The organism is Bacillus cereus group sp. BceL291 (assembly GCF_051776705.1).
Lineage (GTDB): Bacteria > Bacillota > Bacilli > Bacillales > Bacillaceae_G > Bacillus_A > Bacillus_A cereus.
The window spans coordinates 115,344-173,014 of sequence record NZ_JBPWAP010000003.1 but is presented as its reverse complement, the minus strand read 5'-3'; the positions used below and the strand labels follow the sequence as shown (position 1 = coordinate 173,014).

The following is a 57,671-nucleotide window of genomic DNA, read 5'->3' as shown; positions in this document are numbered from 1 at the left end:
CCACCTGGAGTTGTTTCTGGGTTTCCGAACATAACCCCAACTTTTTCACGAATTTGGTTAATAAAGATTGCAATTGTTTTTGATTTGTTGATTGCTCCTGAAAGCTTACGAAGTGCTTGTGACATTAAACGCGCTTGTAAACCTACGTGTGAGTCACCCATGTCGCCTTCAATCTCTGCTTTCGGTACAAGAGCTGCTACAGAGTCAATTACGATAATGTCAACCGCACCACTTCGTACAAGTGCTTCCGCGATTTCCAATCCTTGCTCCCCTGTATCAGGCTGTGATAATAGTAATTCATCTATGTTAACGCCTAATTTTTGTGCATATACAGGATCCATTGCGTGCTCCGCATCAATGAATGCCGCTTGTCCACCTTGACGTTGTACTTCTGCAATTGCATGTAATGAAACTGTCGTTTTACCTGAACTTTCAGGTCCGTAAATTTCGATAATACGGCCACGTGGATATCCGCCTACTCCTAGTGCCACATCAAGTGCTAAAGAACCACTAGAAACCGTAGAAACTCTACGCTCCGCTTGTTCTCCTAATTTCATAATTGAACCTTTACCGAATTGCTTCTCTATTTGTTTTAACGCCATATCTAACGCTGCTTGACGATCACTCATTCAAAATTCCTCCTTAACTGAATTGCTAATCTTATTATACCTATTTTCAATTCAATTTGCCAACAAAAATCGAACATTCATTCGATTTTTTTATTTTCTATCAAATAATATCTAAATTTAACCGTAAAAAAAACTAGAAGAAACTTATATCTCTTCTAGCTTTTTATATAAATGATAAAATCCATATTTTACTGTTCGTTCTCTAATTTGTTGACGACTTCCGCTTAAATTAAGAGGAAAGACTACAGTTGGCTCATCCTTAATCGAAAGCCCAACAAATACTGTTCCTGGTTCTTTCTGTTCTGAAGCATCTGGCCCTGCTACCCCAGTGAAACTAATTCCGATATCCGCTTTTAATACATCCTTAACATTTTCAGCAAGATAACGAGCACATTCTTTACTAACTGCACCATCAGTATGCAATACTTCTTCAGGCACACGTAAAACATGTTGCTTCACATCATTATGATAACAAATGACACCGCCTTTAAATACAGAAGAAACACCAGCGTTTTCAGTTACTTGATTTCCAAAAAGACCACCTGTTAAACTTTCTGCACACGCTAAAGTTAACCCTTTTCTCTTCAATAACTCGATTGCCTTATAATGCAAAAATTCTTGGTCATATCCGTAGAAAAATTCTCCTACTCTTTCTAAAATCAAATCTTCCACATGTTGAATTAATTTCTCCGCTTCGCTAACATTTTGATGCTTAGCGGTTAAACGTAATGTCACTTCTCCATCATTTGCTAACGGGGCGATTGTTGGGTTTGTTTGTCCATCAATTAAATCTTGCACTTTCACCTCTAATTGGGACTCCCCAATACCGAAGAAACGAAGCACACGAGAATAAATGTTTTCTCCTGTTGTAAAATTACGTAAAAAAGGCTCTACGTAACTTACATACATTGGTTTCATTTCTTTTGGCGGCCCTGGTAATAAAATATAAACTTTTCCGTTCTTATTTACCCCCATACCAGGCGCCATACCGTGGTCATTTGCAAATACTGTTGCTCCATTTAAAACGAGCGCTTGCTTTTTATTATTCTCCGTAAATTCACGGCCTGTACGCTTAAAGTAATTACTTATTAAGGCTAATGCCTTTTCATCATACACAAGCTCTTCATCTAAACTAGCAGCTATCGTTTCTTTCGTTAAATCATCTTTTGTTGGTCCTAATCCACCTGTAAAAATAAGTATATCAGCACGTTCTTCCGCAGCTTCAATCGCCTTTTGCAATCGCTTATTATTATCACCAACAACAGTATGATAGTACACGTTAATTCCGATTGAAGCTAACTTTTCAGATAAAAACTGGGCATTTGTATTTGCAATTTGTCCAAGTAATAATTCAGTTCCAACCGCAATAATCTCAGCATTCATCCCAATTCCCCCATAAACTTCTATTTTGAGTTTACAAAAGCAGCTCTATTTTTCCAGAAATAATCCCATCCTGAAATAACAGTAAAGATTAATGCAATCCATATGAAGATATCTGCAACTGGAATATGGATTAAATTTAAAGGTACATCGTGTAATAAATATGCTGCAATTGCAATAATTTGTGTCCACGTCTTAATTTTTCCTAGCTGGTTTGCTGCAACTACTTCCCCTGTTCCAGCAAGTACAAGACGTAAACCTGTTACCGCAAACTCACGACTGATAATTACAATAACAATCCAAGCCGGTACATATTGCATCTCTACCAATGTAATAAGTGCTGCCGAAACAAGCAATTTATCAGCTAACGGGTCAAGAAACTTCCCTAAATTCGTTACAAGATTATACTTTCTTGCGTAATGTCCATCAATCCAATCTGTAGCTGAAGCAATGATAAAGATAAGTGCCCCCACTAAATGTTGAATTGGCAAATCAACATCACCAATTTTGTATGAACCCCAATCAAAGGGTGCTAACATAATTACCATAAAAATTGGAATTAAGAAGATTCTAGATATTGTAATTTTATTTGGTAAATTCACAGCTATTCCTCCATCATATCAAAAACATTTGTTCATCGAAAAAAAGTCATCGAAGCGATGACTGTTATTGTGCTGGTTGCTCTATCCCTTGGTTTTTAATCACCAATCTTTGGTGATATTCTTTTTGTGGATCTAACGGGAAAGCAAGCACTTGGCCATTCAGTTTAATTTCAACATTCGGTGCACTTCCAATATTAAGTCGTACTTCTTTTAATGTTGATACATCGCGTTTCTCTGTTTGACCGCTTTGTACTGTAGTATTTAGAATTTCGTTACCCGCATCATCCTTAACATCTACATAACTTGTACCCTTAGCTGAAATTTCCAGTTCTAATGTTTTATTATTATGAATTTCCAAAGTAGATACCTTTCCAGTTGTTCCAACTACTTTCACTTCTTGCTGTCCAGTTGGTTGTGCTGGTTGCTCCTCTTTCTTTGGTTCTTCTTTCTTTGGTTCCTCTTTTTTTGGCTCTTCCGCTTTCACTTCATCTTTCTTCGTATCTAACGGAGAATCTTTCGCTTTTTGAACTTCAATTTTCTCACTTTGAGCGCTTGGAACTTTTTCATCATCTTTTCCAGTTAACGCTTGAAACACAAACCAGATTACCACTCCAACTGCGATGACTAACAGCGCAACTAAGATTTTCGGCATGTGATCTGCAATTGGCCATGATGAAGATTTTTGCATTGTTTCTTGTGTTTTTTGTCCCGTTGATACTTGTGGAACTTCACGCTTTTCAGATTGTGGTATCGTACTCTGATGTTCTACAAGCAGTTCCTCTCCATTTAATCCAACCGCATCTGCGTATTGTTTAATGAATGCACGCGCATAAAAAGCTCCTGGCAATACATCATAATTGCCTTCTTCAATTGCCACTAAATGGCGTTTTTGAATTTTTGTAATCTCATGCAGCTGATCAATAGACAAGCCTTTCGCTTCTCTTGTTTCTTTCAGCTTTTGTCCCAATTCCGTCACTACTAACACCTCAATATTTCTTTAAAAGTCAAACATAGAGAAATTATTTTGCGTACCTTGCTCAATTTCATCTACTAAATTATATTGTATTTCTTCATCATAATCGTTACGCAACTCGATAATATAATCAAAATCATCCAATGTGTATTCTGACTGACTCACAAATACATCAGGATGTTCCACAACTTTCGTTGCAGGCAATCTCATAATTTCACGAACGAGCTGCCAATGTCTTTCGTTAGCACGCTTCGTTGACACAATTCCATCTAGGATGAAAATATTGTCATCGCTATACTCATCTTCAATTAATTGACTGCGAACAGTTTGCTTAATAAGAGTAGATGATACAAATAACCACCTTTTATTTGCACAAACACTTGCAGCAACAATGGATTCTGTTTTTCCGACACGAGGCATTCCGCGTATCCCAATTAGTTTATGGCCTTCTTTTTTCATGATTTCTGCCATAAAGTCTACAAGTAAGCCTAATTCATCACGCACAAATCGAAATGTTTTCTTATCATCTGCATCTCGTTGTATGTACCTACCATGCCTAACCGCTAGCTTATCTCTTAGCTTGGGCGGACGATATTTCGTTACCGTTATGTTATCCATCGTATTTAAAATTGATTCAAGTCTAGAGATTTGCTCTTGATTATCACACATAAGAAGTAACCCACGTCGTGCATTATCTACACCATTAATTGTGACAATATTAATGCCGAGCATACCGATTAACGAAGAAACGTCACCAAGCAAGCCAGGTCGGTTTTTATGTATTTCATATTCAAAATACCATTCAATCATCCAAGATCACTCCCCTTGCTTACTTTACACCTACGTACTATATTATATGATTTCACCCTAATAGGGAAGCTAAATGTATAATCTATCCTGTGTAATTATTATACAAAAAAAGTAGAGAGGAGAATCTCCTCTCTACTTTTACTTATGTTGTACGAACTTAACCATTAAATTTGCAATTGTATGTTGCTCCTGTTCATCAGCAACTTTCCAAAGCTCAGCTAGTAATTTCTCTTGGTCATTGCGTCCTTCTACTTCATTAGCAAGATAGTCGCCAACACGAAATGCCATATCTGATACCGCACCGCCATCTAAACCTTTGTCTTGCGCTTGCTCTAAACGTTCTCCTAAAAAGCTCTTCCACTGATCAAAATTATCTAATACTGACATAATTAAGCACCTCACTATTGAGTAATAAAATCATCCTTAATTTGTGCAACTATTCATTTTTTATGTAAGAATTTTTTAGCAGTGCCAACCGCCATTCACTCCGATAATTTGTCCAGTTATGTAAGACGCTCCTGGTGATACGAGAAATGAAACTGTTTTCGCTACTTCTTCTGGTAATCCTATTCTACCTAATGGTATATCTTCAGCAATTCCCATTTTATCTTCTTCAGAAAAAACACTTAACATTTCCGTTTCAATTGCTCCTGGTGCTACTGCATTCACACGTAATCCACTTAAAGAAACTTCTTTCGCTAAAGCTTTCACATATGAATTTTGCGCCCCTTTTACCATTGAATAAAGTACTTCACAAGAAGCCCCTATTTGTCCCCATATAGATGAAACAATTACAATATTACCACTTCTTCTCCCGATCATAGGCGGAAGTGCCATAGAAAGTAATTTATATACGTTCTTCACTTGAAGTTCTACCATATAATCCAATTCATCGTTTGTTACATCTGTTACTAGTCCAAAAATACTCTTCCCAGCTGCGTATACAATAACATCAATAGGATGTTCAATTTGTCCCCACAATCGTTCTGCTCCATCACTAGAAGCTAAATTAGCTTGAACAGGGATAACTTCTCCCCATGCCTTCTGCAATTCCAATACCTTTTCTTCACTGTTATTGTAATGAACATAAACTGTATATCCATCTTGAATTAATTGTTTCGAAATAGCAGAGCCAATCCCTCCGCTCCCTCCAGTTACTAACGCATACTTTTTCATAAATTCCCTCTCTTATCTCTACAACTTCAATTTTCACACAACTAAATAATACCCTCATCTTACAATTTTTCAATGATAAGATGAGGGTATCTTTAAAATTTTATTTTTTCGGTAACACCTGACAAACACTCATTTTTTCTTCTGATAACAATAATCCCGCTACTTCTTGTAAGTCTTGAACGGTTAGTCCTTCTAATACAGTCAATGCATCAAATAGGCTAGATTCATTAAACGCGTATCGTGTAAATTGATTTGCAATATATTCTGGTGAATTTAACGAGCGTAAAAAACCACCAATTTTCTTTTTCTTCACTCGTTCTAATGCCGCCGCATCTAATTGATCATAATCTGTTTTTAATAAAATATCTTTTAAACGATCTGCCAATGCATCAGGTTGTTTCGTATCACCACCAACCATTGCAAAACCGAAGTTATTTTCTTCTGTATAGTCATACGAGAATGAATCATCAATAAGTCCTTCATTATATAAAGCTTCGTAATGAACAGAACTTTTTCCAAATAAATAATCTAAAAGTAACGTAAGCGCAATTTCTTGTTTTAAAAGCGCTTGCCCCTTTTCTTTTAAATTAGTCGCTTTAATACCAACTAAACATTTCGGTGTTTGCACAGGCATTGAAATAATTTTTTTCTTTTCATTTACCTCATTTGGTTCTTCTTCAAATGAACGCACAATTTCTGGCTGGTTTTTATAATCTTTTTTCGCTTGATTTTCACGTACTAAATCCATTGTTTTCTCTGGATCAATTGCACCCACAACAAATAATAACATATTGCTCGGATGATAAAATGTTTCATAACATTCATATAATAAATCTTTCGTAATTTTACTAATAGATTCGATTGTCCCCGCAATATCAATTTTAATTGGGTGTTTTACAAATAAGCTATCAATTAACCCAAAGTACAAACGCCAATCTGGGTTATCTTGATACATTTGAATTTCTTGCCCAATAATCCCCTTCTCTTTTTCAACCGTTTTTTCAGAGAAATAGGGCTCTTGTACGAAGTTTAGCAATGTATTTAAATTTTGTTCTACGTTTGAAGTACCTGAAAAAAGGTAAGCTGTTCGTGTGAAGGATGTAAAAGCATTTGCCGATGCTCCTTGTTTACTAAACAATTGGAAAGCATCATGATCTTCTTTTTCAAATAATTTATGCTCAAGAAAATGTGCAATCCCATCTGGCACACGAATCATTTCTTCTTTCCCTAATGGTACAAATGTATTATCTACAGAACCATATTTCGTCGTAAACGTTGCAAATGTTTTATTAAATCCTTGTTTCGGTAAAACATATACATCTAATCCATTAGGAAGTTTTTCATAATAGAGTGTTTCTTTTAATTGCTCATAAACAATTTTCTCCACTTACTCTCCCTCCGTTCCTTGTAAAAAGTAAATTGTATCTAGTTCAATATTTTTAGCAACTTTTACAATTTCTTCTTTTGTCACACTTTCTATACCTGTAAGCCATTCTTCAACTGGACGTGTACGATCTGAAATAATACCATGATATAGCATTTCTACAAAGCCACGTGGTGTATCAATTGCCTCTAATATTTGATTTTGGATGACACTTTTTGTTTGATGTATTTCTTCTTCAGAAAACTCTCCGTTTTGCATCGCAAGCATTTGTTCTTTAATAATCTCAACTGCTTTTTCATAATTTTTCGCTTCAATTCCTGACATAACAAATAATAAACCTTTATGACTTTCAAAGCGCGATGCTGCATAGTACGCTAAACTATTTTTTTCACGCACATTTACGAATAACTTCGAATGAGAAAAGCCACCAAACAATCCATTGAACAATTGCAATGCAAAATAATCTTCATCTTTATATGTGACAAATGTACGATAACCGATGTGTAATTTACTTTGTTTTAATTCTTGTTTTTCAACAACTTCTTTTTCTTCATTATTTCGTCTATGAAGGAGTACATTTCTTTCTCTCACTGGACGAGCTGAAATAGAAAAATACTTACTTACAAGATCAACGGCGTTTTCTGAAATATCACCAATAATATATAGATCCATTTCATCTTCCGCTAACACCTTTTGATAATATTGATACAGACTTTCATTTGTAATAGACATAACACTCTCTTTTTTTCCATTTGCACTTAAACGATACGGTTCTACTTTGCACATTTCTTCAATTAAACGCTCGTTTGCATAACGCATTTTATCGTCATAAGTAGCTTCAATTCTCTGTAACAGTGCTCTTTTTTCACTTTCTACGATAGAAGATAGGAAACCGTTGCCCTCCGTTGCTGGATGTAACACAATATCTGACAACATAGAAAGCGCTTTTTCAAATAACGGTGGTGCATCATGTAAGTAAACTTCATTTGCAATGTCTACATAAATGGAGATAATATGGTCTTCCCCTTTTTTACTTACATCTACCGCTAAAGAAGATCCGTATAATTCTTCTAAATATTGACGAAGACGAATTACAGAAGGTAATTTTTCTGTCGCACTTTGCAATACGTATGGCAATAAGGCACGCTCTGTCACCGTCTCCTCATTTAAAGGCGCTTTAAAACGAAATACAAAGGTATTCGTTTTATATTTATCAGTCGGAATAATATGTACGCGCAAACCATCTAACTCATGTAGTTGTTGTTCCATTAGTTTCATTTATAGCCCTCCTTTACGTATATAGGAATATTCCTCTTCAATATACAGTTTTTAGAAATAAAAAATCAACTTTTCTCCCTTATTATGCTTACATATGATTCTTTCTAAAAACTTTAATATGTAAGGAACATAGTAAAATTCCGTATTAAATATATTCTATGTAAAAAAGCCCACACTAATGTGCGAGCTTTTTTATACTTATAAAATACTTATCGTTTTCCTTTTTCATAAGGAGTTCCTAATGCTTTCGGAGCTTCAGAACGACCTACAAAACCAACAAGCGCTAATATTGTGAATACATATGGTAATATCGTTAATAAAACACTTGGAATTTGATCTAATACAGGAATTGTTCCGCCCGTTACACTTAGAGATTGCGCAAAACCAAAGAATAGAGCTGCACCTAATGCGCCTAGTGGATTCCACTTCCCAAAAATCATAGCAGCTAAAGCTAAGAAACCTTGTCCTGTAATAGTTGCCCCTGAGAAGTTATTAGAAATTGACATTGCAAAAATCGCTCCACCGATTCCAGCAAACACTCCTGAAATACAGACTCCAATATAACGCATTTTATATACATTAATCCCCATCGTATCCGCTGCCATTGGGTGTTCACCAACAGCACGTAGACGAAGACCGAACGGTGTTTTATAAATAACATACCAAACAACGAATGCTAAAATAATGGCAATATACGACGTTATTGGTACGTTCGAGAAAAATATTTTCCCTAAAACCGGAATATCCGAAAGGCCTGGAATATCAATCTTTTCAATACGATACTGAATAAAGTCAGTCTGCCCTTTATCAAAAATCTTCTTAATTGCAAATACTGTTAAACCAAGAGATAAGAAGTTAATGGCTACACCACTTACAACTTGATCTGCTCGGAATGTAATAGAAGCTACCGCATGAAGTAATGCAAATAATCCACTACCAATTGCCGCAAATAATAACGCAATCCATGGAGTCATCGTTCCCCAAGTATCACCCATTAATAAGTTTGTAACAACTCCAATAAATGCACCAAATAGCATTAGTCCTTCTAATCCGATATTTACAACACCTGATCGTTCACTAAATACACCACCTAGTGCTGTGAAAATGATAGGTGCCGATGTATATAACGTACCCGTCACAAGAATGGCTAATATATCTAAAAAGCTCATTTATTTCCCCTCCTTGCTCATGCGTGTAAGCGCCCATCTTAACACATAACTACATGCAACAAAGAAGATGATACATGCAATAATTACATTAATAAGCTCTGACGGTACATCTGCCTCAAAGTTCATTTGAGGGGAAGCACTTTTCAAACCACCAAATAATAAAGCTGAAAGGATTATACCAAACGGATTATTCCCTCCAAGTAATGCTACGGCAATCCCATCAAATCCTACTCCTGTAAACGAAGACATCGCTGTCATACTCTGAAATGTCCCTAATCCTTCCATCGCTCCACCAATCCCCGCAAATGCACCAGCAATTGTCATAGAGAATACTACATTACGAGAAACTTTCATACCTGCATATTGAGAAGCATGCTGATTAAATCCTACAGACTTTAATTCGTAACCTAAAGTTGTTCGATCTAATAAGAACCACATTAAAATAGCGATTAAAATTGCTACAATAATTCCCCAGTGTAGACGTGAACCGTCAGTAATAGAAGCAAGCCAGTCTGAAGATAGTGACGCACTCTCTTTAATATCATACGTTTTGTCATTACCCGCATGTAAGAAACGCTTAATGATGTCATACGTTACATACAACGCAATATAGTTCATCATAATAGTTACAATAACTTCATTCACTTGAAACTTCCCTTTTAAATATCCCGGAATGAAGCCCCAAATTCCGCCCACCAATGCGGCAAATAAAATCGATAATGGAATATGAAGGAACGCTGGTAGTGAGACTGCATAACCGAACCAAACCGCCGCAAGCCAACCAACTAACAATTGACCCTCTACCCCGATATTAAATAAACCTGTACGAAATGCAAACGCCACCGATAAGCCAGCAAGAATAAGCGGTATCATTGTACGGAGCGTTTCACCAATCGCACTTGCGCTGCCGAACATTCCTGTCCAAAGTGCACTATAACCAACAATTGGATCATAGCCACTAACTAGCATTACAATCGCTCCTACAAGTAAGCCGAAAATAACGGATAGTACTGGGACTAAAATATTTATCGTTCGTTCTGTTAAAAGTTTTTTAGCCATTTGTACCCACCTGCTCCTTCTTTGTTCCTCCAGCCATTAACAATCCAAGCTGTTGTTCATTCGTTTCTTTCGCATCAACTATTGCTACAATTTCCCCTTCATAAATAACAGCAATTCGATCGCTAACATTTAAGATTTCATCTAACTCTAATGATAAAAGTAATACACCTTTTCCTTTATCCCTTTGCTCTATTAATCTCTTATGAATAAATTCAATTGCTCCTACATCTAAACCACGTGTTGGCTGTGCCGCAATTAATAAATCTGGATTTCGGTCTACTTCACGTGCAATAATTGCTTTTTGTTGATTACCCCCAGATAGGGCGCGTGCTAACGTTTGCTCACTAGGTGTACGTACATCAAACTGTTCAATAAGAGACTTTGCTTTTTCTGTAATTTTGCTGAAATTTAAAATCCCTTTCTTTGAAAACGGATTTTTATAGTACGTTTGAAGAACTATATTATCTCTAACAGAAAAATCAAGAACGAGTCCGTGTTTATGACGATCTTCTGGAATATGACCAATTCCTTCTTCTGTTATTCTTCTAACAGGCCAATTTGTTATTTCTTTTCCTTTAATTGCAATAGAACCTGACTCAACTTTTCGTAAACCAGTAATCGCTTCTATTAATTCACTTTGTCCGTTTCCATCAATCCCTGCAATCCCAACAATTTCCCCCGCACGAACAGTTAAGTCAAGGCCTTTTACAGCAGGTAGTTGACGTGCATCGTGAACAACAAGGTTTTCAATTGAAAGTACCTCTTCTTTTGGCTTCGCGTCTATTTTTTCTGTTTTAAAATTCACTTGACGTCCGACCATTAATTCTGCAAGTTTATTTTCATCCGTATTTGCAACGTCAACCGTTCCAATCCCTTTTCCTTTACGAATAATCGTACAACGATCGCAAACTTCCATAATTTCTTTCAACTTATGTGTAATAAGAACAATAGATTTTCCTTCTTGTACAAGCTTTTTCATAATTTGAATTAGCTCATGAATTTCTTGTGGTGTTAACACAGCTGTCGGTTCATCAAATATTAAAATTTCTGCACCGCGGTAAAGAGTTTTCAAAATCTCAACACGCTGTTGCATACCCACTGAAATATCCTGTATTTTCGCATATGGATCTACAGCCAAACCGTATTGTTCAGACAGTTTTTGAATTTCTTTAGCAGCATCCTCAACAGCAATTTTCCCTTTTTTCTTCGGTTCATTTCCGAGAATAATATTCTCTGTAACTGTAAAATTATGAACAAGCATAAAGTGTTGATGGACCATTCCAATACCAAGGTCATTTGCTATATTCGGATTTGTAATTTTTACAGGTTTACCTTTAATTTTAATTTCACCCTGCTCTGGTTGGTACAAACCAAATAGTACATTCATCAATGTGGATTTCCCTGCACCATTTTCTCCAAGTAAAGCATGTATCTCACCCTGCTTTACTTGCAGCGTAATATCATCATTCGCTACAATGCCTGGGAATACTTTCGTAATGTTATTCATCTCAATTACGTATTCCATTGTGTTCCTCCTTTTAACAGGGAACATTCCCTATTACACTATTAACTTATTAAGCAATTCGGAAGTTTTATACATACAAAGGTTAGTTCTATGAACTAACCTTTGCTATTTCTCTATTTATTTTTTTAGAGAAGCTTCGTATTCTTTATACTCTTTATCTGTAGCTGGCACTTTAATTTCACCGGCTGTAATTTTCTTTTCAAGCTCTTCTACTTTTGTTAAAATTTCAGGGTTAACTTTTTTCACGTTATCAGTTGTTTTTGAAATACCAATACCGTCATCTTTTAAGCCAAACTCTTCAATTTTCCCACCTTTTAAATTCCCATCTTTTGCTTCTTTAGCTACTTTTTCTACTGCTACATCAACACGTTTAATCATTGAAGTTAATGTTACATTTTCAGGCATACCTTCTTGATGTTGGTCACGGTCAACACCGATTACCCAAACATTTTCACCTTTTTTCTTACGGTTTTTCGCTTCTGTGAACACACCGTTACCTGTACCACCAGCAGCATGATAAATTACGTCTACGCCTTGACCATACATTGCTGAAGCAAGAACTGTACCTTTTTCAGGCTTATCGAATGCTTCTGCATATTCAGATACGATTTCAATGTTTGGATTTACTGCCTTTGCACCAGCTTTAAATCCATTTTCAAATTTACTAATTAAATCACTTTTCATTCCACCAACAAATCCTACTTTATTCGATTTTGTTGACATAGCTGCTACCGCACCTACAAGGAATGATCCTTCATGATCTTTAAACGTAATGCTCGTTACGTTCGGTGCATCTACAACAGTATCTACGATTGCAAATTGTTGTTTTGAAGATTCTTTTGCTACTTCTTTAATTGCACCTTCTAATTTATAACCAATTCCGAATGTTAAATCATATTTATCTTTTGAGAATTTTTTTAAATTCGGAATATAATCAGCTTCTTTTTCAGACTGAAGGTAACGATAATTTGTCTTTTCTTTTAAACCATTATCTTTACCAAACTTTTGTAACCCTTCCCAAGAAGATTGGTTAAATGACTTATCATCAACGCCCCCAACATCCGTTACGAGACCAACCTTGAAATCTTTATTGTCTTTCGTGTCTTTCTTGTCACTGCTCGCCTTATCCGAGTTACCACATGCACCTAAAACTGTACTTGCTGCTAATGTTAATGATAATAAAAGGCCTGCTTTTTTCTTCATACTAGAAACCCCTCCAAAAATGATATATATTTATTTATTCTTACGCTGCTGTTCCTTACTTCTTGCTGTCACCTCCCTAAAAAGGAATTTACCTACATACGCTTTCTTAATACGTGGAAGCTAAATTTATCAGCTCTAAAGTAATTGATAGAATATAAGATTGGCTCATCATTTTGATCATAGTGCATTTGTTTTAATACAAGCAGTGCTGTTTCAGGCTCACATTCTAAAATCGGTGAGATTTTAGGGTGATAGCCAATTGGCTCAATGTGGGCAACCGCATATGTTATGCGCTTATGTGTGTTATTATGTATCACCGTTAATAATGATTCCTCATTGTAACCCGATAAATCTGGCAATATTTCTTTTGCAAGTTTATCGATACAATACACAACAGGTTCCCCATCTGCTGTACGCACGCGTTCAATCATCACTGCATTAAAACCATCTTCACTATTAAACTTCTCTTTTTCCTCTTCTGTTAAAGTTGTAGTAGATGATGATAAAAAGATTGTTCCTGGTGTTTTCCCCACACTAGAAATCATATCTGTAATACTAGAAAGTTGTTCTATTCCAGAAGAAAATAATGGCTTTGCATTTACAAATGTCCCTACACCATGTCTACGAATGACAACATTTTCTTCTTCTAAAATACGCAACGCTTCCCTTAAAGTCGCTCTACTTACGCCAAGTTCTTTCGCTAAATCAAACTCTGATGGTAACTTTTGTCGTTCTTTATAAGCCCCATCTTTAATTTTTTCTTTGATGTGATCAATCACCCGTAGATATAGGTGACGACTATCGGATTTTACTGACATAAGACTCCCCCGCATTTCAATTATTCGACCTCTGATGTAAGACTTCTTTTCTCTTTTTTCAACTTACAACATAGTACAAATGACTAAACACCAAAATAAGCGTAATTGTCGAATAAATAATAATAATTTTTTTTAATGAAATTTTCACTCTTTATTGCATAAAAAAAACTTTGCACCATAAACATTCCTCATTTCGAGAAAAAGTTCGGCACAAAGATCCTTTACATCCTTTGTTACACACTTTTCCCCTCATAGTCTAGCAATTCATGGTTGCCAGGTAGAAACTTATGGACCTTATCTCCAAGATTATATGAGGCAGTGATTCTTTTCGAAGTAATCTTACCACTTGCTCTCATACGTGTCAACAAAATCCAACATTTTTCTGCATTAAATATCGAACATTTACATAAAACATAATCAAAGTATTCGTATTCTAAAGAGCACCCCTAAATGTAAGCCCTTTCTTTATTGCTGAGTATAGTATATAACAAAAACACTATATAAAAAAGCCTAATTGTAAAAACAATTAGGCTTTTTTTAAGAACTTTTTTCTTGTACATCATTAATGAGCACTTCTCTCGGTTTACTACCTTCATACGGACCTACTACACCATTCATTTCCATTGCATCAATTAGGCGAGCAGCTCGCGTATAACCTACTCTAAACCTACGTTGTAACATAGAAACAGATGCTGTTTGCATTTCCACTACAAGTTGAACCGCTTCATCATATAATTCATCTTCTACGTCCTGCTTCGTATCAGGAACATCTTGCGGAATCATATCTTCTTGATATTGTGCTTTTTGCTGTCCAATAACATATTCTACAACTCTCTCAACTTCATCATCTGATAAAAATGCACCTTGTACACGTACAGGTTTCGATGCACCAATTGGTATAAACAGCATGTCTCCACGACCTAATAGCTTCTCTGCACCACCACCGTCAAGAATTGTACGAGAATCTGTTTGAGAAGATACAGCGAATGCAATACGTGATGGAATATTTGCTTTAATAACACCCGTAATAACATCAACTGACGGACGTTGCGTTGCAATAATTAAATGAATACCAGCAGCACGAGCCATTTGCGCTAGACGCATAATCGCATCCTCTACATCAGACGAAGCAACCATCATTAAATCTGCTAACTCGTCCACAATTACTACAATATAAGGTAATTCGGGTTGTTTCGCTTCTGATTGACTATTATGCTCTTTTATATAATCGTTGTATCCTTCAATGTTACGTGTACCACTATGAGCAAACAATTCATAACGACGTTCCATTTCACTCACAACTTTTTTCAATGCTTGCGATGCTTTTTTCGGATCAGTTACAACTGGCGTTAACAAATGAGGCACACCATTATATACATTTAACTCTACCATTTTCGGGTCAATCATCATTAATTTTACTTCATGTGGTTTTGCACGCATTAAAATACTAACAATAATACCGTTAATACATACACTTTTCCCGCTACCTGTCGCACCAGCTACGAGTAAATGGGGCATTTTATTTAAACGGGCTAGTACAGCTTCACCTGTAATATCTCGACCAAGACCAATTAACAACTTCTCTTCCGGATGATTATTAGCCTTAGAATCAAGAACTTCCCTCAGCGTTACCATCGAAACTTCTGAGTTCGGAACTTCGATCCCTACAGCTGATTTCCCGGGAATTGGCGCTTCAATACGAATGTCCTTGGCAGCTAAAGCAAGGGCTAAATCATCACTTAAACTGACAATTTTGCTTACCTTTACCCCCATATCAGGATACACTTCATATTTTGTAACTGCAGGACCTCTATGTACTTTTGTTACTTTCGCTTTCACTCCGAAACTTTGGAATGTACGTTCTAATTTACGAGCATTCTCATAAATTTCCGCATTTTCATTTGTAACTTGCTTATTCTTTGGAAATTTTAATATATCAAGTGAAGGAAGCTTGTAATCTTTATTTTCTACATTGGAAAATTGCATAGGAGGTGCTTGCGCTTCACTCTCTAACGATTCAACAATTTTTTCTCCACGCTTTTTCTTTGGCTCTTCAATTGGCGGAGTCTCTTCAATAAACGGTGAAGTAATCAAATCTTCTTGCTCTACTTCAATTCGTTTATCCTCTTCTTCATTTACAGGATAATTCTCAGTGAAATTCGAAATAATCGGAGGATCAATTGAGATTTCTTCCATCGGCTCAATAATTTCTTCTTGTTCTGCAGCACGTTTGCTTCTTGTGCTTCTTGTTGTTTTCTTCTTTTCTGTTTGTTCAGCCGTTCTTTTGGCTCTCCAATCTTTATAATCCCCTTGCATCACTTGAAATTGACTTCTAAGAATTCTACCAACTGGAGCTAACACTTCTCCAATATGCTTATTTGTTATACAAAGTATACCGAGAATAACTAGAATAATACCAATGATATAAGCTCCTACTTCGTCAAATAAGAAGTAACATGTTGCGAACATAAGCGCACCAAACATACCACCACCTAAATGAACGCTATCTGGCCCCTTTTTCATTTCAAGAAAGAAGTTATCTTTCGTACTCACAATAACAGAAGTATTTTGCACTGCTCCATCTTTTGTAAGAAGGTTAAATAATGTAATATGACTAAACATTAATATCGCCAATACAATTAAATAAAATCCAATTAATCGTTTATTTAAAAGGTTCGGCCATCCGCGTTTTATAACAAAGGAAACCGATAAAGCTATTACACCTAACACCCCAATTATGTACCACTCACCAAAGAAGAAGCGAAAAAATAACACAAACGATTTTCCTACAACGCCTAGCTGTAAAATCGTAATGATTGAAAGTGCAAAAAGAGTTAAACCGACGATTTCATAATACAAAGTTGGCTTTATCGTACGTCTTGCCTTTGCCTTCGTCCCTCTTTGCTTTTGTTTTGCCATTTCTTCACCTCGCGTTCTACATATAAATAAAGCTCCCCTCAAAATGCTCTATTTATATGTCTGTTTTCTCTATTTTTCAGGTCTTTATATCTTCTATTTTTACACTTCTTGTAAAATGCTAAATAAACAGAAGAAAGCAGCCTACTCATGGCTGCTCAACCGTCTTGTTTTTTATATTATACCATAGCTTCTAAACAAAATCCTTCTTTTTGCTAAAAGGTTATTTTCTGACCGGGCTCAAACTCTAAATAGTGAAGTGGGTCTGTACTTAGCACACGTACAATAGAATAACATCCATGTTCCTCTTCAGAAACCATTAATTCCACACCATTTATATTTACAACTTTTTGACTTTCACATTGTGAATAATCGGCCGGATACACAAGTTGCTCTGGCATAATTGTATATAAAATCATTGTAGCATTGTCCCTTCTGTACTATCTTCCGCACGAACATCTATTAATTCGTTTAATTTTCGAATTGCATTTCCAATACCGCCGACATCATCTATAAGACCGTACTTTACTGCATCCCCACCAATTACATTCGTCCCAATATCTCGCGTTAAATTTCCTTTCGCAAACATAAGCTCTTTAAAACGATCTTCTGTTACTTTCGAGTGCTTCGTCACAAAACGAATGACTCTTTCTTGCATCTTATCCAAATACTCAAATGTTTGTGGCACACCTATGACAAGACCTGTTAAACGAATTGGATGAATTGTCATCGTCGCAGTTTCCGCAATAAACGAATAGTCAGTAGAAACAGCAATCGGTACACCGATGGAATGTCCCCCACCTAAAACTAGAGATACTGTTGGTTTTGAAAGTGAAGCTACCATTTCAGAAATTGCTAGCCCAGCTTCAACGTCACCTCCAACCGTATTTAATATTAAAAGCAAACCTTCAATTTTCGGATTTTGTTCAATCGCAACAATTTGCGGAATGATATGCTCATATTTTGTTGTTTTATTTTGCGGTGGTAATTGAACATGACCTTCCACTTGTCCGATAATCGTTAAACAATGAATACGTGATTCATTCATCTGTGGTACATTTGTCTGTCCAAGTTGTTGAATTTTTTCAACTATTGAAGCCTCTTTTCCAGCTTCTTTTGGCTCAGCTTCTTTTTCTTCATTTGTATATCGATCACGTTCTGTCATTTCGCATCCCCTTTCACTCGTATATAACTATTATTTCTTAAGTTATAAATTTCATTCGATAGGGTTAAAAAGAAAAAAGATCACCCATAAGGGTGATCTTTTTATACTTCCATAATAATCGGTAAAATCATAGGTTTTCTCTTTGTCTCTTCGTACAAGAACTGTCCTAATAATTCACGAATATTTTGTTTTAACATTGACCATTCAATTGAATATTCTTTAATTGACTGCTCAACAATCATACGTACAATCTCTGTAGATCGTTCAATTAACGCTTCTGATTCACGAACATATACGAAACCACGTGAAATGATTTCTGGACCAGAGATAATTTTCTTTTCATCTTTACCAAGCGTTACAACAACTACTAGTATTCCATCTTGAGATAACATCTTTCTATCTCGAAGAACGATATTACCAACGTCACCTACACCTAATCCATCAATTAAAACATTACCAGCTTGTACTTTACCGACTAAGTTCGCTTCATCGTCACCAAAAGCAATTACATCGCCTTTTTCTACGATAAAGATATTTTCTCTTGTAATACCTACATCTTCAGCTAAATATGCATGTGCTTTTTGCATACGGAACTCACCATGTACGGGTACAAAGTACTTTGGTTTCATTAAATTTAACATTAATTTTAATTCTTCTTGGCTACCGTGACCTGACACGTGAACTTTTCGTTCGCCGTAATAAACAACTTCAGCTCCAGCTCTAAATAACAAATCAATAATTTTTGATACAGATATTTCATTACCCGGAATTGGCGAAGCAGCAATGATAACAGTATCACCTTTACGAATTGAAATTTGTTTATGTGCTTGTTTTGCCATTCTAGATAGAGCAGCCATCGGTTCACCTTGACTACCTGTCGTTAAAATAGCTACCTTCTTCTCTGGGAAGTTGTCTACTTCTTGTAATGAAATAACCATACCTTCTGGAACATCTAAATAACCAAGACGTCTTGCAATGTCTACTACTTTCACCATACTACGTCCTACTACCGCTACTTTTCGCCCTGTTTCAGCAGCTGCATCAAATACTTGTTGAATACGATGTACATTCGATGCAAATGAAGCAACGATAATACGACCTTCTGCGCCGTAGAACACTTTAGAGATTTCTACACCAACTTCTTTTTCTGAACCTGTATAGCCTGGGCGCTCTGCGTTTGTACTATCAGATAATAAGCAAAGTACGCCTTCATTTCCGATTTGCGCCATTTTCCCAAGGTCTGCTCCACTATTTCCAATTGGAGTTTGATCGAATTTAAAGTCTCCCGTATATACGACTGCACCTTTTGATGTATGGAAACAAACGCCAACAGAATCCGGAATACTATGTGTCGTTCCGAAGAATGACACCGTTGTAGTGTTAAATTCTACTGTTGAATTTGAATCGATTGTTTTTAAGTCTACACGGCCTAACATGCCCGCTTCACCAAGTTTTTCTTGTATAAGTCCTACTGTTAATTTCGTTGCATAGACTGGAATAGATAATTTACGAAGTACATACACAATTCCACCAGTATGATCCTCATGACCGTGAGTAATAAATAAACCTTTTACTCGCTCTTGATTTTCCACTAAATATGTAATATCAGGAATAACGATATCAATTCCAAACATTTCATCTCCCGGGAACATTAACCCTGCATCTACGATAAAGATTTCAGAATCAATTTCAACACAGTACATGTTTTTCCCGATTTCACCTACTCCACCAAGAGCAAATACTTTAACAGACTCATTCTCTTTTCTCTTCATGTTGTTGCCTGGTTTAAAAATCTTGCAAACACTGATTTCACTAAAATTGCAGAGACACCAGGGGAAACTCTACAACCACCATATTTTCACCGTCCAAGACGAATGTCCTTACCGTTATGCGATATCATGTCCTTGTTTATTTTTTAAACCAGGTTTCACCTCTCTTTCATTATATAAATCAAATATCTTATTCGATATGATATGAAAATTTAATTAAATTATAATTTTTCCCAATTTTGCTAAGCATACCCGTACTAAGCTACTTAGCCATATTATACCTGATACAAGAAATAGAACACAAGTTAAATCGTGCGAAAGAAAGAGTAAAAGAACGGAATGACAACAAAAGTATCGAACGTATTTCCTTTATATTTACTCCGATTTTATACTCCATATTATTTTGAAAAACTAGCCATACATACGCTAAATTCATTTCATAATAGGGAGTTTCAAGATTTATTTTTCTAGAATCCAACAAATACACTTACAAAATGGAGTTTTTTTATGAATTACGTCACATTTGAGGGGATTTCTCTAAAAACAGACACCGTAGTTTATTACATTTATGCCAAAATATCTATCATTTTTTGACTCAGCTAAAGGGGTACAATTATTTTCTTATACACATAATGAAGAAGCAATTAATATTCTTATAAGAACACATATAGGTGAGAAAAAGAGGAAAAGATTTGCATATAATAAAAAATGACCTAGTTCTACACTAGGTCATTTTTTATTAACGAGGGATAGATTGCATTACAGATTGTAACGTTACTCTTTCTTCTTCTGTTAATGGAAGAAGTGGTAAACGTACAGAACCTACATCTAATCCAACCATTTGTAACGCTGTTTTTACTGGAGTTGGACTTGGCGCCATAAATAATGAATCAGTTACTCTTACAAGTAATTGATGTAATTTTTGTGCCTTCTTAAATTCTCCTGCTTGAAATGCTGTAATCATTTCTTGCATTTCGTTTCCGATAACATGAGAGGCTACCGAAACGATACCTTTCGCTCCAACTGCCATAGCTGGTAACGTTAAACCGTCATCACCGCTGTATACCGCAAAGTCGTCCGCTGTTTTTTCAATGATTTTTGTCATTGTTAACACATCGCCGCCGGCATCTTTAATAGCAACAATGTTTTCTATTTCTGATAAACGAACAACTGTATCAACGGAGATTTGTACAATAGATCGTCCTGGAACGTTATATAGCATAACCGGAAGCGGCGTGCTTTCAGCAATTGCTTTAAAATGCTGATACATTCCTTCTTGACTCGGTTTGTTATAATACGGTGCTACTAGCATTACTGCATCCACACCAACTTCTGTTGCCTTTTTAGTTAAGTCAATAGAAGCATGCGTATTATTGCTACCTGTTCCAGCGATTACGGGCACTCTTTTATCGACAACAGATACGACATGGCGATATAACGCTACTTTCTCTTCTGAAGTTAATGTAGGAGATTCTCCTGTCGTTCCTCCTACCACGATTGCTGTTGTACCGTTATCAATTAAATAATTTACCAATTTCGTTGTCTTTGCAAAATCGATATTCCCGTTTATATCAAACGGTGTTACCATCGCGGTTGCAATTGTCCCAAAATCTATCATGGTCTCACTCCTTATTGTTCCAGTTGCTTTTCTTTTGAAAGCTCAAACGCACTATGTAATGCATTTACAGCCTCCACTAAATCAATTTCTTTTACAAGAACCCAAATTGTTGTATGACTATCTGCCGATTGCAGGATTTGAATGCCTTTTTCCGCTAAAGCTGTAACGATTTTTGCAGTAACCCCTGGGATGCCTGCCATTCCAGCTCCAACGATAGATACTTTCGCACAATGTTCTGTCACAATTGGCTCATATCCAAGTTGTTTTAGCACTTCGACAGCACGAGCTGATACATTATCATTTACTGTGTAAGCTACACCAGTAGGAGAAATGTTAATTAAATCAACACTAATGCCTTCGTTTGCCATTTCTTTAAATACATGCTGCTGTATATCGTATGCCGTTTCTTTTGCAAGTACTTTAATTTGTGTTACGTTTGATACGTGGGCAATACCTGTAACAGGACGCTCTTCTACATCCTGCCCTTTTGTAGCACCATCGTATGCTGCAATAAGAGTACCTTCACTTTCAGAATACGTAGAACGTACACGAAGTGGCACTTTTGCATGCATCGCAATTTCAACTGCACGTGGATGAACGACTTTCGCACCTTGATAAGCCATGTTACAAATTTCGTTATACGTTACAGTTTGAAGATGACGCGCATCTTTTACAATACGAGGATCCGCAGTCATAACACCTTCTACATCAGTGAATATATCGATGTATTCAGCATGAAGTGCAACACCTAATGCTGAAGCTGAAGTATCACTACCTCCGCGCCCAAGTGTTGTCGTATCACCTTTTTTCGTTTGCCCTTGAAATCCTGTAACGACGATTACATCTACATTTTCTAATTCTTCATGTATACGATCGCAATTCATTTCAATAATCTTTGCATTCGTAAAGTCATCATTCGTTACAAAACCAGCTTGTGCACCATTTAATGCTGCTGCTTTTATACCGTTCTCATTCAACATATTAGAGAAAACAATTGCAGAGATTAACTCTCCGCACGATAATAATAAATCTTGCTCACGTTTAGAAATAGTAGATTCCTCTTGATTTACAAGACTTAATAACGTATCCGTTGCATATGGTTCACCCTTACGGCCCATAGCAGATACGACAGTAACCACTTTATAACCAGCAGCTAATGATTTTTTTATATGATGAAGCGCATGCTTACGTCCATTATCATCACGTACTGATGTGCCACCAAATTTTTGAACAATTATTTTCATATTTTGCACCTTCTCTTAGCCGTTTACACTAATTGTAATTTTACTAAGCGCTCTGCAATTTGAACAGAATTCCATGCAGCGCCTTTTAATAAGTTATCAGATACGACCCAAAGATGGAATCCTTTATCGTTATTTAAATCTTTACGGATTCTTCCAACGAATACTTCGTTTTTACCTACTGCAGTAGCTGGCATTGGATATAACTGCTCTTCTGGATTATCTTGCAGAACAATACCTTCCGCATTTGCAAGTAAGCTCTTTAATTCTGCTACTGTTACGCCTTCTTTTTCTACTTCGATGTAAACAGACTCAGAGTGTCCTGATACAACTGGTAAACGTACACATGTTGCCGCTACTTCTAATTCAGGCATATGCATAATTTTTTTCGTTTCGTTAATCATTTTCATTTCTTCAAACGTAAATCCATTATCTTGGAATTTATCAATCTGTGGAATCGCATTAAAAGCAATTGGGAAATGCTTCTTATCACCTGATACAGGAAGAACATTTGCCTTAACTTCTTCGCCATTTAAGATTGCTTGTGATTGTTCATGCAGTTCTTCAATAGCTGCCGCACCAGCACCTGATACAGCTTGATATGTGGAAACGATTACTCGTTTTAAACCATATTGCTGACGAACTGGCTCAAGAGCTACTACCATTTGAATTGTAGAACAGTTTGGATTTGCAATAATACCATTATGCTCTTTTAAGTCGTTTTCATTTACTTCAGGTACAACAAGTGGCACGTTTTCTGTCATACGGAATGCACTTGTATTATCAACAACAATCGCACCGCGTTTTGCTGCTTCTGGCGCTAATTGTTTCGATACAGATCCACCAGCACTAAATAGTGCGATATCTACTCCTTCAAAGCTTTCAGGAGTTGCCTCTTGAACTGTAAATTCTTCGCCTTTAAATACAAGTTTCTTACCTGCAGATCGTTTAGATGAAAGTAACGTTAATTTCCCGATTGGAAATTCTCGTTTCTCTAAAGTATTTAACATTTGTTCACCAACTGCGCCGGTTGCTCCAACTACAGCGACATGAAAAGTTTTTTGCTTTTCCATCACTATGCCCCTTTCTAGATACCAATCCTTCTATAACTTAGAATCAGAAGGAGTATACAATACCCCTTCTGATCTTAATAACGTTAATTTTATCATATTCTACAGTAAGAATGATGGTTTCATCAAAAATTGTCCGTTTTTTTTCGTTTTTTAATTCATATATCTGAATTTTTCTACGACCACCGGTTGCAATTGCTTCCCTTGCAGCGCTTCTAACACTGTATCTTCCAGCAGCTCCATGCGAGCTACCATTGAGTTCGGTTTTTTCTCTGGTGCATCTTGGCCGAATGGGACGAAGTAGATGTTTTTTGTTGCCATTAGGCGCATGAGATTTACTCCATTAAGCCCTAGAGCATCATTCGTCGAAACAGCCAATACGACAGGCTTGCCATTTCTTAACGTCGCTTTCGCTGCCATTAATACTGGAGAGTCTGTCATTGCATTTGCAAATTTACTCATAGAATTCCCTGTTAGTGGTGCAATTACCATACAATCTAGTGGAATTTTAGGTCCTAGTGGTTCTGCACCAACGATTGAATTAATTGCTTTAAAACCTGTTATTTCTTCAATCTTCTTAATCCACTCTGCTCCTTCTCCAAATCTAGTATTTGTTGATTGAACAGTGTAAGAAACAACAGGACGTACTTCTGCTCCCTCAGCAATTAATTTTTCTAAATGAGGCATTACTTCTTCGTACGTACAATGTGAACCTGTAAATCCGAAACCAATTCGTTTCCCCTTCAAACTCATTTCTTTTCCTCCTCCTTTGCAATTGCATCTGCTGCTAATAACTGAGAAAGAACATTTGCTAAAATTTGCCCAGCCGTTTTTGGGGCAACAATACCTGGTAATCCAGGTGCTAGCAATGCTTTGACTCCTCTTTTTTCCGCATATCTAAAGTCAGTACCGCCTGGTTTAGAAGCTAAATCAATCACTAACGTATGAGCTGGCATTTTTGCAATAACATTCGCTGTTACAACGAGATGCGGAATCGTATTAATTACAATATCGATATTTCCTACTTCTTTCTCTATGTCTTGCATATGAAAAGGAGAAAACATCATTTCTGTAATACGTGCAATATGTTCAGATCGTCTTGCTCCAACTTTGACATGGGCTCCTAATGATTGAAATGCTCTCGCAACACTCATTCCTGTTCTCCCAAATCCTAGAACCATTACATTGGACCCATGAATTGTATAGTCGGTATGTTGAATTACCATCATTAATGTACCTTCTACCGTTGGAATAGAATTGTATATTGCTACATCATCACGATCAAATAATTTAACAAGTTTTCGATTCGTAGTAGATACGAGATTTTCCAAGTAAGGTGTACCAATACCTGAATATATAGTAAAGTGTTCTGGTGTATTTTCAATTTGTTCTTTCGCTATTGAAACTTTTTCATTTGAAAAAATAGTATCTACTTCTCCTTTGGCATTTGTACCGGCAACCGGCAAAATAATTGCGTCTACAGAAGTGAAATCTAAATTTTGTATACTTTCTTTTGCTGCCCCTGTGAAACCATGATCTAACTGATCAAAACCTATCAAAGAAAGTTTCGCATCCAATTCAACTAGCTTACGAATTACTTCTAGCTGCCTTGCATCTCCTCCTATGACAGCAATATGCATCTCAGTCAACATTCCCTAATTCACCTTCTTTTTCTGTCATTTATAAGAAAAGTGCCTACTTTTTCTTTTTCCTCCACATCATATGTAATGTACGAGTTTATGGTGATTGAAAATCCAAATGCACATATGATTTATCAGGTTTCTATGTAGATACAAAAAAAGATGACCAAAATGGCCATCCTTCACTCCGAATTTGAACGATCTATACTATCACAAAGAAGCATATCGTGTCCGACTTTCTTTATTTGACTCCATGCCACTCTTACTTCTTGTGGTTCCTTTTTAAAACCTCCCCACTTCCCTACAGGTATTATAAGTGTTTGTATTTGTCCGTCTTTCTCATTAATCTCTAAATCCATATAACCTAAGGCTCCCATTTTTTCCGCTTTTTCTATATCTACAACCTCTTTACCGCTTAATTCACTTAATCGCATACTCACTCCACTCCCCTACTAAATTTTTCATTTGCATTGTCTATAATTAGTACCTATTCTATATGTATAAAAAAAATAACCTTCTCTCATTTAAAAAGAGAGAAGGTTATTTTCAGATACATCGTAAAAGTTGATTATAGTTTTATTCCTTTTGGAAGTTTTCCATCTGGACTAATTAATGCTGCAGAGAATTCATCTGTAAACATGTTACGAATTAACCCATCTACATTTTCTTTTGTTACAGTGTTTACACTTTCGATAATCTCATCAAGTGAACGATGCTTACGAAGTAGCAATTCATTTTTACCATTACGGCTCATACGACTATTCGTACTTTCTAAACTTAACATTAAGTTTCCTTTTAATTGCTCTTTACTATTAATAAGCTCTTTTTCTGTAATACCTGTATTTTTCAATGTTTCTAATGTTTCTTGCATTGTTTCATACAGTGTATCTAATTGTTGACTACCTGTTCCACCATACAGTGTTAACATACCTGTATCTTCATAAGAAGAATGGTAAGAAAATACTGAGTAAGCTAACCCACGTTGCTCACGTACTTCTTGGAATAAACGGCTACTCATACTACCGCCTAAAACGTTATTTAATACAATTAAGTTATAAATATCTTCGTGTCCCATTTGTAAGCCTTTATATCCTAAACATAAATGAGCTTGTTCTGTTTCCTTTTTACGTGCTACTTTGTTAAAATGGAAAATTGGACTATGTACTTGTTCACGGTTTGTTGTTCCTTCATAACTACCGAAATATTGCTCTACCGTTTGTAAGAAGGCTTCATCAATATTTCCTGCAACTGAAACAACTACATTTTCAGGTGTATAATGATCCTTAATATATTGGCGTAGCGTATCACCTGTAAACGTATCAAGTGTTTCTTCTGTTCCTAAAATAGGATATCCAAGCGGATGCGTTTCATATGTTGCTTTCGTTAACATATCATGCACAATATCGTCTGGAGCATCTTCGTACATTTTAATTTCTTCACATACGACATTCTTCTCTTTTTTCAATTCTTCTTCATCAAATGTTGAATTAAAGAACATGTCAGCTAATACATCTAAAGCATATTTAGCATGTTCATCTAGCACTTTTGCATAGTAACAAGTGTACTCTTTTGAAGTAAAAGCATTCACTTGCCCACCAATACTATCAAATGATTCTGCAATTTCGCGTGCACTACGTGTTTCTGTCCCTTTAAAGAACATATGCTCTAAAAAGTGAGAAATCCCGTTATTTTTTTCATTTTCATTTCTTGATCCCGCATGGATCCAAATACCAATCGCAACCGATCTTACAGTTGGTATATTCTCCATAACTATTCTTACACCATTTTTACAAGTATATTTTTTAATCAAAAACTTTCCTCCTACTGCCAGTTTCTCTAAATAAGTGCTATTATTTAATGATAACAAGTTTAAGGATGAATGTCATGCAAATGTATTTAATCCACACGTTTTTCATCCAGTAATTCTGTTATATTCCCTACTTTATATCCTTGTTCCTTCAATTTTTTAATCATTGTATCTAATGCTTCTGCCGTTGACGAAGTAGGATGCATTAATACGATAGCACCTGGGTGTATTTTTCTCATTACTCTCTGCAATAGTACATCTGGCTCAGGTCGCTTCCAATCGATTGTATCGACAGTCCACATAATCGTTCCCATTTGGAAATCATCAGCGATTTTCACGACTTCATCCCGAAAACTTCCACTCGGCGGGGCAAACCATCTCACCTTTTGATTCGTAGCAGCTTCAATCATTCGATTTGTTTTTTGTAACTGCTCTCGTATTTCATCAGACGATAGCGTTTTCATATTAGGGTGCGTATAAGAATGATTTCCGACTTCTTGATTTGCATCGACAATCATTTTTGCAAATCGTAAATTTTCTTTCACCCAACGTCCTTCTAAAAAGAAAGTCGCCTTCACATCATGCTTTTTCAATATTTCTAATATACGAGGCAAATACTCGTTTCCCCATGCCACATTTATTGTTAATCCCACCATCTTTTTATTCGGATGCCCCCTATAAATTGGAGCAGGTGATAAATCTTCTAAGTGGACACTCGGTGATACTTCCTTAAATTCAAGGTGTTTTTGATCAAATTCCTTTAGCTTCTTCATATTGTTATAGGATGCTTCCATATCAACTTGTCTTCCATTATATCCTGGTGTTGCTTTCCATATCTTATCAATCATCGCATTTTGAGGTGCAATCTCATATTGTTTTGCATGCTTTTGAATTTCTTCATATAAGTTATCCTGTGCAAAAACAGAATAAGAGCCTAAACTGACATATAAAGAAAATATACATATGTATGCCAATATACGAACTTTCATATAAACCCTCCCAAATTAACTATATAAAAAAACATTTTTCTTCTTATCTTTGTTAATTTGAGCGTTATAATGAAAACTATACCTATACTGACATAAAAATATATATAAATCATATTTTTACATAACAAAAAAAGCCAGTTAAACTGGCTTTCGCTTATTGCTGCTCTTGTTTGTTTTCTTCTTTAGCAGCTTCTTTTTCTTGCTCTTCTTTTAGCAATACTTTTCTAGATAGATTAACACGACCTTGCTTGTCAATCTCGATAACTTTAACCGTAATTACGTCACCGATTTTTACAACGTCTTCTACTTTACCTACACGCTCAAGTGCAAGTTCAGAAATGTGAACTAATCCATCTTTACCGCTGAATAATTCAACGAAAGCACCGAATTTCTCAACACGTTTCACTTTTCCTTCGTAGATTTCACCTACTTGTACTTCGCGAACGATATCTTCTATAATTTTCTTAGCTTTGTCGTTCATTTCTTGGTTTATTGAAGAAATGAATACTGTGCCATCTTGCTCGATGTCAATTTTAACGCCAGTTTCTTCAATAATTTTATTGATTTGTTTACCGCTCGGTCCGATAACGTCACGGATTTTATCTGGATTAATTGTCATTGTAATAATCTTTGGAGCGTACGCTGATAATTCAGTGCGTGGCTCTGGAATAACAGATAACATATGATTTAGAATGTGCACACGACCAACTTTCGCTTGTTGTAATGCCTCTTCTAAAATTTCACGAGATAGACCATCGATTTTAATGTCCATTTGTAGTGCAGTTACACCTTGTGCTGTACCTGCTACTTTAAAGTCCATATCACCTAAATGATCTTCCATACCTTGAATATCAGATAAAATTGTGTAATGCTCACCAGTTTTAACTAGACCCATTGCAATACCTGCAACTGGAGCTTTAAGTGGAACACCAGCATCCATCATTGCTAAAGTACTACCACAAATACTTGCTTGTGAAGTAGAACCATTTGATTCTAAAACTTCAGATACAAGACGTACTGTGTATGGGAAATCTTTTTCAGATGGAATTACAGGCTCAAGTGCGCGTTCTCCTAGTGCACCGTGACCGATTTCACGACGACCTGGTCCACGCATTGGTCTAGTTTCACCAACACTAAATGATGGGAAATTGTAATGGTGCATAAAGCGTTTTGATTCTTCTACACCAAGACCATCTAAAATTTGCACATCGCCTAATGCACCTAATGTACAAATACTTAATGCTTGTGTTTGTCCACGAGTGAACAAACCAGAACCGTGTGTACGAGATAAAATGCCAACCTCTGATGCTAATGGACGGATTTCGTCACCTTTACGGCCATCTGGGCGGATTTTTTCAACTGTAATAAGACGACGTACTTCTTCTTTTACAATTTTATATAAAATCTCATTTACTTGTCCTAATGTATCAGCGTCAGCTTCCTGCGCTTCGTAATGCTCAATAACACGCTTTTTCACTTCGTTAATTGCATCTTCACGTGCATGTTTCTCATGTACTTGAATTGCTGAATGCATATCTTCTTCAGCCATTTCACGTACAGCTTGGTTAAGATCAGCGTCAACTTCATAAAGTTTCACTTCTGATTTCTCTTTACCTACAGCTTGTACAATCTCTTCTTGGAATGCAATTAGACGTTTAATTTCGTCATGACCAAACATAATTGCTTCTAACATTGTTTCCTCAGGCACTTGATCTGCTCCTGCTTCAACCATGTTAATTGCATCTTTCGTACCAGCTACAACAAGGTGAATATCACTTTGTTCTTGCTGTTCTACTGTTGGGTTGATAACGAATTCGCCGTTAATACGACCAACTGTTGCACCCGCGATTGGACCTTCAAATGGAATATCTGAAATCGATAACGCTAATGAAGAACCAAGCATAGCTGCCATTTCAGAAGAACAATCTTGATCAACACTCATTACGATGCTGACAACTTGTACTTCGTTACGGAAACCATCTGCGAAAAGTGGACGGATTGGACGGTCGATTAAACGACTTGCCAAAATTGCTTTTTCACTTGGACGACCTTCACGTTTAATGAAACCGCCAGGAATTTTTCCGACTGCATATAAACGCTCTTCATAGTTTACTGTAAGTGGGAAGAAATCTACATTTTTTGCTTCTTTTGATGCAGTTGCTGTAGATAGAACCGCTGTATCGCCATATCTTACTAATACTGCTCCGTTCGCTTGTTTTGCAAGCTGACCAGTTTCAACTGTTAGCTGGCGACCAGCTAAATCTATCGAGAAGACTTGCTTTTCTTGACTCATTTAAGTACCCCTCTCAATTTAAAGTATTCAATTCTTCTATGTAAATGGATAGTATATCACAATATTCTACCTCTAGTATTGCCTAAAATTAAGTAAGCTATAAAGCGTAGAAGATATATTTTTACCTAACAAAAAAGCGGGAATATTCCCGCTTCTTTGACTATCGACGTAAGCCAAGCTTTGTGATTAATTCACGGTAACGTGTGATATCGCTATTACGAAGGTAAGTTAGTAAGTTACGACGTTTACCAACCATCTTTAATAGACCACGACGTGAATGATGATCTTTCTTGTGAGTACGTAAGTGCTCGTTTAGAGTGTTAATTTGCTCCGTTAGGACAGCAATTTGAACCTCTGGAGAACCAGTATCAGTCTCATGAGTTCTAAATTGTGCAATGATTTCATTTTTATGCTCTTGTGTTAAAGCCATCCTATTTCACCTCCTATTAATTAAACCCCCAATTACCTAGCAAGCGTCGGTGAGTCGCAATGCCAAGCAATGGTTGTCATAAAGTACATAACATAGAATACTACTTTTCATTTGAAAAAGCAAGTATATTCTTTTCGCTCACAAAATATTCTTGGGCTGTTTTCTTATCTTTTGCGATTTGTTCAACTAACTCATCGATACCGTTGAATTTCTTTTCTGCTCTTATACGCATATGCCACTCTACTGTAACATTTTGATCGTATATATCTTTGTTAAATTCAAATAAATGCACTTCAATTGATAATTGACGCTCATCTTCTTTAAAAGTCGGTTTATATCCAATATTACATACACCATCGTACCATTCACCGTGAACTTTTAATCTCACTGCATAAACACCTACAGGTGGCAATAAATACTCATCACTTAAACCTACATTAGCTGTTGGAAAACCAATTTGACGTCCACGTTTGTCGCCATGTATAACTGTTCCCGCTACAGTATAGGCTCTACCTAAAATAGATGGAATTTGCTCCATTTCGCCATTTCGAATTAACTTTCGTAATGCTGTAGAACTTACTTTCTCTTCTTGAAATTCAACTTTTTCAATCACAGTCTGTGTAAACTCCCCTCTTGCATGAAATGGTAAAGTCTCCATCTTTCCTTTTCCTAAACGTCCATATGAATAATCAAACCCTGCTACTACATGCTTTACATTTAAACCAATAATATAATCATCTACAAATTGTTGCGGTAATAACCCTGCAAATGATTCATCAAATTTAATTACATATAATATATCGATTCCTAAGCTTTCGACTATTTTTTCTTTATCGCGCATCGGTGTAATATACTCCACATGCGCATCCTTTTTTCCTAAAACAACAGATGGATGAGGATGAAATGTCATAACTGCACTTTTATATCCTCGGTCGTCCGCTATTTTTTTCGCAGTTCGAATTACACATTGATGTCCTAAATGAATGCCATCAAAAAATCCTAATGCCATTACAGTAGGTGGTAATTCTAATTTATTTTGTTCATGTGGATGAGTTAAATGAATAAGTTTCACGCTTGAATTCACCTTTTTCTGTAATAATCCTTCCAATAATTCATTATAGCTTTAGTTCTTGATTATTCACAAGTACTTTCATCGGCTTTAACATACCAGGATGTTTCGGATGATGTTCATAAATTGCTAAGCAACGATCATTTTTATCAAACACTGTAATAAATGGTGCTGTTATTTCTAATTCATTTTTTAAGAACATACCATTCTTTATTTTCTCTGCTTGCTTTTCATCTACAACCATTTTTGGAAACTTACTTAATGCTTCATCAATTGAAATGAAGATAGACTCTACTGTTCCATTTTGCACGTTTTCTTCAATTTCTTCAAATGATATGCAATCTTCTAATAAAAATTCACCAGATGCCGTTCTTATAAGGTGCGACATATGTGATGGGAAACCAAGTTTTTCCCCGATCATTACAGCTAACGTTCTTACATATGTTCCTTTACTACACGTTACACGGAAACGGAATGAAATATTTTCTCCTTCAAAAACTTCACGATCATCAAGTAATATGAATTCATGAATTGTAATTGTACGAACTGGACGTTCCACCTCTTGCCCTGCTCTGGCATATTCGTATAATTTTTTCCCGTTTACTTTTACAGCCGAGAACATTGGTGGCATTTGTTCAATCGTGCCTGTTAATTCCGCAAGGACTTTCTCTACTTCCTTACGAGTAATAGTACGATCTACATTTTTCGTTTCAACAACCTCACCAGAAGCATCTTCAGTTGTCGTTGAAAACCCTAATGTTACTTCACCTTCATATGTTTTCGTTTCACTTGTTAAAAATTGTGCAATTTTCGTTGCTCTTCCAACGCAAATTGGTAATACTCCTGTTACATCAGGGTCTAATGTTCCCGTATGACCAATTCTCTTTTCTCGCAATATCTTTCTTAATTTAAATACACAATCATGTGATGTCATGCCTTTTGGCTTATGTAATAATACTACACCTTCCATATATGTTCACCTCATCATAATTCTCTCGTAGTAAATATCCAAAACTTATTTTGCATTGAAAAAATGGATAGACAAATGTCTATCCATTATTCTTCACGTTTACCGTCTTTATTAATTTCATGTAAAAGTGTATCAATTCGATGACCATATCCGATAGACTCATCAAACTCAAAGGTAATTTCTGGTGTTTTACGAAGACGAATACGTTGGCCAATTTCTGAACGAATAAAGCCTTTTGCCTTCGCTAAACCTTTTAAAGTATTTTCTTTCTGTTCTTCATCACCTAAAACAGAAATATATACTTTAGCAATTTGTAAATCACCACTCACTTGTACATCAGTTACTGTAACAAATCCAATACGTGGGTCTTTAATTTTACGACTGATAATGTCGCCTAATTCTTTTTTCATTTGCTCGCCCACACGGTTCGCACGTAATTTCATAACTCTTCACCTCATTCAATACCATTCCAAATGTGTTATTGTACGTTCAATTTCAGGAAATGAATCAATGTACTCAAGTACACGATTCATTTCTTTCTCACAGATAACACGATTTGAGGATACGGAAACAACTGCAATTTCTGTACGTTGCCATACATCTTGGTGCCCAACTTCAGAAACAGCTACATTATAGCGCTGTTTTACACGAGTTAACACACGTTGTAAAATTGCACGTTTCTCTTTTAAAGAATGCACATCGTAAATCATACACTCGAATGAGAGTGAAGCGATAATCATCGCTTCACTTCTTCCATAATGTACGCTTCAATGATGTCCCCTTCTTTAAGATCATTATATCTCTCAATTGTAATACCACACTCATAGTTTTGTGCAACTTCTTTTACGTCGTCTTTGAAACGTTTTAACGTATCAAGTTGTCCTTCGAAAATTACTACGCCGTCACGGATAATACGTACGCCACTATCACGCGTAATTTTACCGTCTGTTACGTAACAACCTGCGATTGTTCCAACTTTTGTTACTTTAAACGTTTGACGAACTTCTGCTTGACCGATTACTTTTTCTTCGAATTCTGGATCAAGCATACCTTGCATAGCTGCTTCAATCTCTTCGATTACTTTATAAATAATACGGTGTAAACGAATATCAACGTTCTCTAATTCAGCTGTACGCTTCGCGTTCACATCTGGACGTACGTTAAATCCAATTACAATTGCATTAGATGCAGAAGCTAAAATGATATCAGATTCTGTAATCGCACCTACACCAGTGTGAATGATTTTAACTTTTACGCCTTCAACATCAATTTTACGAAGTGATGCTGCCATCGCTTCAACAGAACCTTGTACGTCTGCTTTTACGATTAAGTTAATTTCTTTTACATCGCCCTCTTGGATTTGTTGGAATAAATCTTCAAGGCTTAATTTAGATTTCTCACCACGTTGTGCAACTAACGCTTCTTGTGCACGTGATTCACCAATTTGACGAGCTTTCTTCTCATCAGCAAATGCCATGAAACGATCTCCAGCCTGTGGTACTTCGTTTAAACCAGTAATTTCAACAGGAGTTGATGGACCAGCAACTTTTACACGACGACCAATATCACTTACCATTGCACGAACACGTCCGAATGAAGTTCCAACAACGATTGGATCTCCAACTCGAAGCGTACCATTTTGAACAAGTAATGTCGCGATAGTTCCTTTACCTTTATCAAGCTGTGCTTCGATTACTGTACCAGTTGCATAGCGGTTTGGATTTGCTTTATATTCTTCTACTTCACTTACAAGAAGGATCATTTCTAGTAAGTTGTCAATGCCTTCGCCTTGAATTGCAGAAATTGGTACGAAAATAGTATCTCCGCCCCAAGCTTCTGGAACTAATTCATATTCAGTTAGTTCTTGCATTACGCGATCAGGGTTTGCAGCTGGTTTATCCATTTTATTCACAGCAACAATAATTGGTACTCCTGCTGCCTTCGCATGGTTAATTGCTTCAACCGTTTGTGGCATAACACCGTCATCCGCTGCAACAACAAGGATTGTAATATCCGTTACTTGTGCCCCACGAGCACGCATCGTTGTAAATGCTGCGTGACCAGGTGTATCTAAGAATGTAATCTTCTTATCGTTTACTTCAACTTGATATGCACCGATATGCTGAGTAATTCCACCCGCTTCGCCTGCAGTTACTTTTGAGTTACGAATAGAATCCAGTAATGTTGTTTTACCATGGTCAACGTGTCCCATGATTGTAACTACAGCTGGACGTTCTTTTAAGTTCTCTTCATCATCTTGCTCATCAATGAATGTTTCAAACTCAGTCTCGCTTACAATTACTTCTTCTTCTACTTCAATACCGTAGTCGTTAGCAATTAACTCAATTGTATCTTTATCCAAGTCTTGGTTAATTGTTGCCATAATTCCAAGCATGAAGAGCTTCTTAATAATTTCAGATGGCTCTTTGCTTAATTTTTTAGCAAGATCTCCTACTGTAAGGCTTCCAGAGAAAGTAATTTTATCTGGTGTTTCTACAATTTGAGTTTGTTGTCTACCAGCAAAGTTCTCTTGACGTTTGTCTTCGTTTCCTTTGCCTTTTTTCTTTTTCTTATTGCTGTTCTTTTTACTGCGAACAACTTTTTCTTCTACTTCAAACTCATCTGCAACAGAAGGTTTTTCAGTTTGATATTCATTATCTAATTTATTTACTACTTCATCGTCTAACATTGTCATATGATTCGAAACCTCGATATTCATTTCTTTTAGTTTTGTCATAAGATCTTTACTTGAGATATTATGTTTTTTTGCATATTCATGCACTCGAATTTTACTCATACCTTCACCCCCGGTAATTTGTATCGAGCATGCTACGCAGCTTTTTCGCAAAGCCTACATCTAACACAGCTACAACGACTCGCTCATCTCTCCCAATCGCATGCCCTAATTGTTGTCGATTTTCGACCTTTCTCATTGGTACGTTGTAGTACGTAGTTTTATCTGTGATGCGTTTTGTAGTATTTACTGACGCATCTTCAGATAGCAATACAAGTTTTGCTTTGCCACTTCGTACTTCTTTTAAAACGAGTTCTTCACCCGAAATAATTTTCCGAGCCCGGTTTGCTAGTCCTAAAAACGATTTCCAATCGGACACTTATTTCGACTCCTTCTCAACAAGCTCAAGAAGCTCTTCATATAAAGAACCGTCGATTTTCGCTTTTAGATGATGTTCCAAAACATTTTTCTTTTGAGCTTGAAGAATGCTCTCCTTGTCCTTCGACAAGTAAGCACCTCGTCCTGATTTTTTCCCAGTTAAATCAATGGACACTTCTCCCTCTTTGGAACGAACAATGCGAACGAGCTCTCGTTTTGATTTCATTTCTTGCGTTGCAACACATTTTCGTAACGGAACTTTTCGATTGCTCATACTCATCACCTCTATTCGATTTCGTCTTCCACTGAATCGAATCCAAATGCGATTACGCTATCTTCTTCTGTTACAATACCAAGTTGTTTCGCATCAGACTCACTCTTAATATCAATTTTCCAGCCTGTTAATTTAGCTGCAAGACGTGCATTTTGTCCACGCTTACCGATAGCTAATGATAACTGGTGGTCTGGAACAACTACTGTTGTCGCTTTTTCTTCTTCATCTACAAGTACTTTAACAACTTGTGATGGGCTTAATGCATTTGCAACATATTCAACTGGATCATTTGACCAGCGGACGATGTCAATTTTTTCACCTTTTAATTCGTCTACAATGCGTTGTACACGTTGCCCTTTTGGTCCTACACAAGAACCAACTGGATCAACATCAGTGTTCTCTGCATATACAGAGATCTTAGAGCGATCGCCAGCTTCACGTGCTACAGAACGAATTTCTACAGTTCCATCATAGATTTCAGGAACTTCCATTTCGAATAAACGTTTTAAAAGACCAGGATGTGTACGTGATACGTAAATTTGTGGTCCTTTTGTCGTTTTTTCTACTTTCGTAATGAATACGCGAATACGATCATGTGGTTTGTATTGCTCATTAGGCATTTGCTCACTTACAGGTAATAAAGCTTCTACTTTTCCTAAGCTTACATAGATGAAACGAGCATCTTGACGTTGTACAATACCTACCATAATATCTTCTTCACGGTCACTAAACTCAGAGTAAATAACACCGCGCTCTGCTTCACGCACTCGTTGTGTGACAACTTGTTTTGCAGTTTGTGCTGCAATACGACCAAAGTCTTTTGGTGTTACTTCAATTTCTAGTACGTCACCATCTTGGTAGTTTGGATTAATTTGTCTTGCTTCCTCTACAGAAATTTCAAGACGTGGATCAAACACATTGTCTACTACGTCTTTACGTGCTAAAACTTGAATTGTTCCCACTTCTGGGTTAAAGCTCACACGAACGTTTTGTGCTTGATTAAAATTGCGCTTATAAGCAGAGATTAAAGCTGCTTCAATCGCATCAATAATAATGTCTTTGCTAATGCCTTTTTCAGATTCTAATACGAGCAAAGCATCTAATAACTCAGTGCTCATGAAGATCCCCCTTCTAACTAAAACGTAACAGCAAGTCGCGCATTTGCGACTTTATCCATCGAAATTTGGATTTCTTTTTTACGTGTTTTAATTGTTAATAATAATGTTATTGTTGTACCATCGTAAGAAAGCAGTTTTCCTTCAAACATCTTTTCACCATCAATCGGCTCATATGTTTTAATTGCCACTTGTTTTCCTACCGCTTGCTGGAAGTCTTTTTCTTTCTTTAATGGGCGTTCCGCTCCAGGAGATGATACATCCAAAAAGTAAAGATGAGGAATTGGATCCTCTTTATCTAAAGCTTCGCTTAAACGTTCACTTACCGCACCGCATTCTTCAATGTCGACTCCCTTTTCAGAATCGATGAATACGCGTAAGAACCAGTCTTGTCCTTCTTTCACATACTCTACATCTACAAGTTCAAGATTTAACTCTTCAACGATCGGCTGCGCAAATGCTTCTACAACTTCTGTGACTTTCTTATCCATAAACAGCCTCCTTCCTGCCGTCATGTACCATTTAAAAGAAGAAGACCCCGCCACTTTAAAAACGGTCTATCTTATTCTTTCTCGTTAGCTAACAAAAGCCCCTGCTGTTCAGCAGGGATTATCTGTCTTAGTATTACCAAATTTAAGAAGTAAAACTTGTAACAAAATATGTATATACGACAGAAATCTTTTACCTATCTACGTAGAGAAAACATAGATAGTAACACGAAAGAGTGGGTTTCCCCACTCTTTTCTTTACACAATATACATGACATGGTTATCTCGGTTAATAGTATATCATAGGAAATGTTGATTTGCAAAGACTTTTCCTACCTACTAGAACAGTGATAACTGGTTTTGATCCGGTAAATCTCCTAAACAACCTTGACTATCTAAATACTCAATAATTGTTTTCGAAACCTTACTACGCTGCTGCAAGTCCTCTTTTGATAAGAAGTCTCCATTTTTACGTGCTTCCACAATACTTAAAGCTGCGTTTGTACCAAGACCAGGTACCGCATTAAATGGAGGAATTAATGTGTCTCCATCAATAATAAATTCTGTTGCATGTGAGCGGTATAAATCCACCTTTTGGAATGAGTATCCACGCTCACACATTTCAAGTGTCATTTCTAGTACTGTTAATAAACTCTTCTCTTTCGGCGCAGCATCGAGTCCCTTTTGAGCAATTTCATCAATTCTTGCACGTATAGATGCTGAACCTTTCGCCATTGCCTCTACATCAAAATCATCTGCACGAACTGTAAAATATGCGGCATAGAATAACAGTGCAAAATGTACTTTAAAGTATGCGATACGTACAGCCATAAGTACGTAAGCAGCCGCATGGGCTTTAGGGAACATGTATTTAATCTTCTTACATGAATCAATATACCAACCTGGTACATTATTATTTTTCATGTCTTCTTCCCATTCTTCCGGTACACCTTTACCTTTACGAACCGACTCCATGATTTTGAAGGCTAATGATGGATCTAGACCTTGATAGATTAAATATACCATGATGTCATCACGACAACCGATAACTTCGCTCAGCGTACATGTACCGTTATAAATTAACTCGTTTGCATTACCAAGCCATACGTCAGTACCATGTGATAGTCCAGAAATTTGGACTAACTCTGAGAATGTCGTCGGTTTTGTCTCTTCTAACATCTGTCTTACGAATTTTGTACCAAACTCTGGTATACCAAGTGTACCTGTTTTACAGTTAATTTGCTCTTCCGTTACCCCTAACGATTCTGGACCAGAGAAAATTTTCATTACTTCTGGATCATCCGTTGGGATTGTTTTCGGATCAATACCACTTAAATCTTGTAACATACGAATAACGGTCGGATCATCGTGTCCTAGTATATCAAGTTTTAATAAATTATCATGAATCGAGTGGAAATCAAAATGCGTTGTTCTCCATTCAGCACCAATTGAATCAGCTGGGTACTGTATTGGTGAGAAATCAAAGATATCCATGTAATCTGGCACAACGATAATACCGCCTGGATGCTGTCCTGTTGTACGTTTTACACCGGTACACCCTGCTACTAAGCGATCAATCTCTGCATTTCGAATCGTTAAGTTATGATCATTTGCATAACCTTTTACATATCCGTAAGCAGTTTTTTCCGCAACTGTACCAATCGTTCCTGCACGATATACATAGTCTTCACCGAACAGTACTTTCGTATAGTTATGGGCACGTGGTTGGTATTCCCCAGAGAAGTTCAAATCGATATCGGGCACCTTATCTCCTTTAAATCCAAGGAACGTTTCGAAAGGAATGTCATGTCCATCTTTTACATATGGAATATTACAAGCAGGACATTCTTTATCTGGTAAGTCAAAACCAGAACCTACAGAACCATCATTAAAGAATTCTGATTGCTTACACTTCGGACATACATAGTGTGGTGGTAATGGGTTTACTTCTGTAATTTCCATCATCGTTGCAACAAATGATGACCCTACCGATCCACGCGAACCTACTAGATATCCGTCTACTAACGATTTTTTCACAAGCTTATGTGAAATTAAATAAATTACAGCGAATCCATGCCCAATAATACTTTTTAATTCTTTTTCTAAACGTGCTTCTACAATTTCCGGTAGCTCTTCACCATAAATGCTACGCGCCATTTTATAACTCATATCACGCGTTTCATCATCAGCACCTTCAATTTTCGGTGTGTATAGATCGTCTTTTACTGGATGCACATCACCAATTAATGACGCAATCTTTTGTGTATTTGTTACAACAACTTCTTTCGCTTTGTCTTCACCTAAGAATGAAAAACATTCTAACATCTCATCAGTTGTACGGAAATGTACTGGCGGTAATGAATGTCGATTTAACGGATTGGCTCCGCCCTGCGAACTGACTAAAATTTTACGATACATCGCATCCTCAGGGTCTAAATAATGCACGTTTCCTGTAGCAACAACTGGTTTATCTAACGTCTCACCTAGTTTTACTAAGTTAGAAATAATTGTTTTTAATTGACCTTCGTCTCGAACAAGCTCACGTTCTACTAAATGACGCAACACCTCTGGAGGCATTACTTCAATGTAATCATAGAACTGGGCAATTTCTTCTACCTCTTCAGGTGCCTTTTGCATCATTGCCTCGAACACTTCACCTTTATCACAAGCCGTTCCTACTAAAATCCCTTCACGATATTTTTTTAATAGTGATCTCGGCACACGTGGTACACGGTAAAAGTAATTAAGGTGAGAATATGAAACAAGTTTATATAAATTTTTCAATCCAACATCTGATGTGGCAAGTAACGTCATATGACTTGGACGGCCACGCTTATACGTATCCCCTTGTCCCATGCTATCATTTAATTGATCGTGATATTCAAATCCCTTTTCAATTACGTCTTTCAACATTTTCACAAGTAAATATCCCGTCGCTTCTGTATCATAAATCGCACGGTGATGTTGTGTTAATTCAATATCAAGTTTTTTACACATCGTATTTAATCGATGATTTTTCATTTCTGGGAATAAAAATCGTGCAAGTTCTAACGTATCAATAACTGGATTATTCGTTTTTTCTAGTCCAGCCTTTTTAAAACCTACGTTAATAAAGCCCATATCAAAGCTCGCGTTATGGGCAACAAGTGTATGGTCGCCCATCCATTCCTCAAACTTTTTAAACACTTCGTCCACTTCAGGTGCATCAGTTAACATATCATCCGTAATACCTGTCAATTCAATAATCGTCGCTGATAATGGTTGATGTGGATTTGCGAAAGATTCAAAGCGATCAATAATTTCGCCACCCTTTACTTTTACGGCAGCCAACTCAATGACTGTATCGTATACAGCTGATAAACCTGTCGTCTCAACGTCGAAAACAACATACGTTTCCTCTGCAAGTAAACGATGCGCTTCGTTATACGCTATCGGTACACCATCATTAACTAGATTTGCTTCTACACCATATATAACTTTAACACCAGCCTTCTTCCCTGCAGAATACGCCTCTGGGAAGGACTGAGCCACGGCATGATCTGTAACCGCAATAGCCTCATGTCCCCATTTACCAGCTTGAGCAACAAGCTTAGAAACTGGAGTGACAGCGTCCATTTGACTCATCGGAGTATGGAGATGCAGCTCTACTCGTTTTTCGCCTTCTGGTGCTTTATCTTTACGAGACGGTCCTGTTATTTCATTAATATCATTTGCAATCATTACTAAATCTCGAACGAATGTATCGTTTTGAACAGAACCACGCGCTTTCACCCACATTCCTTTTTTCAAGGATTGCAGCATTGGAATATCTTCTTTGTCACGCGAGAACATTTTGATCATAATAGAATCCGTATAATCCGTTATTTTTAAAGTTAATAACGTACGCCCACTACGAAGCTCTTTTGTTTCTACATGGAAGACATATCCTTGAACCGTTTTTCTTCTTTCTTCATCTTGAATTTCTCGCATCGGTGTAATCTCTTCATCTGGCTTAATAAGATACCCGAGTGTAATCGGTCCTTCATACACAACGCTGCTTTCTTCAGCTTGCTTCTTCGCCATTTCTTCCATAGCTTGTATAACACGCTCACGGTCTTCTTGCTGCGTTTGTTCACGAAACTTTTGCATTTCTTCTGTATTTTGCTGTATATGTGTGTCTAACTGAAAACGCGGGAATCCAAAAACTTCGTATTGATCCCCTACTGGTTTCGCAACGTTTTTCTTTAAAGCCGTAGACTCCAGCTCGTTATTTACATTTATTAACAACTTCACTCCATTCACCTGTGGAAGCTGCTTCTTTAAGTATGCGAACATAGGTGAAAATGTAATTCGTTCCGTACAAAGCGGCCAATACGCCCTCACTTCTTCTTCTGTAAATTGTTTATTCTCTGTTTCTAATGCAAATGTTGTTCTTGCAATATGAGAAAATGATTGCTTAAGCTTTGTTTCTAGCAATTCATATAATTCTGTAGGCAAAATACGTGGCACTTGTAAATCAAAATGCCAACTTTTATTCGCTTTATCAATAACGAGCCTTTCAATACCACCGCCTTGTAAATATTGATTTATAAGGTCGTTTGGTATTTGCAACTGCTGGAGCAAAATTTGAAATCGCTCTTGTTGTTCATTTGTTAAAGACATAAGCACTCTCCTTCCATTTGCTATTATAAATTGAAACGTACCACAAAGAAAGATTTCTCACCTCTTCTTTTACAAAATACGTTTACAAAGAAAGAGAAGGTACCCCATTACGAGGTACCTCTTCTTATTTTAAAATATTTGCAATATATGTTTGAAGTTCTTCTACTTTTACTTCTTCAGACTCACCTGTAGCACGTACTTTCACTTCTACAATACCTTCGTCTGCTTTTTTACCAACTGTAACACGAACTGGAAGACCGAATAAATCTGCATCTGCAAATTTAACACCTGCACGTTCTGCACGATCGTCTAATAACACTTCATAGCCTTGTTCTTGTAATGAGTTGTAGATATTTTCACCCATTTCACGTTGTGCATCAGATTTCATATTTACTGGAATTACATGCACATGGAACGGTGCTACCGCTTTTGGCCAAACTAAGCCGTTCTCATCGTTAAATTGCTCTGCAATTGCTGCTACTGTACGAGATACACCGATACCGTAACAACCCATAATAAGTGGTTGTGTTTTTCCATTTTCATCTAGGAATGTTGCGTTCATTGCTTCACTATAACGAGTTCCTAATTTGAATACATGACCAACTTCAATTCCGCGTGCGAAAAGAATTGTTCCGTTTCCATCTGGAGATTGGTCTCCTTCTTGAATAAAGCGTAAATCTGTATATTGACTTACTTTAAAGTCACGTTCTGGATTTACATTTACATAATGGAACCCTTCTTCATTCGCTCCTGAACATCCGTTAACAATTGATGCTACAGCGTGATCAGCAATAATTTCGATATCACCTGTTACATTAATCGGTCCTAATGAACCAACTTCACAATTTAATAATGCTTTTACTTCTTCATGAGAAGCAAGCTCAACAACTGAAGCGCCATATACATTTTTCACTTTCACATCGTTTACTTCGTGATCACCACGAACAAGTACAACTACTAATTTCTCATCTACTTTAAACACCATAGACTTAATGCACTTGTCAGCTGCAATGTTTAAGAATGCAGATACTTCTTCAATTGCTTTTTGGTCTGGTGTTGCTACTTTTTCAAGTGCTTTTTCTGCTTCGTCACTCTTCGTATACGTAGCTACAACAGGAGCCATTTCGATGTTTGCTGCATAATCAGATGTGTCAGAGTATGCAATTGTATCTTCACCAACATCAGATAATACCATAAATTCATGTGTATCTTTTCCGCCCATTGCTCCAGAATCAGCAATAACTGCACGGAAATTCAAGCCACAGCGAGTAAAAATGTTAGAGTATGCTTTATATAAGCGATCGTATACTTCATCTAAGCTCTCTTGTGTAGCATGGAAAGAGTAGGCATCTTTCATTAGAAACTCTCTTCCACGTAATAAGCCGAAACGAGGTCTTTGCTCATCACGGAATTTTGTTTGAATTTGGTATAATGTTAACGGTAATTTTTTATATGATTTCACTTCATCACGCACAAGATCCGTAATTACTTCCTCATGTGTCGCTCCTAATGCGAATTCACGAGCGTTACGATCTTTCATACGCATTAATTCAGATCCGTAAGAATACCAACGACCTGATTCTTGCCATAATTCTGCAGCTTGCATAGCTGGCATTACTAATTCTACAGCTCCTGCGCGCTCCATTTCTTCTCGAACGATACGTTCTACTTTGTGTAATACTTTTAATCCAAATGGTAGAAAGCTATAAATACCAGAAGCATTTTGACGCATAAAACCTGCACGAAGTAATAGCTGATGACTCTTAATTTCAGCATCAGCTGGAACTTCACGTAATGTAGGACTGAATACCATACTTTGTTTCATTTATTTGCACCTCTTCATTTTACTCTTACACGCAGTAAAACCCCTCACCTCGAGTTAGGTGAGGGATTTTATTCTACGAGCTCTATTTCATTATAAGTTTCACTTTATTTTACAAGAAAAACTTACGAATGTCATTCCAAGTTACAACTAACATAAGTAACATTAATAATGCAAAACCAATAAAGTGAACCATTCCTTCTTTTTGGCGATCAATTGGTTTCCCTCGTAACGCTTCAATTAAGAAGAAGAATAAACGGCCACCATCTAAAGCAGGAACTGGTAATAAATTAAATAAACCAAGATTAATGCTTAGAACTGCAGCTAAACTTAGTACACGCGTAAACCCATAATCTACAACTTGATCTGTTAGATTATAAATTCCTACTGGACCTGACAACTCATTAATAGAAAATTGACCAGTTACTAATTTCACAAGAGACTCAAAAATTAGTTTCGTCCATTGGTACGTTTGTTCAAAACCTGATTTAATAGAACCCATCACTGTTTTCTCTACAGGAGAGTAGACACCAATTCTACCAACTTCTTCTTTACCTTCTTTATCGAGTGTTGGCGTTACTTTCACATTAAACTGTTCATTATCACGCTTTACTTGTAACGTAATTTCTTTATTTGGGTTTTCACGTACAATAGTAACAACATCTTTCCATGTACTTGTGTTTTTCCCATCAATAGCTTGAATTGTATCATTCTCTTTCAATCCAGCTTGCTGTGCTGCACTGTTATCCATCACTTTTCCGACCATTGGTTTGTCAACAGGAACCCCTTGTACAAATCCAAGAATCACAAAAATAACAAATGCTAAAATGAAGTTCATTGCAGGACCCGCAAAGATTGTTAAAGCGCGTTGCCCTAGTTTTTTCGAGCCAAATTGTCTATTATACGGGGCAATTTGAATTTCTTCCCCCGCAGTAATAATACGAGCCTTTTCATTCACTCGGAATGTTTGAAGCTCTTCCTCGTACTCTTCATAGCCCGAAATTGTTAAATTATGCTCCAAATCAGCTTGTTCGACTTCAATAACACGAACATTTGGATACTTTTCATATCCATCAAAAACTAATTTCACAACTTCGTCTTTTTCATTTAATACAAGGCCAACCTTTTTCCCAGGCTTTAACTCAACTGTGTCCGCATCCTCGCCAGCCATTCTTACATAGCCACCAAGGGGCAGTAATCGAATCGTATACACCGTTTCATTCTTTTCAAATGAGAATATTTTCGGACCAAAACCAATCGCAAACTCGCGGCATAAAATACCTGCTCTTTTTGCGAAATATAGATGCCCTAGCTCATGGAAAAATACGAGTGCACCGAAAATTAATATAAAGGCAATCGCTGTATTCAATTCCATAACCACCTTTGCTAAATTTGTTCCATCACAAACCGTCTTGTGGCCGCATCAATTTCCAAAATTTCCTCTAAGCTCGGTCGTGCAATGACATTGTGATGGTTCATTGCTTTTTCAATGAGGTCTTCCACTGTTAAGAAATCAATTCTCTTTTGTAAAAAGGCTTCAACAGCTACTTCATTCGCTGCGTTCATTACAGCTGGCATACTTCCACCTGCTTTTCCAGCTTCATACGCAAAACGTAAACAACGGAATCGTTCTTGGTCCATTTTCTCAAAATGCAACGTCCCTATTTCCCATAAGTTTAACTGTTTTGTGTCTGAAAGAGGCAATCTATCCGGATATGTAAGTGCGTATTGAATTGGTACTCGCATATCAGGTGAACCAAGCTGCGCCATTACACTACGATCTTCAAATTCAACCATAGAATGGATAATACTTTCTTTATGTAAAACAACATCGATTTGCTCATAAGGAATACCAAAAAGCCAATGTGCTTCAATTACTTCTAGTCCCTTATTCATCATTGTAGCAGAATCAATTGTAATTTTCGAACCCATTGACCAGTTTGGATGTCGAAGCGCATCTTCTACGGTCACATGATGCAATTCATCCCTCGTTTTATCGCGGAAACTTCCACCAGAAGCCGTTATAATAAGACGAGAAATTCTTTTTTCATTTTCACCATTCAAGCATTGAAAAATAGCCGAATGTTCACTATCAACTGGAAGTAACGAAACATTATGTTTTCGTGCTGCTTCCATTACAAGATGTCCTGCAGTTACTAACGTTTCTTTATTTGCAATTCCAATTGTTTTTTTCGCCTCAATTGCACGAAGTGTTGGTAACAACCCTACGCTACCTACAACAGCATTTACTACAATCTCCGCATCTGGATGTAGTGCTACTTCTAAAAGTCCTTCACTACCATATACAATTTTTGTATTACCAGAAACAGATTGTAATTTTAAAACATCTTCTTCTCTTTGCACAGAGACGATTTGCGGAGAAAATTCTTGAATTACCTTTACTGCGTAGTCAATATTTTTCCCTACAGAAAAAGCAACGAGACGGAATTGGTCTGGGTGCGAGCGTAATACATCTAAAGTTTGTGTACCAATTGATCCGCTTGCACCTAATAAACTAATGTTTTTCATGACTCCAACCCCTCGTTCATTTATTAATTATATTGTAATAAGAAGTAGAGAATTGGTAAAACGAATAACCAACTATCTGTTCGGTCTAATATACCACCATGCCCAGGTAAAATTGTACCTGAATCCTTTACGCCATAATGACGTTTAAAAGCAGATTGTACTAAATCACCAATTTGTCCAAAAATAGAAATAATAATTGTCAGCACAATTAAAATTACTACATTCGATTCGACTGGGAAGAACACGTTGTAAACAAGTGCCACAATAATTCCACAAACGATGCCCCCTAATGAACCTTCAATCGTTTTATTTGGACTGATTTCTGGCCACAATTTTCTCTTGCCCAATGCTTTTCCTACGAAATATGCGCCTGAATCAGTAGCCCATATAACAAATAATGCGCAAAATACATATTTAATTCCTAATATTCTCGTTTCATTTAAATATAAGAATCCCATTGCCACATATGTCGTTGCCATCAGTAAAAATGAAGCATTATCAAAAGTAAATGTATTCTTAGAAAGGACTGTATATGATAAAAGTAATAAAACAATCACAAATGTGATTTCCAATTTACCTAATCCAATCCATGTAAACAGTTCTGATGCACTACTTGGAATTAAAAGAATCCACAATAATACTGCAGCTAAAACTGTCGGTACTGAAATAAGCGTAAGCTTATTCATACGAATTAATTCATATAAACCTATAGAAGCAAGTGCATACACTAAAACCGTAAAAGGCACGCCACCGTATATTACGATGGGAATGAATAGCGCGGCAGCAACCACTCCAGTAATAATTCTCTGTTTCACTACCAAACCCTCTCTTTCTACACGCCTCCGAATCTGCGCCCTCTATGTTGAAAGTCAGTAATCGCATTTAGCAAATGTTCTTCTTTGAAGTCTGGCCAATATACGTCTGTAAACCAAAACTCCGAATATGCAATTTGCCATAACATGAAATTACTAATACGTAGCTCTCCGCTTGTTCGGATTAACAACTCTGGATCAGGTAAAGAACTCGTCATTAAGTAGGAGGAAAGCATTTCTTCACTTACCTCTTCAGAACGAATTTTTCCTTCCTCATTATCTTTCATCATATGTTGCACAGCAGAAACGATTTCATCTCGACTTCCATAGTTTAACGCGAAATTAAGAATTAATCCCGTATTCTCTTTCGTATCTTCCATGGCTTTCTCCATCGCTCTGCGTGTATGCGTAGGAAGACGATCTTTTTGCCCTATTACTCGGACTTGTACGTTTTCTTCAATCAATTCTGGTAAAAATGTACCTAGAAATTCTTCTGGAAGCTTCATTAAATAATCAACTTCCTTTTTCGGTCTTTTCCAGTTCTCAGTTGAAAAAGCATAAAGAGTTAACACTTTCACATTAAGTTTACTTGCAAATTTTGTAATTTTCTTTACAACTTGCATACCTTCATGATGTCCCGCAATACGAGGCATTGCTCTCCTCTTTGCCCATCTTCCATTCCCATCCATAATGATGGCAATATGTTCTGGGATATATCCTTTTTTCACTTCTTCAACGAGATGATCAAACGATGTGTCCTTTTTACCTTTAAAAAAAGGAAAGTTTTTAAACATCATTCATACCCTCCAGCAAGCAGACGTATGCCTAAAAGTGTAAAAAGACCCCCTTAAGAAGAGGGTCATAATTGCGAAGTTATCGCTATTACACTTCCATGATTTCTTTTTCTTTGTTTTTTGCGATTTCGTCAACTTTTGCAATATATTTATCTGTTTCTTTTTGGATATCTTCAGTATATCCTCTTAAATCATCTTCTGTAATCTCGCCAGCTTTTTCAAGCTTCTTAAGATCATCATTTCCGTCACGACGTACGTTACGAACAGCAACTTTAGCTTCTTCAGCATATTTTTTCACAACTTTTACAAGATCACGACGACGTTCTTCTGTTAATGCAGGGAATGCAATACGAATTACAGTTCCATCATTAGAAGGATTTAAGCCTAAATCTGCTTTTAAAATTGCTTTTTCAATATCACCGATAGAAGTTTTATCATAAGGTTGAATTACTAGTAAACGCGCTTCTGGAACTGTAATGTTCGCTAATTGCACAACTGGTGTTGGTGCACCATAGTAATCAACTTGTACCTTATCTAATACAGACGCGTTTGCACGGCCAGCACGAACTGTTGCTAATTCACGAGAATAAGCAGCAACTGCTTTTTCCATTTTTTCATTTGAAGACTTCAATACTTGTTGTCCCATATTTATTTCCCCCTTACCACTGTTCCGATATTTTCGCCTAAAACGGCACGTTTAATATTACCTTTTTCCATAACTGAGAATACAATTAATGGAATATCATTATCCATACATAGAGAAGAAGCTGTAGAATCCATTACACCTAAACCTTCTTTTAATACGTCTAAGTAAGTAAGCGTTTCATATTTCGTAGCTGTTGGATCAATAGATGGATCCGCATTATATACACCATCTACATTGTTTTTCGCCATTAAAATTACATCTGCTTCAATTTCTGCCGCACGTAATGCTGCTGTTGTATCTGTAGAGAAGTATGGGTTACCTGTACCTGCTGCAAAGATAACAACACGTTTTTTCTCTAAGTGACGAACTGCTTTACGACGAATGTAAGGTTCTGCAACTTGACGCATCTCAATTGAAGTTTGTACACGAGTTTGAATTCCGATATTCTCCAAGCTATCTTGAAGAGCTAATGAATTCATAACTGTCGCTAACATGCCCATGTAATCTGCCCCTGCACGATCCATGCCCATTTCACTTCCAATTTTCCCACGCCAAATGTTACCGCCACCAACAACAACAGCAACCTCTACATCAAGTTCTGCAATTTCTTTTACTTGTTCCGCAACTGACTTAATAACAGTTGGGTTAATTCCAAATCCTTGCTCTCCAGCTAAAGCTTCTCCACTTAGCTTTAAAACGACACGATTATATTTCGGTTTACTCATAATGAACCTCCAATTGCTTACATCTTTATTTTAAAAAAGGGAACACAATGTGTTCCCTAATCTGTATTAGTTGCTACCTTTTACTTGGTTCATTACTTCTTCAGCAAAGTTGTCTTCGCGTTTTTCGATACCTTCACCAACAGCGTAGCGAACGAATCCTTTTAATGTTCCGCCTTTAGACTCAACGAACTGACGAACTTTCATATCAGGGTTTTTAACGAATGCTTGGTCAAGTAAGCAAATCTCTTCGAAGAATTTGCCTAAACGGCCTTCAACCATTTTTGCAACGATTTTCTCAGGCTTGCCTTCGTTTAATGCTTGTTGTGTTAATACTTGACGCTCATGCTCAACTTCTTCAGCTGTTACAGCATCGCGGTCGATGTATTTAGGGTTAACTGCAGCGATGTGCATTGCAACATCTTTAGCAGCAGCTTCATCAGTAGAACCTTCAAGAACTGTTAATACACCAATGCGTCCACCCATGTGTAGGTAAGCGCCGAATGCATCTGCATCAGTTTTTGATACGATTTCGAAACGACGAAGTGTAAGTTTTTCACCAATTTTAGCGATTGCTTCGTTGATGTGCTCTTCAACTTTTTTACCGTTTTCCATTGTTTGAGCCATAGCTTCTTCAACGTTAGCTGGTTTGTTAGTTAATAAGTGAGCAGCTAATTCTTTAATTAGTGTTTGGAAACCTTCGTTTTTCGCAACGAAATCAGTTTCAGAGTTTAATTCTAAGATTAAAGCGTCGTTACCGTTTGTTTCGATGAAAGTTAAACCTTCAGCAGCAATGCGGTCAGCTTTTTTAGCAGCTTTCGCAATACCTTTTTCACGTAAGAAGTCAATTGCCTTCTCCATGTCGCCGTTAGTTTCTGTTAAAGCTTTTTTGCAGTCCATCATACCTGCGCCAGTTTTTTCACGTAATTCTTTTACCATTTGAGCAGTGATTGCCATACTTTTCATCCTCCTAAAATATGTATTTATACCTTTTATAAAGGTGTTTATACCTTAAAAAAGGTGATAAAAGGCCGAACCCCTTATCACCTTTCCAACTTTGTTACGCAGTAACAGTTTCTTCACCTTGTTTTGCTTCAAGGATCGCGTCTGCCATTTTAGATGTAAGAAGTTTTACAGCACGAATTGCATCATCGTTTGCTGGGATAACGTGATCGATTTCGTCTGGATCACAGTTTGTATCAACGATACCGATGATTGGAATGTGTAATTTGCGTGCTTCAGCAACTGCAATACGCTCTTTACGAGGGTCTACTACGAATAATGCACTTGGAAGACCTTTCATATCTTTAATACCGCCTAAGAATTTCTCAAGACGCTCTAACTCTTTTTTAAGTTGAACAACTTCTTTCTTAGGAAGTACTTCGAAAGTACCATCTTCTTGCATTCTTTCGATGTCTTTAAGACGCTTGATACGCTTTTGGATTGTTTGGAAGTTTGTTAAAGTTCCGCCTAACCAACGTTGGTTAACGAAGTACATACCAGCACGAGTTGCTTCTTCTTTAATAGCTTCTTGTGCTTGTTTTTTAGTACCTACGAATAAGATGTCTCCGCCTTCAGCAGCGATGTCGCGCATCGTTCTGTAAGCTTCCTCAACTTTTTTCACAGTTTTTTGTAAGTCGATGATGTAGATACCGTTACGCTCTGTGAAAATGTAACGCTTCATTTTTGGGTTCCAACGACGAGTTTGATGTCCGAAATGAACACCAGCTTCAAGCAATTGCTTCATAGAAATTACTGACATAATATAGTTCCTCCTAAATGGTTTTTGATATCCTCCGTTTACTTCATCTCTAAGCGAAACTACAAACGTAGCACCAACACTTAAATCAGTAAACGTGTGTACTTTGTACTGACACCACTGCTTACTATATCATACTGAAATATTACAATCAAGTCGAAAATGCGAACAATGTAAAACTTTCTTTGTTCATACTCGAATTCCAGTATTACCAACCTTCATTTCTTTTAAGCAAAAAAATAAATACAATTAATAGTTTTCTCAGAAAACACGCTTATGACACTTTTCACAAGCACCATCTATCCATTGCACATAAAAAACTCTCCTCAATCGAGGAGAGTTTTTTACAAATTAGTTTGTTTTTAATTTAGCAAGTTCCTGTAGAAACTTGTCGTTTAGCACTTTAATGTATGTTCCTTTCATACCTAAAGAACGAGACTCAATAACACCAGCACTTTCTAATTTACGTAGTGCATTTACGATTACAGAACGAGTAATTCCTACGCGATCAGCAATTTTACTTGCAACAAGTAAACCTTCTGTTCCATTTAATTCTTCGAAGATGTGCTCAATCGCTTCTAACTCACTGTAAGATAATGAGCTGATCGCCATTTGAACAACAGCTTTACTACGTGCTTCCTCTTCGATTTCTTCTGCTTTTTCACGTAAAATTTCCATACCTACAACAGTTGAGCTGTACTCAGCAAGGATTAAATCATCATCTAAGAACTCTTGACCAAGACGAGCTAATACTAATGTACCTAGACGCTCACCGCCACCAACGATTGGTACGATTGTAGTTAAACCTTGACCAAATAATTCTCTGTTTTCTACTGGGAATGCTGTGTAAGCACTGTTCACATCTAAGTTTGAAGATGTTTCTGTAATGTTGAATAAGCTTTGTGTATATTCTTCTGGGAATTGACGTTCTGCAAGCATTTGCTTCATGCGTTCGTTTTCGATTTGTTGGTGAATTGCATAACCTAGTAATTTACCACGACGGCTAACTACGAATACGTTTGCTTCGATTACTTCACACATTGTGTCAGACATTTCTCTAAAGTTTACAGGCTTCCCTGCTGCACTCTGTAATAACGCATTTAATTTTCTCGTTTTTGCTAATAATTCCATTTCAAAAGTTCCTCCTACATGTTACTCACATATTTTTTCATCACTTGGAAACTAGGGCGAGTCACCTGATGACACTATTACAAAATAAACTGGCTCACATCTTTATTTTTAGCAATTGTTGCTAATTTCTCCTCAACGTATTGAGGTGTTATCGTTATTTTCTCTAACGTAATTTCAGATGCTTCAAACGATAAATCTTCAAGGAGCTTCTCCATAATCGTATGAAGTCTTCTTGCTCCAATATTATCTGTATCCTGATTAACTTGATAAGCAATCTCAGCAATCTTACGAATAGCTTCGTCTGAAAATTCAATTTCTATACCTTCAGTCGCTAATAATGCCATATATTGTTTAATTAACGCATTGTCAGGCTCGATTAGTATTTTAACAAAATCGTCTGTCGATAATTTTGTTAATTCTACTCGAATCGGAAATCTCCCTTGCAATTCCGGAATTAAATCCGACGGTTTAGACATATGGAACGCTCCAGCTGCAACGAATAAAATATAATCCGTTTTTACTGATCCGTATTTTGTCGCAACATTCGACCCTTCTACAATCGGCAAAATGTCACGTTGCACACCTTCACGTGATACATCTACGCTATTCGACTGCTTACCAGCAATTTTGTCAATTTCATCGATAAAAATAATCCCGAGCTGTTCAGCACGATAAACAGCCTCTTGTGTAACTTCATCCATATCAATTAAGCGCTGTGCCTCTTCATTTGTCAAGAGTTTTCTTGCTTCTTTTACAGAAAGTTTACGTTTTTTCGTTTTTTTCGGCATAAAACTTCCTAGCGCATCTTGGAAATTCATTCCCATTTGCTCCATGCCAGTTCCTTGTAACATATCAAACATGGAAGACTGTTGTTCAGTCACTTCAATCGATACAATTTCGTCTTCAAGAAGCCCTGCAGCAAGCTTTCTCTCCACATCTTGACGCTTCTTTTCGATTTCAACATCTTCTTGTGTATCAGACGTTTGATTCGAATTTTGAGTACCTCCAAAAAGCATCTCTAATGGATTTTTGAATCCAGATTGTTTCTCTGGACTCGGTACTAAAATTTCAACAAGACGTTGATTCGCTTGCTCTTCGGCTTTATCTTGAACTTTCACTACCATTTCTTCTTTTACGATACGAACCGATGTTTCCACCAGGTCACGTACCATTGACTCTACATCTCTACCCACATATCCAACTTCTGTGAATTTTGTAGCCTCAACCTTAATAAAAGGTGCTCCAACGAGTTTCGCCATTCGTCGTGCTACCTCTGTTTTCCCAACACCTGTCGGTCCAATCATTAAGATATTTTTAGGTGCAATTTCGTCACGTAAATTTTCAGCTAATTTACTGCGACGATATCGATTTCTCAACGCTACAGCAACCGCTTTCTTTGCGTCTTTTTGACCGATGATGTATTGATCTAATTTTTCCACAATTTGGCGCGGAGTAAAATGTAAATGCATATAAAATGCCTCCCTTACGATTCTACAATTCTTCAACAATTATGTTGTGATTCGTATAAACACAAATATCGCCAGCAATCTCTAAACTCGCTTTCGCAATTTGCTTCGCTGTTAAGTGTTCACTTGCATATTGCTTTAAAGCACGACCTGCAGAAAGTGCATAATTCCCACCAGATCCAATTGCTAAAATACCATCATCCGGTTCAATCACTTCTCCTGTACCTGAAACAAGGAGCATAGTTGTTTTATCCATGACAATGAGCATTGCTTCTAGCTGACGTAACATTTTATCGCCACGCCATTGTTTGGCCATTTCAACAGCAGCACGCTGCAAGTTGCCATTATACTCTTCTAATTTCCCTTCAAACATTTCAAAAAGAGTAAATGCGTCAGCAACTGATCCTGCGAAACCAGCTAAAACTTTACCTTGGAAAAGTTTACGAACTTTACGAGCTGTATGTTTCATTACAACAGCATTTCCCATTGTCACTTGGCCATCTCCAGCCATTGCACATTCTCCATTATGATGAACTGCAAATATCGTTGTAGCGTGGAAATTTCCCATAGAAAAAACTCCTTTATTTGTTTTTATAGCTTTTAAAGCAATTTATGCCCGCGGGTGATGCTTCATGTAAACAGAACGCAATCTTTCTTTAGAGACATGTGTATAAATTTGTGTCGTCGACAAATTTTCATGGCCTAATAACTCCTGTACAGTACGTAAATCCGCCCCTTCATCTAGCATATGTGTAGCAAATGTATGCCTTAACATATGGGGACTTATCCGCATTGTCAGCGAAGCCTTTTTAATGAGTTCATTTAAAACATAACGAACTCCACGACTTGTTAGCGGTTTACCTTTCGCATTTAAAAATACCATATGAGAGTCTTCGTCAGTCTTATTAACTAACTGTTTTCTCCCATTCTCTATATAAGTAATTAAAGAATCTTGCGCATAGCTTCCGAACGGAATATACCTTTGTTTTTTTCCTTTTCCCATTACTAAAATTGTTCCCACCGCAAAGTCAATATCGGTAAGTTGTAAATTGACACATTCACTCACACGGATCCCAGTCGCATACATCAACTCTAACAAAGCTTGATTCCTTTGACCTAATGGTGTTTCCGTGTCAGAAACTTCAAATAATTCCTCTAACTCTTCAGCATATAAAAACTTTGGGATTGACAATTCTTTTTTGGGGAGTGACGCAAGTGCAAACGGATTATCCTTTCGATAACCTTCACGCATCAAAAAACGATATAAACTTCGTAAGCTTGATACTTTTCTTGCGACAGATTTACGGGCTAACTTCTCATCGTGCAACGTCGTTAAGTACAAACGAACATCCGCGTATGTAACGTCTAAAAAAGAGGATATGCCTTCTCGTTCCATAAATTGCACAAAATGTTCTAAATCATTTTGATAACTTGCAATTGTATATTTTGAATAATTTCTTTCAATTTGTAAATATCCAACGAATAATTGTAACAATTTCTTCACATTCACACAACTCACCTCAATAAAGGCTACTAAATCGTATCACAACTTAGTAGCCTTTGCAAGAAATTTAACTAAATATTTACAAAATTTCGAATCGTTTCTAAAGCGCGTGCTGCGTACGCCTCATTTCGTTCTGCTTTCTTTTTAATCTTCTTCTCTAACGGTGCAAATAGACCGAAGTTCGCATTCATCGGTTGGAAGTTTTTAGCGTTCGTTGCCGTAATGTAATTTGCCATGCTACCCATCGCAGTTACTGGCGGTAATACAACTGGCTCTTCACCTTGCACAAGACGCGCAGCATTAATTCCTGCTAATAATCCTGATGCTGCTGATTCAACATATCCCTCTACTCCAGTCATTTGACCAGCGAAGAATAAATCATCCCGTTGTTTATATTGATATGTTGGACGAAGCAAATTAGGTGAATTAATAAACGTATTACGATGCATTACACCATAACGTACAATCTCTGCATTTTCTAATCCTGGAATTAACTGTAGCACTTCTTTTTGCGGTCCCCACTTTAAATGTGTTTGGAAACCTACGATATTGTATAAAGTTCCCGCTGCATCATCTTGACGTAACTGAACAACAGCATATGGCGTTTTCCCTGTTTTTGGATCTTCCAATCCAACAGGTTTCATAGGTCCAAATACTAACGTCTGTCTCCCTCTACTTGCCATAACCTCTACTGGCATACAACCTTCAAAGAAAATTTCTTTTTCAAACTCTTTTAAAGGCACTGTCTCAGCAGCAATTAGAGCCTCATAAAAACGATCAAACTCTTCTTCTGTCATTGGGCAATTTAAATATGCAGCTTCACCTTTGTCATAACGCGATTTTAAATATACTTTATTCATGTCAATGCTGTCTTTTTCTACGATTGGGGCTGCAGCATCATAGAAGTAGAAATAATCTTCTCCTGTTAATTCTTTCAATTTTGCAGAAAGATCAGGAGATGTTAATGGACCTGTAGCAATAATTGTCGGTCCCTCTGGAATATCTGTAATTTCTTCATTCATTACAGTTACATTTGGATGGTTCTTTACGTATTCTGTTACTTTAGCTGCGAACTCATGACGGTCTACAGCTAAAGCGCCTCCAGCTGGTACAGAGCACTCATCCGCCGCACGAATAATTACAGAATCCATTAAGCGCATTTCCTCTTTAATAACGCCAACTGCATTTGTTAAAGTGTTTGCACGAAGTGAGTTACTACATACTAATTCAGCGAATTTATCTGTGTGATGAGCTGGCGTTTGCCTTACCGGTCTCATTTCATATAATCTAACTTGGACACCACGTTTTGCAATTTGATAAGCTGCTTCACTTCCTGCAAGACCTGCGCCAATGACGTTTACTACTTGTGTTGTCATTTATATCACCTTTCCTTTTCTTCCCGAAAAAAATGTGAGCAGTTACGCTCACATTTGTTGTTCTTCTTCATAATCGCACGAAATACATTGTACTTGCACGCCTTTTTTCAACTTTTTCTCTACAAGCATGCCTTCGCACTTCGGACACTTACGACCAATTGGCTTATCCCAAGATACAAAGTCGCATTCCGGATACGTACCGCACCCATAGAAAAGACGTTTCTTTTTATTACTACGGCGTTCAATAATTTGACCCTTATCACACTTTGGACAAGTAACACCGATTTCTTTCACAATCGGCTTTGTATTACGACAATCTGGGAAATTCGAGCAAGCCATAAATTTCCCGTATTTACCCATTTTAAAGACCATTGGGTGATTACATAATTCACAATCTTCCCCAGCTGGTTCATCTTTAATTTCCACTTCACGCATTTCTTTTTCCGCTTTTTCTAAACGCGGTTCAAAACCTACGTAGAAATCATCAACAATTTTTA

Annotated in this window: 53 protein-coding genes and 1 riboswitch (2 of these 54 cut by a window edge); all 53 genes read right to left on the bottom strand. The window is 36.9% G+C overall.

The annotated features are described in order from the left end of the window. Window positions 1–629, bottom strand: partial view of a recombinase RecA gene (recA, locus tag ACS2CR_RS04230; protein ID WP_001283860.1) — the 5' portion only. Its footprint begins 403 nt before the window's first position; only the first 629 of its 1,032 coding nucleotides appear in the window; the start codon lies at window positions 627–629; its stop codon lies off the left edge, out of view. 144 nt (window positions 630–773) lie between these two features. Continuing rightward, window positions 774–2,012 carry a competence/damage-inducible protein CinA gene (gene cinA / locus ACS2CR_RS04225; RefSeq protein ID WP_053512446.1) on the bottom strand — a complete coding sequence of 413 codons (1,239 nt, stop codon included), beginning with the start codon at window positions 2,010–2,012 and terminating at the stop codon, window positions 774–776. Window positions 2,013–2,032: 20 nt separating this feature from the next. Beyond that, entirely contained in the window at window positions 2,033–2,611 is a 579-nt protein-coding gene (gene pgsA / locus ACS2CR_RS04220; protein ID WP_001052967.1) for a CDP-diacylglycerol--glycerol-3-phosphate 3-phosphatidyltransferase, read from the bottom strand. Window positions 2,612–2,675: 64 nt separating this feature from the next. Further along, window positions 2,676–3,587, bottom strand: a complete 912-nt coding sequence (locus tag ACS2CR_RS04215) for a helix-turn-helix domain-containing protein (RefSeq protein WP_000137491.1) — start codon at window positions 3,585–3,587, stop codon at window positions 2,676–2,678. Window positions 3,588–3,608: 21 nt separating this feature from the next. Beyond that, window positions 3,609–4,394, bottom strand: coding sequence for a DUF3388 domain-containing protein (locus ACS2CR_RS04210; RefSeq protein ID WP_000574107.1), 786 nt, complete (start codon window positions 4,392–4,394; stop codon window positions 3,609–3,611). 138 nt (window positions 4,395–4,532) lie between these two features. Further along, window positions 4,533–4,781, bottom strand: coding sequence for a DUF3243 domain-containing protein (locus ACS2CR_RS04205; RefSeq protein WP_000114450.1), 249 nt, complete (start codon window positions 4,779–4,781; stop codon window positions 4,533–4,535). 75 nt (window positions 4,782–4,856) lie between these two features. Further along, complete coding sequence (gene ymfI, locus ACS2CR_RS04200) at window positions 4,857–5,570, bottom strand: elongation factor P 5-aminopentanone reductase (protein WP_000759607.1); 714 nt, start codon at window positions 5,568–5,570, stop codon at window positions 4,857–4,859. 100 nt (window positions 5,571–5,670) lie between these two features. Next, window positions 5,671–6,957 (bottom strand): EF-P 5-aminopentanol modification-associated protein YfmH, encoded by a 1,287-nt coding sequence (gene yfmH, locus ACS2CR_RS04195; RefSeq protein ID WP_000411982.1) that lies wholly within the window; start codon window positions 6,955–6,957, stop codon window positions 5,671–5,673. Next, complete coding sequence (yfmF, locus tag ACS2CR_RS04190) at window positions 6,958–8,232, bottom strand: EF-P 5-aminopentanol modification-associated protein YfmF (protein WP_000772405.1); 1,275 nt, start codon at window positions 8,230–8,232, stop codon at window positions 6,958–6,960. It abuts the gene before it with no gap. Window positions 8,233–8,441: 209 nt separating this feature from the next. After that, complete coding sequence (locus ACS2CR_RS04185) at window positions 8,442–9,401, bottom strand: ABC transporter permease (protein WP_000008857.1); 960 nt, start codon at window positions 9,399–9,401, stop codon at window positions 8,442–8,444. Continuing rightward, window positions 9,402–10,460 (bottom strand): ABC transporter permease, encoded by a 1,059-nt coding sequence (locus ACS2CR_RS04180; protein WP_001085254.1) that lies wholly within the window; start codon window positions 10,458–10,460, stop codon window positions 9,402–9,404. Then, window positions 10,453–11,985 carry an ABC transporter ATP-binding protein gene (locus tag ACS2CR_RS04175; RefSeq protein WP_000456909.1) on the bottom strand — a complete coding sequence of 511 codons (1,533 nt, stop codon included), beginning with the start codon at window positions 11,983–11,985 and terminating at the stop codon, window positions 10,453–10,455. Before ACS2CR_RS04175 ends, ACS2CR_RS04180 begins: the two co-directional genes overlap by 8 nt. Window positions 11,986–12,102: 117 nt before the next feature. Then, window positions 12,103–13,188 (bottom strand): BMP family lipoprotein, encoded by a 1,086-nt coding sequence (locus ACS2CR_RS04170; RefSeq protein ID WP_000725771.1) that lies wholly within the window; start codon window positions 13,186–13,188, stop codon window positions 12,103–12,105. Between the two features lie 92 nt (window positions 13,189–13,280). Then, window positions 13,281–14,006 carry a GntR family transcriptional regulator gene (locus tag ACS2CR_RS04165; RefSeq protein ID WP_000114182.1) on the bottom strand — a complete coding sequence of 242 codons (726 nt, stop codon included), beginning with the start codon at window positions 14,004–14,006 and terminating at the stop codon, window positions 13,281–13,283. Between the two features lie 232 nt (window positions 14,007–14,238). Next, window positions 14,239–14,340: riboswitch (purine riboswitch) on the bottom strand. Between the two features lie 203 nt (window positions 14,341–14,543). Next, a complete protein-coding gene (locus tag ACS2CR_RS04160; protein ID WP_053512445.1) occupies window positions 14,544–16,925 on the bottom strand; it encodes a DNA translocase FtsK in 2,382 nt (793 codons plus the stop codon). 212 nt (window positions 16,926–17,137) lie between these two features. Next, window positions 17,138–17,341, bottom strand: a complete 204-nt coding sequence (locus ACS2CR_RS04155) for a YlzJ-like family protein (RefSeq protein ID WP_000605020.1) — start codon at window positions 17,339–17,341, stop codon at window positions 17,138–17,140. Further along, the gene (gene tepA, locus ACS2CR_RS04150) at window positions 17,338–18,087 is read right to left on the bottom strand and encodes a translocation-enhancing protein TepA (protein WP_000139806.1); all 750 of its coding nucleotides are present in this window, start codon (window positions 18,085–18,087) and stop codon (window positions 17,338–17,340) included. The genes ACS2CR_RS04155 and tepA overlap by 4 nt, the downstream gene beginning before the upstream one ends. Window positions 18,088–18,188: 101 nt before the next feature. Further along, the gene (locus ACS2CR_RS04145; RefSeq protein ID WP_153602386.1) at window positions 18,189–19,859 is read right to left on the bottom strand and encodes a ribonuclease J; all 1,671 of its coding nucleotides are present in this window, start codon (window positions 19,857–19,859) and stop codon (window positions 18,189–18,191) included. 736 nt (window positions 19,860–20,595) lie between these two features. Next, window positions 20,596–21,474, bottom strand: coding sequence for a 4-hydroxy-tetrahydrodipicolinate synthase (gene dapA, locus ACS2CR_RS04140; protein WP_053512444.1), 879 nt, complete (start codon window positions 21,472–21,474; stop codon window positions 20,596–20,598). An 11-nt stretch (window positions 21,475–21,485) separates the two neighbouring features. Next, window positions 21,486–22,718 carry an aspartate kinase gene (gene dapG / locus ACS2CR_RS04135; protein WP_000692453.1) on the bottom strand — a complete coding sequence of 411 codons (1,233 nt, stop codon included), beginning with the start codon at window positions 22,716–22,718 and terminating at the stop codon, window positions 21,486–21,488. Window positions 22,719–22,741: 23 nt separating this feature from the next. Continuing rightward, window positions 22,742–23,788 (bottom strand): aspartate-semialdehyde dehydrogenase, encoded by a 1,047-nt coding sequence (gene asd, locus ACS2CR_RS04130; protein WP_000414846.1) that lies wholly within the window; start codon window positions 23,786–23,788, stop codon window positions 22,742–22,744. A 150-nt stretch (window positions 23,789–23,938) separates the two neighbouring features. Then, on the bottom strand, window positions 23,939–24,538 hold the full coding sequence (dpaB, locus tag ACS2CR_RS04125; protein WP_000053596.1) for a dipicolinate synthase subunit B: 600 nt from the start codon (window positions 24,536–24,538) through the stop codon (window positions 23,939–23,941). Continuing rightward, window positions 24,535–25,437, bottom strand: coding sequence for a dipicolinic acid synthetase subunit A (dpaA, locus tag ACS2CR_RS04120; RefSeq protein WP_053512443.1), 903 nt, complete (start codon window positions 25,435–25,437; stop codon window positions 24,535–24,537). Before dpaA ends, dpaB begins: the two co-directional genes overlap by 4 nt. Before the next feature lie 170 nt (window positions 25,438–25,607). Next, window positions 25,608–25,859, bottom strand: a complete 252-nt coding sequence (locus ACS2CR_RS04115; protein ID WP_001239756.1) for a YlmC/YmxH family sporulation protein — start codon at window positions 25,857–25,859, stop codon at window positions 25,608–25,610. A gap of 134 nt (window positions 25,860–25,993) precedes the next feature. Beyond that, complete coding sequence (locus ACS2CR_RS04110; RefSeq protein ID WP_000592989.1) at window positions 25,994–27,235, bottom strand: M16 family metallopeptidase; 1,242 nt, start codon at window positions 27,233–27,235, stop codon at window positions 25,994–25,996. A gap of 86 nt (window positions 27,236–27,321) precedes the next feature. Further along, entirely contained in the window at window positions 27,322–28,221 is a 900-nt protein-coding gene (locus ACS2CR_RS04105; protein ID WP_000868232.1) for a polysaccharide deacetylase family protein, read from the bottom strand. Window positions 28,222–28,375: 154 nt separating this feature from the next. Then, window positions 28,376–30,514, bottom strand: a complete 2,139-nt coding sequence (gene pnp / locus ACS2CR_RS04100) for a polyribonucleotide nucleotidyltransferase (RefSeq protein WP_000076737.1) — start codon at window positions 30,512–30,514, stop codon at window positions 28,376–28,378. Window positions 30,515–30,674: 160 nt separating this feature from the next. After that, the gene (gene rpsO / locus ACS2CR_RS04095) at window positions 30,675–30,944 is read right to left on the bottom strand and encodes a 30S ribosomal protein S15 (protein WP_153602387.1); all 270 of its coding nucleotides are present in this window, start codon (window positions 30,942–30,944) and stop codon (window positions 30,675–30,677) included. Between the two features lie 100 nt (window positions 30,945–31,044). Further along, the gene (ribF, locus tag ACS2CR_RS04090) at window positions 31,045–32,016 is read right to left on the bottom strand and encodes a bifunctional riboflavin kinase/FAD synthetase (protein WP_000766704.1); all 972 of its coding nucleotides are present in this window, start codon (window positions 32,014–32,016) and stop codon (window positions 31,045–31,047) included. 43 nt (window positions 32,017–32,059) lie between these two features. Further along, complete coding sequence (truB, locus tag ACS2CR_RS04085; protein WP_000399348.1) at window positions 32,060–32,983, bottom strand: tRNA pseudouridine(55) synthase TruB; 924 nt, start codon at window positions 32,981–32,983, stop codon at window positions 32,060–32,062. Between the two features lie 86 nt (window positions 32,984–33,069). Further along, window positions 33,070–33,426, bottom strand: a complete 357-nt coding sequence (gene rbfA, locus ACS2CR_RS04080) for a 30S ribosome-binding factor RbfA (protein WP_000776437.1) — start codon at window positions 33,424–33,426, stop codon at window positions 33,070–33,072. A gap of 15 nt (window positions 33,427–33,441) precedes the next feature. Further along, the gene (locus ACS2CR_RS04075) at window positions 33,442–33,723 is read right to left on the bottom strand and encodes a DUF503 domain-containing protein (protein ID WP_000582367.1); all 282 of its coding nucleotides are present in this window, start codon (window positions 33,721–33,723) and stop codon (window positions 33,442–33,444) included. Continuing rightward, window positions 33,720–35,780 (bottom strand): translation initiation factor IF-2, encoded by a 2,061-nt coding sequence (infB, locus tag ACS2CR_RS04070; protein WP_000036343.1) that lies wholly within the window; start codon window positions 35,778–35,780, stop codon window positions 33,720–33,722. The genes ACS2CR_RS04075 and infB overlap by 4 nt, the downstream gene beginning before the upstream one ends. 4 nt (window positions 35,781–35,784) lie before the next feature. After that, on the bottom strand, window positions 35,785–36,096 hold the full coding sequence (locus tag ACS2CR_RS04065) for a YlxQ family RNA-binding protein (RefSeq protein WP_001286524.1): 312 nt from the start codon (window positions 36,094–36,096) through the stop codon (window positions 35,785–35,787). Beyond that, window positions 36,097–36,369 carry an RNase P modulator RnpM gene (gene rnpM / locus ACS2CR_RS04060; protein WP_000071127.1) on the bottom strand — a complete coding sequence of 91 codons (273 nt, stop codon included), beginning with the start codon at window positions 36,367–36,369 and terminating at the stop codon, window positions 36,097–36,099. It lies immediately after the preceding gene. Between the two features lie 11 nt (window positions 36,370–36,380). Further along, window positions 36,381–37,487, bottom strand: coding sequence for a transcription termination factor NusA (gene nusA / locus ACS2CR_RS04055; protein WP_000102604.1), 1,107 nt, complete (start codon window positions 37,485–37,487; stop codon window positions 36,381–36,383). A gap of 17 nt (window positions 37,488–37,504) precedes the next feature. Continuing rightward, window positions 37,505–37,975, bottom strand: coding sequence for a ribosome maturation factor RimP (gene rimP, locus ACS2CR_RS04050; RefSeq protein WP_000359096.1), 471 nt, complete (start codon window positions 37,973–37,975; stop codon window positions 37,505–37,507). A 336-nt stretch (window positions 37,976–38,311) separates the two neighbouring features. Beyond that, window positions 38,312–42,613: a PolC-type DNA polymerase III gene (locus tag ACS2CR_RS04045; RefSeq protein ID WP_053512442.1), complete on the bottom strand. Its 4,302-nt coding sequence runs from the start codon at window positions 42,611–42,613 to the stop codon at window positions 38,312–38,314. 124 nt (window positions 42,614–42,737) lie between these two features. Beyond that, complete coding sequence (locus ACS2CR_RS04040; RefSeq protein ID WP_153602388.1) at window positions 42,738–44,438, bottom strand: proline--tRNA ligase; 1,701 nt, start codon at window positions 44,436–44,438, stop codon at window positions 42,738–42,740. 109 nt (window positions 44,439–44,547) lie between these two features. Further along, the gene (rseP, locus tag ACS2CR_RS04035; protein WP_001090245.1) at window positions 44,548–45,804 is read right to left on the bottom strand and encodes an RIP metalloprotease RseP; all 1,257 of its coding nucleotides are present in this window, start codon (window positions 45,802–45,804) and stop codon (window positions 44,548–44,550) included. A gap of 17 nt (window positions 45,805–45,821) precedes the next feature. Beyond that, window positions 45,822–46,964, bottom strand: coding sequence for a 1-deoxy-D-xylulose-5-phosphate reductoisomerase (gene dxr, locus ACS2CR_RS04030; protein WP_000790372.1), 1,143 nt, complete (start codon window positions 46,962–46,964; stop codon window positions 45,822–45,824). A 23-nt stretch (window positions 46,965–46,987) separates the two neighbouring features. Then, entirely contained in the window at window positions 46,988–47,779 is a 792-nt protein-coding gene (cdsA, locus tag ACS2CR_RS04025; RefSeq protein WP_000813592.1) for a phosphatidate cytidylyltransferase, read from the bottom strand. A 17-nt stretch (window positions 47,780–47,796) separates the two neighbouring features. Then, complete coding sequence (gene uppS, locus ACS2CR_RS04020) at window positions 47,797–48,573, bottom strand: isoprenyl transferase (protein ID WP_000971296.1); 777 nt, start codon at window positions 48,571–48,573, stop codon at window positions 47,797–47,799. A gap of 85 nt (window positions 48,574–48,658) precedes the next feature. Then, window positions 48,659–49,216 carry a ribosome recycling factor gene (gene frr, locus ACS2CR_RS04015; RefSeq protein ID WP_000531501.1) on the bottom strand — a complete coding sequence of 186 codons (558 nt, stop codon included), beginning with the start codon at window positions 49,214–49,216 and terminating at the stop codon, window positions 48,659–48,661. Window positions 49,217–49,218: 2 nt separating this feature from the next. Then, window positions 49,219–49,941, bottom strand: a complete 723-nt coding sequence (gene pyrH, locus ACS2CR_RS04010) for a UMP kinase (protein WP_000042668.1) — start codon at window positions 49,939–49,941, stop codon at window positions 49,219–49,221. A 66-nt stretch (window positions 49,942–50,007) separates the two neighbouring features. Then, on the bottom strand, window positions 50,008–50,895 hold the full coding sequence (tsf, locus tag ACS2CR_RS04005; RefSeq protein ID WP_001018578.1) for a translation elongation factor Ts: 888 nt from the start codon (window positions 50,893–50,895) through the stop codon (window positions 50,008–50,010). A 103-nt stretch (window positions 50,896–50,998) separates the two neighbouring features. Further along, complete coding sequence (gene rpsB / locus ACS2CR_RS04000; protein ID WP_000111485.1) at window positions 50,999–51,700, bottom strand: 30S ribosomal protein S2; 702 nt, start codon at window positions 51,698–51,700, stop codon at window positions 50,999–51,001. 348 nt (window positions 51,701–52,048) lie between these two features. Beyond that, window positions 52,049–52,828, bottom strand: coding sequence for a GTP-sensing pleiotropic transcriptional regulator CodY (gene codY / locus ACS2CR_RS03995; protein ID WP_000421290.1), 780 nt, complete (start codon window positions 52,826–52,828; stop codon window positions 52,049–52,051). A 77-nt stretch (window positions 52,829–52,905) separates the two neighbouring features. Beyond that, entirely contained in the window at window positions 52,906–54,297 is a 1,392-nt protein-coding gene (hslU, locus tag ACS2CR_RS03990) for an ATP-dependent protease ATPase subunit HslU (RefSeq protein WP_000550087.1), read from the bottom strand. Window positions 54,298–54,319: 22 nt separating this feature from the next. Then, window positions 54,320–54,862, bottom strand: a complete 543-nt coding sequence (gene hslV, locus ACS2CR_RS03985) for an ATP-dependent protease proteolytic subunit HslV (protein WP_000526272.1) — start codon at window positions 54,860–54,862, stop codon at window positions 54,320–54,322. Window positions 54,863–54,904: 42 nt separating this feature from the next. Next, complete coding sequence (xerC, locus tag ACS2CR_RS03980; protein ID WP_001101241.1) at window positions 54,905–55,804, bottom strand: tyrosine recombinase XerC; 900 nt, start codon at window positions 55,802–55,804, stop codon at window positions 54,905–54,907. A 65-nt stretch (window positions 55,805–55,869) separates the two neighbouring features. Beyond that, window positions 55,870–57,174 carry an FADH(2)-oxidizing methylenetetrahydrofolate--tRNA-(uracil(54)-C(5))-methyltransferase TrmFO gene (gene trmFO, locus ACS2CR_RS03975; RefSeq protein ID WP_000213002.1) on the bottom strand — a complete coding sequence of 435 codons (1,305 nt, stop codon included), beginning with the start codon at window positions 57,172–57,174 and terminating at the stop codon, window positions 55,870–55,872. Window positions 57,175–57,222: 48 nt separating this feature from the next. Further along, window positions 57,223–57,671, bottom strand: partial view of a type I DNA topoisomerase gene (topA, locus tag ACS2CR_RS03970; RefSeq protein ID WP_001286963.1) — the final stretch only. It continues 1,630 nt past the right edge of the window; 449 of the gene's 2,079 nt are visible here — the last part of the coding sequence; its start codon lies beyond the right edge, outside the window — the gene reads right to left on this strand; the stop codon is at window positions 57,223–57,225.

Coding starts and splice junctions, on each gene's coding strand:
- cinA (WP_053512446.1), bottom strand. CDS start 2,012: ATGAATGCTGAGATTATTGCGGTTGGAACTGAATTATTACTTGGACAA.
- ACS2CR_RS04210 (WP_000574107.1), bottom strand. CDS start 4,394: ATGATTGAATGGTATTTTGAATATGAAATACATAAAAACCGACCTGGC.
- ACS2CR_RS04205 (WP_000114450.1), bottom strand. CDS start 4,781: ATGTCAGTATTAGATAATTTTGATCAGTGGAAGAGCTTTTTAGGAGAA.
- ymfI (WP_000759607.1), bottom strand. CDS start 5,570: ATGAAAAAGTATGCGTTAGTAACTGGAGGGAGCGGAGGGATTGGCTCT.
- yfmF (WP_000772405.1), bottom strand. CDS start 8,232: ATGAAACTAATGGAACAACAACTACATGAGTTAGATGGTTTGCGCGTA.
- ACS2CR_RS04185 (WP_000008857.1), bottom strand. CDS start 9,401: ATGAGCTTTTTAGATATATTAGCCATTCTTGTGACGGGTACGTTATAT.
- ACS2CR_RS04180 (WP_001085254.1), bottom strand. CDS start 10,460: ATGGCTAAAAAACTTTTAACAGAACGAACGATAAATATTTTAGTCCCA.
- ACS2CR_RS04175 (WP_000456909.1), bottom strand. CDS start 11,985: ATGGAATACGTAATTGAGATGAATAACATTACGAAAGTATTCCCAGGC.
- ACS2CR_RS04170 (WP_000725771.1), bottom strand. CDS start 13,188: ATGAAGAAAAAAGCAGGCCTTTTATTATCATTAACATTAGCAGCAAGT.
- ACS2CR_RS04165 (WP_000114182.1), bottom strand. CDS start 14,006: ATGTCAGTAAAATCCGATAGTCGTCACCTATATCTACGGGTGATTGAT.
- ACS2CR_RS04160 (WP_053512445.1), bottom strand. CDS start 16,925: ATGGCAAAACAAAAGCAAAGAGGGACGAAGGCAAAGGCAAGACGTACG.
- ACS2CR_RS04155 (WP_000605020.1), bottom strand. CDS start 17,341: ATGATTTTATATACAATTATGCCAGAGCAACTTGTGTATCCGGCCGAT.
- tepA (WP_000139806.1), bottom strand. CDS start 18,087: ATGACAGAACGTGATCGATATACAAATGAAGAAAAAGAAGCTGAGCCA.
- ACS2CR_RS04145 (WP_153602386.1), bottom strand. CDS start 19,859: ATGAAGAGAAAAGAGAATGAGTCTGTTAAAGTATTTGCTCTTGGTGGA.
- dapA (WP_053512444.1), bottom strand. CDS start 21,474: ATGATAGATTTTGGGACAATTGCAACCGCGATGGTAACACCGTTTGAT.
- dapG (WP_000692453.1), bottom strand. CDS start 22,718: ATGAAAATAATTGTTCAAAAATTTGGTGGCACATCAGTACGTGATGAT.
- asd (WP_000414846.1), bottom strand. CDS start 23,788: ATGGAAAAGCAAAAAACTTTTCATGTCGCTGTAGTTGGAGCAACCGGC.
- dpaB (WP_000053596.1), bottom strand. CDS start 24,538: ATGAGTTTGAAGGGGAAACGAATTGGTTTCGGATTTACAGGTTCACAT.
- dpaA (WP_053512443.1), bottom strand. CDS start 25,437: ATGTTGACTGAGATGCATATTGCTGTCATAGGAGGAGATGCAAGGCAG.
- ACS2CR_RS04115 (WP_001239756.1), bottom strand. CDS start 25,859: ATGCGATTAAGTGAATTAAGCGGTAAAGAGGTTGTAGATATAGAAAAA.
- ACS2CR_RS04105 (WP_000868232.1), bottom strand. CDS start 28,221: ATGAAAGTTCGTATATTGGCATACATATGTATATTTTCTTTATATGTC.
- pnp (WP_000076737.1), bottom strand. CDS start 30,514: ATGAGTCAAGAAAAGCAAGTCTTCTCGATAGATTTAGCTGGTCGCCAG.
- rpsO (WP_153602387.1), bottom strand. CDS start 30,944: ATGGCTTTAACACAAGAGCATAAAAATGAAATCATTGCACAATTTAGA.
- truB (WP_000399348.1), bottom strand. CDS start 32,983: ATGGAAGGTGTAGTATTATTACATAAGCCAAAAGGCATGACATCACAT.
- rbfA (WP_000776437.1), bottom strand. CDS start 33,426: ATGAAATTACGTGCGAACCGTGTGGGCGAGCAAATGAAAAAAGAATTA.
- ACS2CR_RS04075 (WP_000582367.1), bottom strand. CDS start 33,723: ATGATTATCGCTTCACTCTCATTCGAGTGTATGATTTACGATGTGCAT.
- infB (WP_000036343.1), bottom strand. CDS start 35,780: ATGAGTAAAATTCGAGTGCATGAATATGCAAAAAAACATAATATCTCA.
- rnpM (WP_000071127.1), bottom strand. CDS start 36,369: ATGAGCAATCGAAAAGTTCCGTTACGAAAATGTGTTGCAACGCAAGAA.
- nusA (WP_000102604.1), bottom strand. CDS start 37,487: ATGAGCACTGAGTTATTAGATGCTTTGCTCGTATTAGAATCTGAAAAA.
- rimP (WP_000359096.1), bottom strand. CDS start 37,975: ATGGATAAGAAAGTCACAGAAGTTGTAGAAGCATTTGCGCAGCCGATC.
- ACS2CR_RS04045 (WP_053512442.1), bottom strand. CDS start 42,613: ATGTCTTTAACAAATGAACAACAAGAGCGATTTCAAATTTTGCTCCAG.
- ACS2CR_RS04040 (WP_153602388.1), bottom strand. CDS start 44,438: ATGAAACAAAGTATGGTATTCAGTCCTACATTACGTGAAGTTCCAGCT.
- dxr (WP_000790372.1), bottom strand. CDS start 46,964: ATGAAAAACATTAGTTTATTAGGTGCAAGCGGATCAATTGGTACACAA.
- uppS (WP_000971296.1), bottom strand. CDS start 48,573: ATGATGTTTAAAAACTTTCCTTTTTTTAAAGGTAAAAAGGACACATCG.
- frr (WP_000531501.1), bottom strand. CDS start 49,216: ATGGGACAACAAGTATTGAAGTCTTCAAATGAAAAAATGGAAAAAGCA.
- pyrH (WP_000042668.1), bottom strand. CDS start 49,941: ATGAGTAAACCGAAATATAATCGTGTCGTTTTAAAGCTAAGTGGAGAA.
- tsf (WP_001018578.1), bottom strand. CDS start 50,895: ATGGCAATCACTGCTCAAATGGTAAAAGAATTACGTGAAAAAACTGGC.
- rpsB (WP_000111485.1), bottom strand. CDS start 51,700: ATGTCAGTAATTTCTATGAAGCAATTGCTTGAAGCTGGTGTTCATTTC.
- codY (WP_000421290.1), bottom strand. CDS start 52,828: ATGGAATTATTAGCAAAAACGAGAAAATTAAATGCGTTATTACAGAGT.
- hslU (WP_000550087.1), bottom strand. CDS start 54,297: ATGCATTTACATTTTACTCCGCGCCAAATTGTGGAAAAATTAGATCAA.
- hslV (WP_000526272.1), bottom strand. CDS start 54,862: ATGGGAAATTTCCACGCTACAACGATATTTGCAGTTCATCATAATGGA.
- trmFO (WP_000213002.1), bottom strand. CDS start 57,174: ATGACAACACAAGTAGTAAACGTCATTGGCGCAGGTCTTGCAGGAAGT.